The sequence below is a fragment of the Dawidia soli genome, from assembly GCF_018598185.1.
Taxonomy (GTDB): Bacteria; Bacteroidota; Bacteroidia; order Cytophagales; family Cyclobacteriaceae; genus Ohtaekwangia; species Ohtaekwangia soli.
This window is the reverse complement of record NZ_JAHESC010000051.1, coordinates 1-55,749: the sequence shown is the minus strand read 5'-3', so window position 1 is coordinate 55,749 and position 55,749 is coordinate 1. Positions and strand designations below refer to the sequence as shown.

Annotated in this window: 57 protein-coding genes; 28 read left to right on the top strand and 29 right to left on the bottom strand. The window is 55.1% G+C overall.

Going from position 1 to position 55,749, the window contains the following annotated elements; translation table 11 throughout:
• Window positions 1-75: 75 nt before the first annotated feature.
• The 5 genes from KK078_RS25605 to KK078_RS25585 form a co-directional block, all read right to left on the bottom strand.
• Window positions 76-645 (bottom strand): NADPH-dependent FMN reductase, encoded by a 570-nt coding sequence (locus KK078_RS25605; protein ID WP_254093186.1) that lies wholly within the window; start codon window positions 643-645, stop codon window positions 76-78.
• Window positions 646-683: 38 nt separating this feature from the next.
• Window positions 684-1,103: a DoxX family protein gene (locus KK078_RS25600; protein ID WP_254093185.1), complete on the bottom strand. Its 420-nt coding sequence runs from the start codon at window positions 1,101-1,103 to the stop codon at window positions 684-686.
• A gap of 32 nt (window positions 1,104-1,135) precedes the next feature.
• Complete coding sequence (locus KK078_RS25595) at window positions 1,136-1,669, bottom strand: YceI family protein (RefSeq protein ID WP_254093184.1); 534 nt, start codon at window positions 1,667-1,669, stop codon at window positions 1,136-1,138.
• 132 nt (window positions 1,670-1,801) lie between these two features.
• A complete protein-coding gene (locus tag KK078_RS25590) occupies window positions 1,802-2,392 on the bottom strand; it encodes a TetR/AcrR family transcriptional regulator (protein ID WP_254093183.1) in 591 nt (196 codons plus the stop codon).
• A gap of 53 nt (window positions 2,393-2,445) precedes the next feature.
• Window positions 2,446-3,447, bottom strand: a complete 1,002-nt coding sequence (locus KK078_RS25585) for a helix-turn-helix transcriptional regulator (RefSeq protein WP_254093182.1) — start codon at window positions 3,445-3,447, stop codon at window positions 2,446-2,448.
• A 93-nt stretch (window positions 3,448-3,540) separates the two neighbouring features.
• Between KK078_RS25585 and KK078_RS25580 the strand changes: the two genes are divergently transcribed.
• The gene (locus KK078_RS25580; protein WP_254093181.1) at window positions 3,541-4,266 is read left to right on the top strand and encodes a siderophore-interacting protein; all 726 of its coding nucleotides are present in this window, start codon (window positions 3,541-3,543) and stop codon (window positions 4,264-4,266) included.
• Here the strand turns inward: KK078_RS25580 and KK078_RS25575 are convergent.
• Complete coding sequence (locus KK078_RS25575) at window positions 4,236-5,177, bottom strand: NAD-dependent epimerase/dehydratase family protein (RefSeq protein ID WP_254093180.1); 942 nt, start codon at window positions 5,175-5,177, stop codon at window positions 4,236-4,238. The two genes, KK078_RS25580 and KK078_RS25575, sit on opposite strands and share 31 nt — an antisense overlap.
• Before the next feature lie 228 nt (window positions 5,178-5,405).
• Between KK078_RS25575 and KK078_RS25570 the strand changes: the two genes are divergently transcribed.
• Window positions 5,406-8,330 carry a DEAD/DEAH box helicase gene (locus tag KK078_RS25570; RefSeq protein ID WP_254093179.1) on the top strand — a complete coding sequence of 975 codons (2,925 nt, stop codon included), beginning with the start codon at window positions 5,406-5,408 and terminating at the stop codon, window positions 8,328-8,330.
• An 18-nt stretch (window positions 8,331-8,348) separates the two neighbouring features.
• Here the strand turns inward: KK078_RS25570 and KK078_RS25565 are convergent, their stop codons facing one another.
• From KK078_RS25565 to KK078_RS25555, 3 genes are all read right to left on the bottom strand, one after another.
• Window positions 8,349-9,101, bottom strand: coding sequence for a hypothetical protein (locus KK078_RS25565; RefSeq protein ID WP_254093178.1), 753 nt, complete (start codon window positions 9,099-9,101; stop codon window positions 8,349-8,351).
• Window positions 9,102-9,130: 29 nt separating this feature from the next.
• Complete coding sequence (locus KK078_RS25560; RefSeq protein ID WP_254093177.1) at window positions 9,131-11,029, bottom strand: PAS domain-containing hybrid sensor histidine kinase/response regulator; 1,899 nt, start codon at window positions 11,027-11,029, stop codon at window positions 9,131-9,133.
• Between the two features lie 190 nt (window positions 11,030-11,219).
• Window positions 11,220-11,600, bottom strand: a complete 381-nt coding sequence (locus tag KK078_RS25555) for a globin domain-containing protein (protein ID WP_254093176.1) — start codon at window positions 11,598-11,600, stop codon at window positions 11,220-11,222.
• 132 nt (window positions 11,601-11,732) lie between these two features.
• Here KK078_RS25555 and KK078_RS25550 point away from each other — a divergent pair, with 132 nt between their 5' ends.
• From KK078_RS25550 to KK078_RS25525, 6 genes are all read left to right on the top strand, one after another.
• A complete protein-coding gene (locus KK078_RS25550; protein ID WP_254093187.1) occupies window positions 11,733-13,148 on the top strand; it encodes an MBL fold metallo-hydrolase in 1,416 nt (471 codons plus the stop codon).
• A 55-nt stretch (window positions 13,149-13,203) separates the two neighbouring features.
• The gene (locus KK078_RS25545; RefSeq protein WP_254093175.1) at window positions 13,204-13,920 is read left to right on the top strand and encodes a thioredoxin domain-containing protein; all 717 of its coding nucleotides are present in this window, start codon (window positions 13,204-13,206) and stop codon (window positions 13,918-13,920) included.
• Between the two features lie 9 nt (window positions 13,921-13,929).
• Window positions 13,930-14,340, top strand: coding sequence for a DUF1801 domain-containing protein (locus KK078_RS25540; protein ID WP_254093174.1), 411 nt, complete (start codon window positions 13,930-13,932; stop codon window positions 14,338-14,340).
• 204 nt (window positions 14,341-14,544) lie between these two features.
• Window positions 14,545-14,970: a hypothetical protein gene (locus KK078_RS25535; protein WP_254093173.1), complete on the top strand. Its 426-nt coding sequence runs from the start codon at window positions 14,545-14,547 to the stop codon at window positions 14,968-14,970.
• A 187-nt stretch (window positions 14,971-15,157) separates the two neighbouring features.
• Window positions 15,158-15,952, top strand: coding sequence for a HipA family kinase (locus KK078_RS25530; protein WP_254093172.1), 795 nt, complete (start codon window positions 15,158-15,160; stop codon window positions 15,950-15,952).
• Complete coding sequence (locus tag KK078_RS25525; protein ID WP_254093171.1) at window positions 15,930-16,322, top strand: DUF3037 domain-containing protein; 393 nt, start codon at window positions 15,930-15,932, stop codon at window positions 16,320-16,322. The genes KK078_RS25530 and KK078_RS25525 overlap by 23 nt, the downstream gene beginning before the upstream one ends.
• Here KK078_RS25525 and KK078_RS25520 read toward each other — a convergent pair.
• The 12 genes from KK078_RS25520 to KK078_RS25465 form a co-directional block, all read right to left on the bottom strand.
• On the bottom strand, window positions 16,319-17,050 hold the full coding sequence (locus tag KK078_RS25520; RefSeq protein WP_254093170.1) for a DUF72 domain-containing protein: 732 nt from the start codon (window positions 17,048-17,050) through the stop codon (window positions 16,319-16,321). The genes KK078_RS25525 and KK078_RS25520 overlap by 4 nt on opposite strands.
• Window positions 17,051-17,052: 2 nt before the next feature.
• Window positions 17,053-17,826 carry a DNA-formamidopyrimidine glycosylase family protein gene (locus KK078_RS25515; RefSeq protein WP_254093169.1) on the bottom strand — a complete coding sequence of 258 codons (774 nt, stop codon included), beginning with the start codon at window positions 17,824-17,826 and terminating at the stop codon, window positions 17,053-17,055.
• A gap of 6 nt (window positions 17,827-17,832) precedes the next feature.
• The gene (locus KK078_RS25510; RefSeq protein ID WP_254093168.1) at window positions 17,833-18,576 is read right to left on the bottom strand and encodes a hypothetical protein; all 744 of its coding nucleotides are present in this window, start codon (window positions 18,574-18,576) and stop codon (window positions 17,833-17,835) included.
• Between the two features lie 108 nt (window positions 18,577-18,684).
• A complete protein-coding gene (locus KK078_RS25505; protein ID WP_254093167.1) occupies window positions 18,685-19,851 on the bottom strand; it encodes an iron-containing alcohol dehydrogenase in 1,167 nt (388 codons plus the stop codon).
• A gap of 9 nt (window positions 19,852-19,860) precedes the next feature.
• On the bottom strand, window positions 19,861-20,163 hold the full coding sequence (locus KK078_RS25500) for an antibiotic biosynthesis monooxygenase (protein WP_254093166.1): 303 nt from the start codon (window positions 20,161-20,163) through the stop codon (window positions 19,861-19,863).
• Window positions 20,164-20,177: 14 nt separating this feature from the next.
• Window positions 20,178-21,152: a C45 family autoproteolytic acyltransferase/hydolase gene (locus KK078_RS25495; RefSeq protein WP_254093165.1), complete on the bottom strand. Its 975-nt coding sequence runs from the start codon at window positions 21,150-21,152 to the stop codon at window positions 20,178-20,180.
• 17 nt (window positions 21,153-21,169) lie between these two features.
• Window positions 21,170-22,021, bottom strand: a complete 852-nt coding sequence (locus KK078_RS25490) for a helix-hairpin-helix domain-containing protein (protein WP_254093164.1) — start codon at window positions 22,019-22,021, stop codon at window positions 21,170-21,172.
• Window positions 22,014-22,394 (bottom strand): VOC family protein, encoded by a 381-nt coding sequence (locus KK078_RS25485; protein ID WP_254093163.1) that lies wholly within the window; start codon window positions 22,392-22,394, stop codon window positions 22,014-22,016. Before KK078_RS25485 ends, KK078_RS25490 begins: the two co-directional genes overlap by 8 nt.
• Window positions 22,395-22,585: 191 nt before the next feature.
• Window positions 22,586-23,632, bottom strand: a complete 1,047-nt coding sequence (locus tag KK078_RS25480) for a tetratricopeptide repeat protein (RefSeq protein WP_254093162.1) — start codon at window positions 23,630-23,632, stop codon at window positions 22,586-22,588.
• Between the two features lie 241 nt (window positions 23,633-23,873).
• Window positions 23,874-24,437: a hypothetical protein gene (locus tag KK078_RS25475; RefSeq protein WP_254093161.1), complete on the bottom strand. Its 564-nt coding sequence runs from the start codon at window positions 24,435-24,437 to the stop codon at window positions 23,874-23,876.
• Window positions 24,438-24,716: 279 nt separating this feature from the next.
• On the bottom strand, window positions 24,717-24,938 hold the full coding sequence (locus KK078_RS25470) for a hypothetical protein (protein ID WP_254093160.1): 222 nt from the start codon (window positions 24,936-24,938) through the stop codon (window positions 24,717-24,719).
• Window positions 24,939-25,152: 214 nt separating this feature from the next.
• Window positions 25,153-25,320: a hypothetical protein gene (locus KK078_RS25465; RefSeq protein WP_254093159.1), complete on the bottom strand. Its 168-nt coding sequence runs from the start codon at window positions 25,318-25,320 to the stop codon at window positions 25,153-25,155.
• A 406-nt stretch (window positions 25,321-25,726) separates the two neighbouring features.
• On the opposite strand from KK078_RS25465, the gene KK078_RS25460 reads away from it, so the two are divergent.
• Window positions 25,727-26,062, top strand: a complete 336-nt coding sequence (locus KK078_RS25460; protein WP_254093158.1) for a hypothetical protein — start codon at window positions 25,727-25,729, stop codon at window positions 26,060-26,062.
• Window positions 26,063-26,311: 249 nt separating this feature from the next.
• Here the strand turns inward: KK078_RS25460 and KK078_RS25455 are convergent, their stop codons facing one another.
• Entirely contained in the window at window positions 26,312-26,890 is a 579-nt protein-coding gene (locus tag KK078_RS25455; protein WP_254093157.1) for an O-methyltransferase, read from the bottom strand.
• 178 nt (window positions 26,891-27,068) lie between these two features.
• On the opposite strand from KK078_RS25455, the gene KK078_RS25450 reads away from it, so the two are divergent.
• A complete protein-coding gene (locus KK078_RS25450; RefSeq protein ID WP_254093156.1) occupies window positions 27,069-27,536 on the top strand; it encodes a GNAT family N-acetyltransferase in 468 nt (155 codons plus the stop codon).
• Here KK078_RS25450 and KK078_RS25445 read toward each other — a convergent pair.
• Window positions 27,529-28,611, bottom strand: coding sequence for a glycoside hydrolase family 88/105 protein (locus tag KK078_RS25445; protein ID WP_254093155.1), 1,083 nt, complete (start codon window positions 28,609-28,611; stop codon window positions 27,529-27,531). The genes KK078_RS25450 and KK078_RS25445 overlap by 8 nt on opposite strands.
• A gap of 176 nt (window positions 28,612-28,787) precedes the next feature.
• On the opposite strand from KK078_RS25445, the gene KK078_RS25440 reads away from it, so the two are divergent.
• The gene (locus tag KK078_RS25440) at window positions 28,788-29,216 is read left to right on the top strand and encodes an SRPBCC family protein (protein ID WP_254093154.1); all 429 of its coding nucleotides are present in this window, start codon (window positions 28,788-28,790) and stop codon (window positions 29,214-29,216) included.
• A gap of 2 nt (window positions 29,217-29,218) precedes the next feature.
• Entirely contained in the window at window positions 29,219-29,545 is a 327-nt protein-coding gene (locus tag KK078_RS25435) for an RNA polymerase alpha subunit C-terminal domain-containing protein (RefSeq protein WP_254093153.1), read from the top strand.
• Between the two features lie 47 nt (window positions 29,546-29,592).
• Here KK078_RS25435 and KK078_RS25430 read toward each other — a convergent pair whose 3' ends face one another.
• The 3 genes from KK078_RS25430 to KK078_RS25420 form a co-directional block, all read right to left on the bottom strand.
• A complete protein-coding gene (locus KK078_RS25430) occupies window positions 29,593-29,946 on the bottom strand; it encodes a hypothetical protein (protein WP_254093152.1) in 354 nt (117 codons plus the stop codon).
• A 165-nt stretch (window positions 29,947-30,111) separates the two neighbouring features.
• Window positions 30,112-30,561: a DUF2188 domain-containing protein gene (locus KK078_RS25425; RefSeq protein ID WP_254093151.1), complete on the bottom strand. Its 450-nt coding sequence runs from the start codon at window positions 30,559-30,561 to the stop codon at window positions 30,112-30,114.
• A gap of 63 nt (window positions 30,562-30,624) precedes the next feature.
• Window positions 30,625-31,476 (bottom strand): LysR family transcriptional regulator, encoded by an 852-nt coding sequence (locus tag KK078_RS25420; protein ID WP_254093150.1) that lies wholly within the window; start codon window positions 31,474-31,476, stop codon window positions 30,625-30,627.
• A gap of 93 nt (window positions 31,477-31,569) precedes the next feature.
• On the opposite strand from KK078_RS25420, the gene KK078_RS25415 reads away from it, so the two are divergent.
• From KK078_RS25415 to KK078_RS25390, 6 genes are all read left to right on the top strand, one after another.
• Window positions 31,570-32,457, top strand: coding sequence for an alpha/beta fold hydrolase (locus KK078_RS25415; protein ID WP_254093149.1), 888 nt, complete (start codon window positions 31,570-31,572; stop codon window positions 32,455-32,457).
• A 335-nt stretch (window positions 32,458-32,792) separates the two neighbouring features.
• The gene (locus tag KK078_RS25410) at window positions 32,793-33,608 is read left to right on the top strand and encodes a helix-turn-helix transcriptional regulator (RefSeq protein ID WP_254093148.1); all 816 of its coding nucleotides are present in this window, start codon (window positions 32,793-32,795) and stop codon (window positions 33,606-33,608) included.
• 325 nt (window positions 33,609-33,933) lie between these two features.
• Complete coding sequence (locus KK078_RS25405; protein ID WP_254093147.1) at window positions 33,934-34,632, top strand: RNA ligase family protein; 699 nt, start codon at window positions 33,934-33,936, stop codon at window positions 34,630-34,632.
• Between the two features lie 11 nt (window positions 34,633-34,643).
• Complete coding sequence (locus KK078_RS25400; RefSeq protein ID WP_254093146.1) at window positions 34,644-35,747, top strand: AAA family ATPase; 1,104 nt, start codon at window positions 34,644-34,646, stop codon at window positions 35,745-35,747.
• Window positions 35,748-35,891: 144 nt separating this feature from the next.
• Entirely contained in the window at window positions 35,892-36,641 is a 750-nt protein-coding gene (locus tag KK078_RS25395) for a nucleotidyltransferase domain-containing protein (protein ID WP_254093145.1), read from the top strand.
• Window positions 36,638-37,711, top strand: a complete 1,074-nt coding sequence (locus KK078_RS25390; RefSeq protein WP_254093144.1) for a DNA polymerase beta superfamily protein — start codon at window positions 36,638-36,640, stop codon at window positions 37,709-37,711. The genes KK078_RS25395 and KK078_RS25390 overlap by 4 nt, the downstream gene beginning before the upstream one ends.
• Here the strand turns inward: KK078_RS25390 and KK078_RS25385 are convergent.
• Window positions 37,697-38,098 carry an OsmC family protein gene (locus tag KK078_RS25385; protein ID WP_254093143.1) on the bottom strand — a complete coding sequence of 134 codons (402 nt, stop codon included), beginning with the start codon at window positions 38,096-38,098 and terminating at the stop codon, window positions 37,697-37,699. The genes KK078_RS25390 and KK078_RS25385 overlap by 15 nt on opposite strands.
• A 155-nt stretch (window positions 38,099-38,253) precedes the next feature.
• On the opposite strand from KK078_RS25385, the gene KK078_RS25380 reads away from it, so the two are divergent.
• From KK078_RS25380 to KK078_RS25365, 4 genes are all read left to right on the top strand, one after another.
• The gene (locus tag KK078_RS25380; RefSeq protein WP_254093142.1) at window positions 38,254-40,701 is read left to right on the top strand and encodes an ABC transporter permease; all 2,448 of its coding nucleotides are present in this window, start codon (window positions 38,254-38,256) and stop codon (window positions 40,699-40,701) included.
• A gap of 73 nt (window positions 40,702-40,774) precedes the next feature.
• A complete protein-coding gene (locus tag KK078_RS25375) occupies window positions 40,775-43,168 on the top strand; it encodes an ABC transporter permease (protein WP_254093141.1) in 2,394 nt (797 codons plus the stop codon).
• Between the two features lie 332 nt (window positions 43,169-43,500).
• Window positions 43,501-44,910: an RtcB family protein gene (locus KK078_RS25370; RefSeq protein ID WP_254093140.1), complete on the top strand. Its 1,410-nt coding sequence runs from the start codon at window positions 43,501-43,503 to the stop codon at window positions 44,908-44,910.
• Between the two features lie 13 nt (window positions 44,911-44,923).
• Complete coding sequence (locus tag KK078_RS25365) at window positions 44,924-45,772, top strand: hypothetical protein (RefSeq protein ID WP_254093139.1); 849 nt, start codon at window positions 44,924-44,926, stop codon at window positions 45,770-45,772.
• Window positions 45,773-46,037: 265 nt separating this feature from the next.
• Here KK078_RS25365 and KK078_RS25360 read toward each other — a convergent pair whose 3' ends face one another.
• Window positions 46,038-46,952, bottom strand: a complete 915-nt coding sequence (locus KK078_RS25360; RefSeq protein WP_254093138.1) for a DinB family protein — start codon at window positions 46,950-46,952, stop codon at window positions 46,038-46,040.
• A gap of 145 nt (window positions 46,953-47,097) precedes the next feature.
• On the opposite strand from KK078_RS25360, the gene KK078_RS25355 reads away from it, so the two are divergent.
• The 6 genes from KK078_RS25355 to KK078_RS25330 all read left to right on the top strand — a co-directional run bounded on the left by KK078_RS25355 (window position 47,098) and on the right by KK078_RS25330 (window position 54,744).
• Window positions 47,098-48,660, top strand: a complete 1,563-nt coding sequence (locus tag KK078_RS25355; RefSeq protein ID WP_254093137.1) for a sulfatase family protein — start codon at window positions 47,098-47,100, stop codon at window positions 48,658-48,660.
• 372 nt (window positions 48,661-49,032) lie between these two features.
• The gene (locus tag KK078_RS25350; RefSeq protein WP_254093136.1) at window positions 49,033-50,217 is read left to right on the top strand and encodes a hypothetical protein; all 1,185 of its coding nucleotides are present in this window, start codon (window positions 49,033-49,035) and stop codon (window positions 50,215-50,217) included.
• Between the two features lie 153 nt (window positions 50,218-50,370).
• Complete coding sequence (locus KK078_RS25345; RefSeq protein WP_254093135.1) at window positions 50,371-50,706, top strand: PadR family transcriptional regulator; 336 nt, start codon at window positions 50,371-50,373, stop codon at window positions 50,704-50,706.
• Window positions 50,707-50,710: 4 nt separating this feature from the next.
• Entirely contained in the window at window positions 50,711-53,302 is a 2,592-nt protein-coding gene (locus KK078_RS25340) for an ABC transporter permease (protein ID WP_254093134.1), read from the top strand.
• A 126-nt stretch (window positions 53,303-53,428) separates the two neighbouring features.
• Window positions 53,429-53,917, top strand: coding sequence for a glycine-rich domain-containing protein (locus KK078_RS25335; RefSeq protein WP_254093133.1), 489 nt, complete (start codon window positions 53,429-53,431; stop codon window positions 53,915-53,917).
• Window positions 53,914-54,744 carry a hypothetical protein gene (locus KK078_RS25330; protein WP_254093132.1) on the top strand — a complete coding sequence of 277 codons (831 nt, stop codon included), beginning with the start codon at window positions 53,914-53,916 and terminating at the stop codon, window positions 54,742-54,744. Before KK078_RS25335 ends, KK078_RS25330 begins: the two co-directional genes overlap by 4 nt.
• On the opposite strand, the gene KK078_RS25325 is transcribed toward KK078_RS25330, so the two are convergent.
• A partial coding sequence (locus KK078_RS25325) for a c-type cytochrome (protein ID WP_254093131.1) occupies window positions 54,741-55,749 on the bottom strand: 1,009 nt, incomplete at its 5' end. The two genes, KK078_RS25330 and KK078_RS25325, sit on opposite strands and share 4 nt — an antisense overlap.

Below are 55,749 nucleotides of genomic sequence, written 5' to 3'. Positions count from 1 at the left end.
TTACGAGAATAATCAGTTGGACTTATTTAACGGCGGGTATTAAAATGCCCCGCGGCTTGCCGCGGGGATTTTTTACTATTTGTTCTCGCGGATCGCTTTCATGCCCTTCGTCCACCGGGCAAGCTCTCGCAGCAGTACCTCGGCCGATTTGGTCGTAGATTCCGTCGGTACAAACTTTTCGTCTTCGGAAATATATTGATTGAAGAAAGGAATGCTGACCATCTCCATCAGCGGCACCATGCGCAGTGTCGGCAGGTCCGCCTTCAGACCGTTGATCGCACGGGTGCCACCCGACAGGCCACCGTAGCTCACCAGGCCGGCCGGTTTATAGGCCCATTCGTGTGAGAGATACTCCAGGGCATTGCGCAGCGCCGCGGGATAATTGTAATTATACTCTGCCGTAACAAAAATGAACGCGTCGGCAGGATCTATCCGGGCGCTCCACTGTTTTGTGTGATCGTGTTGATATTGACGCAGGTAGGGGTGGGCGGGTTCGTTCATCAACGGCAGGTTGATCTCCGCCAGGTCAAGCACTTCCACATTGAAGTCGCCGTGTGCCCGTGCCAGGTCGGCGATCCACGAGGTAATGATCGGTCCCTTACGGCCGGGACGTACCGTTGAATTAATGATCTTTAAAGTATACATAAAAAATTAAGAAGAGATTAGAGGAAGAAAGCAGGTCATTACGCCTGCTTTCTGGAGATGAGATAGTCGACTGAATATTTACCGCTGCCCGTAACGCCCAGTACGATAAAGAAAAGCAGGTAGAGCATCGCCAATTCTTTTACGTTGATCGGGTCGGCGGCGTGCACCATAAAGAACGCCACCGCCATCACGACGATGAGCGGGATCACCGCCAGCCGTGTGGCAAAACCGATCAGCAGAAGCGTTGAGCAGAGTACTTCCGCAAAAACGGTTAGCACCAGCGACAGTGTCACGCCGAGACCGATGGGATCGACATACTGAATAGGCTCGCCCGAAAAGAGTTGCCCGAGCTTGGGAATACCGTGCGTAAACATCAGAAGCGCTACGCCTACACGTGCTACAAGTAATGCAGCATCCAGGTAAGAGGCATTGACGGTAGTTTTAAATACAGCTTTCATAATGGATAGGATTTAACAGGAGAGGTAAAATATTAGGCCGGCTTAGCCACCTGAATGTTTGCGACGAATTTAATGTCTTCGCCCAGCGCAAGGCCGCCGGTCTCTGTCAGGGCGCTATAGGTCAAGCCGAACTCCTTGCGGTTTACAATACCCTTCACTTCAAAGCCGTGGCGAATATTGCCCCAGGGATCTTTGGCAGTGCCACCATACTCGGCGTCCAGTGTGATGGACTTGGTAATGCCCTTCATCGTCAGGTCGCCGGTCAGCGTATATTGGTCGTCGCTTACTTTTTTGAAGCCGGTCGAGCGGAAGCTGATCGTAGGATACGTGGCCGTGTCGAAGAACTCCGGCGAGCGCAGGTGCTCATCGCGTTGTGCCTGGTGGGTGGAAATGCTGTCGGTATCGAGTGAGAATTCAATGGCGGCGTTTTCAAAATTGTCGCCTTGCGTAGTGGCCGAACCCTGGAACTTGGTGAACGAGCCGGTTACGGTAGAAATAACAAGGTGTTTTACCTTGAATTGCACTTCTGAGTGCAGGGGGTCAATGGCCCAAGTAGTTGCTGACATGTTAGAGAATGTTTAATGTTTTGATTATCTGACGCTTGTGGCTTTTTTAGTAGTTGCTGGCCAGCAGCCTTCAACGTCTTCTAACATCTAAACAATACCTAACACTGTTAGTTCATTTTATGGGATGAATATTTATAAAGATTTGATAAAACCTGAAACGGCATCGCGCAGGATAAGCTGTCCCAGGGGATCGGAATCCTGCTTGATCATCTGAATGGACACGATTCCGTGTAATATGGACCAATAGGTGTGGAATTTCAGGAAGGTGTCGGCGCCCGGATAGGGACCGCCGGCGATGGCCTGACCGATGCTGTCGGTCATGATCGCTGACAAATGCTGCAATTCCGGCGAATTTCGAACAGCCTCGCACGCGGGAATGCCCAAGCCGAACATCAGCTGGTAATACTCCTTTTGCTCGAATGCAAACTCCCAATAGGTCTGCGCCATGGCCTCCAGTTGCTGCCGCGCCTCGGGGTGGGCCGTTTTGGTTTCGTTCAGCCGCTCGGCCAGCATGGTAAAACCCTGACGGGTAAATTCGGCCAGAATAGCCTCCTTATTGGCAAAATGCGCATAAATAACGGGTATGCTGTATTCAATTGAATCCGCAATCCTGCGAATGGACAATGCCTGCCAGCCTTCCTCGCGCGCAATTTTCCAGGCGGCTTCCAGGATCAAGCCGCGCACTTCTTCTTTTTGTCGTTGACGGCGCTCGATAATACCCATAGTGGTGTTTAACAATGCTAACGGTGTTAACGTCGGGATTGTTCGTTTTCAGGTTATTTATTGTTCCGCAGGCTACCCGGCGTTATGCCGTATTTCTTTTTGAATGATCGCGTAAAATGCTGGGCATGCTCGTACCCGCAGTAGCTGGCAATTTCGTGAATGGGTTTCCCGGTGCTGTCCAGCAACAGCTGGCGCGCCTCCTCCATGCGCAGGTCGTGCAGGTAGCCGAACACCGTATTGCCAAACATTTCTTTAAAGCCTTTCTTGAGTTTGAAATCGTTCAGGCCCACCTCGCGGGCCAGTGTTTGTAACGAGTACGGTGCATCGCGGTGTTGCTCCAGCAGGTATTTGGCGTGGTAAAGCTTATCGTGGTCGCACCGCTTGAGGCTCGCGGTCTCGCGCACTGTACCTTCCTGCATGAATTGCTCGATCTGAAGCAGCAGCAGCTCGAGTACTTTGGCCTCCAGGTATAGGCGCTTAAAGACACCGGTGCGCTCGCACGTCCGGATATCGTGAATGAGACGCGTCATGGCAGGTGTGATCAGACGATTGTTGCGGCTCATCATGACAATGTTGCCGCGGTCCATCTGCTCCAGGAATTTTTCCAGCAATGTATAGGGCGCATGGGCCAGGCGTTTGAAGTAGGCCTCTGTAAAATGGACTTCGAATACCTCGTGCAGGACCTCCTGTCTACCCGTTTTCAGGTAGCCTTCAAACCCCGGCATGTAAAAGATATTATGTTGCTGCGGTTGGAAAACAAAGTCGTGGAGGTTATTGACCCTCGCCGAATGCGCCGTGCCCGCCAGCCCAAAGTGCATTTCAATCACCGGTGTGTCGCTTTCAAAATGCAGGGTAGTATTACCCTTCACCCGCGACTTCCCAAAGTTGAGGTGCACACCTTCAAACCATATTTCGCGCACGGAGGCAGCACCCAGTCCGGCATGATCGAAATCGATGGAATGATCTTCTATGCCGTCGGCGGCGTGAAAATTGTCGGGATAGGTCCGCTCATACACGGGCTCCCAATTACGGGTATCGGTCAATCGCATCCGCATAAATAATCCCTTTAAGGTCAGTTTAAATCCGTCTGAGGTAAGAAGCGCCTACCCATAAAAACAAATCTTTGCCAAAGCTAATCATTAATTCTTATGCCTAGAGTGCCGAAGTGGTTGGGAGATACAATGGATGCTGTTTTTAGCCATTACGTACACGCCGTTACGGTAGCCGAAACGGAGTATATACACCCCGACCTGCGCCGCGTCTGCTTTACGGGCGACTTCCAGCGCATCGATTTTAAAGTAACACAAGCCGTCGCCTTTCGCGTAACCGATACGCACTATCGCAATTATACACCCGTCACCTTCGACGCCGTCAAGGGTCAATGCAGTGTATACTTCTACCTGCATGCCGGTGGCCCCGGCAGCCGCTTCGCACGTCAGCTGCAGGTGGGCGACACCGTCAAGATGGTAGAACCGCGCGGCCGGTCGTTATACCGCACCGATAGCAAGTATCATTTCTTCTTTGGCGACGAGACCTCGCTGGGCCTGTTCAGCAGCCTCACGCACCAGGTACACGCCAACAACCAGGAGTACTTCGGCGTGCTGGAGCTGCGCGATACATGCACCGCCCTGCCCGAGCAAGCCGGCCTGATGCTCGACATCGTGCCGCGATCCGAAACCCCCGCGGCCAACGCCATTCACTACATCGATACACTCCACGAACGCGTCTGGCAGGTGTGGCATACCGCCGTCTTTTACCTGACGGGCAATGCACATTCCATCAGGGCCTTCCGCAAAGCGCTGTTGGGAAGAGGTGTTGCCGAAAAGAATATTGTTGTTCAGCCTTACTGGGCCGAAGGCAAGGAAGGGTTGTAGGAACGGGCAACTGCAGCGATGCCGTCCGGATACGAAGTAGGCGGCACACCAAAGGCCTTCTCAAATTTACCGCTGTCAAACAGATACTCCGCGTCGGATTGGTATAACATTTCGATCACCTCGCGAATGTTGCCGTCCATCAGGCCGCCCAGGCGCAGCATCCATTTTTTAAGCACCAGGTAATCGGGCTTGACGCCAAAGGCTTTTGCCGTGAGACCGATAAATTCCTTCCCGGTCAACGCGTGTCGATCCGTCGGCGCGTGCCACACCTGGTTGTACGCGTCGGGCGTGTTGCCCAGCAGGGCCGTGGCCTTGCCGGCGTCGGGTGTATACGTAAACGAATGGCGTACATCGTCGCGGGCGATCCATTGAGCGCTTTTCTTTTTAGCGTAGTTGTCGAACAACATCATCGTCAGGAAACTGAGCGGTGTAGCCGGGCCATAAAAATCGGCACCGCGCACAATCATCGCCTGCAGGTTGCCCCGGCGCACTTCACCCATCAGGTGTTCTTCAATCTTTGCGCGTACCTCGCCCTTCTTGCTGGTGGGGTTGACAGGGGTCTCTTCGGTCATCCAGCCTTCTACTTTGCCGTAAGGATATACATTGCTAAAAAATACAAGCCTGGCGCCGTGCCGCTTGCAAGCCTCGATCACGTGCGCCATCAGCGTAGGCCATTGCTCACGCCAGACCCTGGTGTTGTACGGCAACCCCGCGGTGAGATAAACGATGTCGGAACCGGCTACGGCCTGATCCGTTTGCGCGGCGTTCAGCAGATCGGCCGCCATGACTTCCGTCGCGGACGCAACCCGCTTGGGGTGACGGCTTACCAGCCTGATCTTGTCGGTGTACGCGGGGAGGGACTTCACCAGGTTGTTGGCAATGGTGCCGTTGGCACCCAGGATCGTTTGCATGATCGATATGACTTTCCCTCAGGGACGCACAGGCAACAAAAATTATTGCAGAAAATTAAAAACCCTTGTGATCAGAGAGTTAAGATTGCGCAACGGCCATTCCCGTGTTCGCGTCGCCGCCTGCTTTTCAGTTCCGGCCCAATGCCTTATACTTGCGGTCCCTCTGGCTGAACCCCCACCGTGTTGACGGTGAAACGGCCGGCATCTTAACACCTTGCGCAACATCCTATGATGCTTTTTCCGGACGAGAAGAAAGAAAAGAAGAGTGCTGAGCGCCCCACGCTACCGGCTGGTACGGTAGTCGATTATGAAATAGGCTTTTTATTTAACCTGGTTTCCGGCAAGTCAACCCGCTTCGACCTGGAACCCATGCTGATCTACCGCAAAAACGGAATACCCGAATACCGCCGCATTTCCATCAACACCGAACGCGGCCTGGCGTTGCTGCAACCCTTGAGCGACGAGTTTTACAAGGACGTGCTGCAGTTTTCCGACAACCAGCTGCTGGACTGGATGACGCGCACCGGCAATCGCTTTATACGCAATCACTCCGGCTCGTGGGCACACGTGTCGATCAAAGAACTGGTCAACCTGCGCAAGCACTATGTCGAGCTGCTGCAAAAAATGTGGCCCGCATTGCGTGCGTGGCCGCAAGTATATATGCTGCGGTCCTACGGACGTTTCAACCACAACAACGTAAAACCGGTCAAGCTGGCCGAAGCGCCCGCCAGGATCACCATGACGGCCGATAGTAAAGGCGCTGATATCGTACTGCGGCTGAAACTCTTCCTCGACGGCGAAGAGTCCGAGTTAAAAATTGCCGGCGGCTGCCTGCTGGAGAAAGACGGTACATTTTACCTGCCCCCCGATGCCGCTACGCTGGCCATCATCGACCAGTTCAAAAGCGGCCCGTTGGTATTTCCCCGGGAAGAGAAGCGCGATATCACGCGCCGCTACCTCGTGCCGTGGATGGAAAAGTACGAAGTGACGATCAGCGACAAGCTCAACATCGACATCGTACAACCCGAGCCGCAGCCGAGCGTGTTGCTGAGCGAGCTGAACGAAAGCAACCTCATGCTGCGCCCGCAGTTTGCCTATAACGAAGAGGTGATCGACTACAGCGACGCGCAAAGCCACGTCACCGAGGTCAACGGCGAAGTGAAGATCATCCAACGCGACACCACGCGCGAAAGGAAACTATACGAATACCTGCGCTCGCTGCACAGCGCGTTCTCCAACCAGCGCAACAATCAGTACTATTACCTGCCCTTTGCCGACGTGATGAAGAACGGCTGGTTCATCACCATGATGCGCAAGGTGCAGCAGGAGGGATATGCCGTGCACGGCCTGCACGAGCTCAAGAAGTTCCGGTATAACACGGCCAATCCGCAGTTCACCATCACGGCAAGCTCGGGCACCGATTGGTTTGACCTGAAAGTAAGGATCCGGTGGGGCGAGCTGGAAGTAACGCTCAAAGAGATCCGCCGTGCCATCCTCAACCGACAGGATACCATCATGCTCGAAGACGGCACGCTGGGCCATATACCGGCCGAGTGGGTGAGCCAGTACAGCCTGCTGCTGCGCACCGGTAGTGAAGACAACGGTACGCTGCGCATCAGCAAAATGCACTATACGCTGCTGGAAGATATACTCGACAAGATCGACGGCGCCACCGTGCAGCAGGATATCGAAGCCCGGAAACGGAAGTTGCTGGCATATGACGAGATCGAAAAGGTACCGCTCTCATCGCAGATCCAGGCCACGCTGCGTCCCTACCAGCAGTCGGGGTTCCATTGGCTACAGGCATTGGACGAGCTGGGCTGGGGCGGATGTTTGGCCGACGACATGGGTCTCGGAAAAACCCTGCAGACAATCTCCTTCCTGCAATATGTAAAAGAGAAATACCCCGGCTGCACGCAGCTGGTCGTCTGTCCTACGTCACTTATCTTCAACTGGGAGAATGAGATCTGTAAGTTCTGCCCGACGCTGAAATTTTATACCTACTACGGTCTGCAACGCGACTTTAAAGAAGAACACTTTAAGGAATATGACGTCGTGCTCGCCACCTATGGCGTGGTGCGCAATGACCTGGAGCATCTCACGGACTTCCTCTTTCAATATGTCATTCTTGACGAGAGCCAGGCTATCAAGAATCCCGATGCACGCGTAACGCGCGCCGTCGCGCAGCTGAATGCCGTGAACCGCGTTATCCTGAGCGGTACACCGATCCAGAACAATACATCGGATCTGTATGCCCAGTTCAACTTCCTGAACCCCGGCTTGTTGGGCTCGCGGGAATATTTCAACCGCGAGTTTGCAAACCCCATCGACAAGCAGGGTAACAAAGAGAAGACACAACATCTCAAGCGCCTCATCCATCCGTTCACGCTGCGCCGCACCAAGGAGCAGGTGGCAAAAGACCTGCCCGATAAAACCATTTCCGTGTTGTGGTGCGTCATGGAGGCGGAACAACGCAAGCTGTACAACGCTTACCGCGACAACTACCGCAATCTGCTGCTGAAAAAGATCGACGAAGAAGGATTGGAAAAATCCGGTATATATGTATTGGAAGGCTTGCTGCGCCTGCGCCAGATCTGCGACCACCCGTCGTTGATCAAGAACGCCGGCGACGATCTGAAAGCTTCTGTAAAAGTAGAAGAGCTCGTCCGCGAGGTGCAGGAGAACGCAGGCATTCGCAAGCTCCTGGTGTTCTCGCAATTCACGGAAATGCTGACCGTCATCAGTGAGGCGTTCGACGAGGCGGAGATCAGCCACTGCCGGCTCGACGGTAGCACATCCATGGCTAAACGCAAGTCCGAAGTAGAGCGCTTTACCGAAGACGAAAGTATAAAAGCGTTTCTGATCTCCCTGAAAGCCGGTGGCACGGGGCTGAACTTAACGGTGGCCGACTATGTATATCTCGTCGACCCGTGGTGGAACCCGGCGGCCGAGCAACAGGCCATCGACCGCGCGCACCGCATAGGCCAGACGCGCAAGGTATTCGCCTATAAAATGATCTGTAAAGACACGGTAGAAGAAAAGATCCTCCAGTTACAGGAGCGCAAGAAGATGCTCGCCGACGAGCTGATTCACGAAGATGCCGGTTTTGTCAAGAACCTGTCGCGCGACGACGTCGAGTTCCTCTTCGGCTAAGCGTTGTGGCAACCAGGATCACTTGCCGGAGTCCTGGTTCTGGGTGGTTTTTGCAAACGCGCGGATGTTGCCGGACAATGAGCGGTGATGCCTTCTTTCCTGGGGGCTCATTTGCAAGATCTCGGTCATCAGCTCACGCACCAGCTCCTGCAGCTTTTCACGTTGTCCCGTCTCGCGCAGAAAATGGCAGTAAGCAAGACGGTGATCGTAGTTGGTGAACGACCGGTTCAGGTCTGCGAAGATCACGCCGGCCGCCTCGGACTGACCCGTGTAGTGGTGCGACCACGCATACGCAATACGCGCCTGTGAGTTCTTGAACGTTTTTTCCGACTCCAGCAGCCGGCCCAGGGCCAGCACCTCGTCAAAAGCCTTGTGGAGGTAATAGGCCTCCATCAGCTTCATGCGCAGCGCCGGATCATCGGCCATAAAGGCGCCGCTCAGGCAGTCCTTATACAGGGCAATAGCCTCCGGGAGCCGCCCGACGGCGACATAGGCGTCGGCCAGCAGGGTTTTATTGGCGACGTTGTCGACGAATTGGACTTGTTTTTCCAGCTGCTCGATGCGGTAATTACTGTTTACCACCTCGTTCAGACCTTGTTGAAGACGCTGTATGTTATTCCGGTTGTAGAAATTATGCGCGAGGTAAAAGGCACAACCGATGCCGGGCACCAAAACAATAAGCCAATACCAATACTGGTCCGCGCGGTTACGGTAAGCGTGGTACAGGCAAATGGCCTGCAAAATGAGTAACGGGGTATAAAGTCCTACCATGCTGCAATATGGTATAAATTTGCGAGAAATTACGGCAGCTTTTCTTTCAACTCTTCGACGATGCCTGTCAGCAGCTCGTCCAGCTGGGCAATGCTGATCTGATGTTTTTCCGGATCGTGTTCGAGACTGCCTTTTTCCAATTCCTGTAAAATGGCCACCGCCGCCGGAATACACAGAAAACTTACCGGCGATTTCAGGCTGTGGGCTTTGTGGCGGAGCGACGGCAGGTCGTTTAGACGGGCGTAGTCTTTGATTTCCTGCACGTGCTGCGGTATGCCTTTCAGGAATTTACCCAACAGCTCCTGATAAACGGCCTGGTCGCCGTCGCTGAGACGGATCAGCTGATCCAGGCTATACCGCCCCTCGGTGGCCGGCGTCGTCACCATCGCCGCGGCGACCGCATCGCACCGCAGCTGCAGCAGGCGCAGGATCTTGCGCAGCAATACCGTGTCTTCAAACGGCTTGGCCAGGAAGTCGTTCATGCCGGCTTCCAGGCAAGCCTCCTCTTCCTCCTTCAGCGCATTGGCCGTGAGCGCGATAATGGGCAGATCGTTGCGCAGCGTCGTCCGGATATACCGCGTGGCCGTCAGCCCGTCCATTTCGGGCATCTGCATATCCATCAACACAATATCGTAGGGATAATTTTTGATCTTCTGGATCGCCATGTGACCGTTGTGAGCCGTATCGACCGTAGCCTTCCAGCTCTCCAGGAACATCTTGGCCAGAAAAGTATTGATCTCGACGTCGTCGACCACCAGCACGCGCTTGCCTGCCAACACCTCGTGGGAGTGAAGGGCGTCGTCGTGCCGCGCAATATCGCTCTCGCAGCCCACCTGCAGCGGTAGCACCACGGTAAACGTAGTGCCCCTGCCGTGTAGGCTCTTCACATCGATGGTACCGTGAAACTGATTGACCAACTGACTGCAGATCGCCAGGCCCAATCCCGTGCCGCCATACTTGCGCGTTACCGTGTTGTTCTCTTGCTCGAAGGAATTAAAGATACGCGAGGTGTCGTTCATGCCGATGCCCGTGTCGCTCACCGTAAACTGGACCACTTCCACATCCTCGTTCTTTTCAACGAGCGAGCAGGTGACCGACACATACCCCTTGTCGGTAAACTTCGTGGCGTTGCTCACCAGGTTGTTTAAGACCTGCCCGATGCGCACCGGGTCGGACAAGTGTACCGGACTGATGCGTGGATCGATGCTATACTTCAGCGCAATACCTTTTTCTTCCGCCTTTTGCTGAAAGCCTGCAATGGTCATCGTGACCAGTTGTTCCAGCTTCATACCGATCTTTTCAAAGCGCAGCTTTCCCGATTCGATCTTCGAGACGTCGAGTATATCGTTGATGATCACGAGCAGGTTCTGACCGGAAGAAACAATGGTTTGCAAATAATCGCGCTGGGTGTTGTCGAGCGAAGTCTTCATGAGCAGCTTGCTCAACCCGAGGATCGCATTCATCGGTGTGCGTATCTCGTGGCTCATGTTTGCCATGAACGTTTGCTTCGCGCGCAGGGCATGCTCGGCTTTCTTCTTGTCGGTAATGTCGCGCGAAACGCCAAAGGTTCCCAGGATCTCCTGCCGGTCGTTCAGCAGGGGCCACTTCGAGGTGGTGATCCAACGGCTCGAGCCGTCTTCAAAGGTTTCGCGTTCTTCGATGTTGATCAGCGGAATGCCCGTGGCAATGATCTGCTGCTCGTCAAAAAATGCCCGGTTGCTATGCTCCGCAGAAAAGAAATCAAAATCCGTCTTGCCCCACAGCTCTTCTTCATTGGTAGCACCCAGCCAGGTGGCCTGCTTTTGACTACACCGCAAGAACCGGCTGTTCCGGTCTTTAAAGTAGATCTGATCCGGTGTAGTCTTCAGCAGGATGTCAAAAAGCATATCGCCCGAAAAATATGCTTTACTATAATCCGCCGTGTCCATGTAGTCAGGGTAAGTCGTGAGGGTGCCGCAATTTTATCGCCATGCTCAAGATAAGGCTTTTCACCTTCTTTTATGCATCGGGATTCCCAAAAATGGAATGCCGCATAAATAGCACAGTCGGTCTATAGCTGTAGAAACCCGCTTGGACAACTAAAATACAACTTTTATCCGTTCTTTTTACACCGAACGATCACGGTGTATTTTCTCCGGAATTAACCATAAACATCGCTGTCGGCACAAAACGTTTGAACAAAGCGTCCTTCAACGTCTCGTCTATGGGCAGCGTACCGAGGGCTTTGGCCATGCACGACAGCCAGGCCACGGCATCGTCTTCGGTGATCACGTGGGGCATGTGGCGCGCGCGCAGTTGCGGATGTCCATGCTTTTCGCTATAGAGAGGTGGACCACCTAAAAACTGTGTGAGGAACAACCGCTGTTTTTCTTTGATCTCTTCTTTATCGGTCTTAAACAAATGCGCGATCTGCTCGTGTTCAAACACCAGGTCGTAAAACCGGTCTACCAGCATGCGTATATTCTCCTCGCCCAGCAGCTCAAAATAAGTCGTTTGCATGTGGCAATATCGGAAGATTAAGCTTCGAAAAACAAGACATTTATCAGGGGCGCTTCTGTGCGCTGCATGATGGAGATCATAGCCCCGGTAGAAAACGTTGCCGAGGTTTACGCCATCACGAGCAACGAAATTATGAAAGTTGAACAGATCTACACAGGATGCCTGGCACAAGGTGCCTACTACATCCGCTCAGGACAGGAAGCCGCCATTATTGATCCACTGCGCGAAGTAGCCCCTTACCTGGAACGTGCCAAAGCCGATGGCGTTACCATCCGGTATATATTCGAAACCCATTTCCACGCAGACTTCGTCTCCGGCCACATCGACCTCGCCGCCGCCACGGGCGCCACGATCGTATACGGGCCCGGTGCCGAGCCGAGGTTCGATGCCTACGTAGCGCACGATGGCGAAGTGCTGCGCCTCGGCGATGTTACCTTCCGCATACTGCACACCCCCGGTCATACACTCGAGAGCACAACGTTTCTGCTAAAAGACGAACGCGGAAAAGACTATGCCATCTTTAGCGGCGACACACTCTTTCTCGGCGATGTAGGTCGCCCCGACCTGGCACAACAGGCCGCGCGGATGACCCGCGAAGACCTGGCCGGACTGCTCTACGACTCACTGCGCGCGAAAATACTGCCGCTGCACGACGACATCCTGGTATATCCCGCGCATGGCGCCGGCTCGGCGTGTGGCAAAAATATGATCCAGGAAACCGTAGATACCCTCGGCAATCAGAAGCGCACCAACTATGCCCTTCGCGGCAACATGACACGCGAAGAATTCATTGCTGAAGTCACCGAAGGCCTGTTGCCGCCACCGGCCTATTTTCCCGAAAACGTACGTATGAATAAGGAAGGTTATGCCAGTATAGATCATGTATTGAAGCAAGGCGTGCGTGCCCTCGCGCCGGCTACCTTTGCCGCCCTGGTGCACGATCGCGGAGCGCTTGTACTCGACACACGCGATGCCCGCTCGTTTGCACACGGGTTTATACCCGGCGCCATAAACATCGGCCTCGACGGCAACTTCGCGCCGTGGGTGGGCACGCTGGTGCCGGGGGTGGGGCATCCGCTGCTGATCGTTGCGGACGAGGGCCGCGAAGCAGAAGTGGTTACGCGGTTAGCACGCGTGGGATATGACAATACGCTGGGGTATTTAGCCGGCGGCTTTAACGCCTGGCTCCGCGAAGGGTACGACACCGACGTCATCGCGAGCATCGCCGCGACAGACTTTGCACAACTTCACCAACGCGAACATGTCCATGTCGTCGATGTTCGCCGTGCCGAAGAGTATCGCACGCAACATGCGCAAGGGGCCGTCAACATCCCACTGGATTACCTCAATCAACACCTGTCAGAGATTCCGCGCACCGGTGCGGTGTACGTATACTGTGCGGGCGGGTATCGTTCCATGACCGCGCTGTCCATGCTCAAGGCACGCGGGTGGGACAACCTCATCGACGTCACCGGTGGTTTTAAGGCGTTGACCCTGACAGACGTGCCGTTTACAAAATATGCGTGCTCCTTGTCGCGCAAACGGTAGTGGTTTTTAGTATCTTGCCTGGCGTTCGAAAGCATAAACGTTCGCCATGCATTTTATGAAACGATACAGATTGTTTTTGGTCGCCGTTGTCAGTATGCTGATAAGCTCCTGCAGCGGACCGGGTGAGCAGGCGTTATCGCCCGCCGAGTTTGACGAGGCCATTCGCAACGATGCGGATGCCGTGGTGCTGGATGTCCGTACCCCGCGCGAATATGCGGGAGGCTTTATCGAACGGGCACAGAATCTGGATTTCAACAACAGCAATTTTAGCAGCGTGGCAGACGGGCTGGATAAGAACAAAACGTACTATGTATACTGCCTGGTAGGGGCCCGCAGTGCCGATGCGGCTACTTATATGCGTAGTCACGGCTTTACGTCGGTGTATGAACTGAAGGGCGGCATCACCGCCTGGCAGCAACATAATTTGCCCCTGGTGCAGGCCGGACAAGCCCGCCTGCGCACGGATGCCGTATCGATGGACGCCTACCGGGCCATCATCGCGTCAGACACCGCCGTGCTCATCGATTTTTATGCGCCGTGGTGCGGCCCCTGTAAAAGACTCGAGCCCATTCTGCACGAGTTCGGCCGCGAGCACAACGGCCGCCTGAAGATCGTGCGCCTCAACATCGACGAGAGCAAAGAGCTGGCCGGCGCACTGGGAATAACACAGATCCCCCTGTTGAAGCTCTTCAAGAACGGCGAAGAGAAGTGGTCCTATCTCGGGCTGCTCGACAAGGCAACACTGGAAGCCGGCACGGTTCAACATCTATAGCAAGCAACCATGGCAGAACTAAAAACGAAGAAAACGGAGAAGTCCGTCGAGGAATTCCTGAACGATGTGCCCGCCGAAGCCGTGCGCGACGATTGTTTTGCCCTGGTAAAATTAATGACGAAGGTGACCGGCGAAGCACCGCGCATGTGGGGTCCGGCCATTGTAGGCTTCGGCCAATACCACTACCGGTATGACAGCGGTCACGAAGGCGATATGTGCCTGGCGGGCTTCTCGCCGCGCAAGCAGAATATTACGCTCTATGTCACTCCCGGCACCGCCGCAGCCATGGAGAAGTTAGGTAAACACAAAGCAGGCAAAGGATGTATCTATATCAAACGCCTGCAAGATATCGACACCCGGATACTCACAACCCTCATCGAGCGATCGGTGGATAATATCCGGAAACAGTATCCGGCGTAATAAAAAGAGACTGGTACGCCGGTCTTTTTTTAAGAAGTGAAAATAGCCAGTCGTATCCCGAACGCTACAAACTGTGGCATTTTTCAACACCAAGCCGTTAATCGATCTTCATTTCCAGCCCGTTTTGCCAGTTTTTTGAAAATGGCACCATTGTTCCAGGGTGGGTAAATACGGCAACGGACTAAACCCACGCCGCGAACGACTATGAAGAGACAGCTTTTACTTTCTGTCGGCCTGTTGCTCGGAGCAGCGGCCACCCAGGCACAGACCCTGACCCCCAACGACCAGCCCACCCAACAATATCAATATCAGACAAGCGCCACGCCCGTAGACTTGCAGTACATGTCGTCGTGGGTAGAGGGAAATTACCGCGTGCAACAACTCGCCGCGCAGGAACCCGCCATCGCCCAACCCGATAGTACCAGGCGCCTTGCCGAGCGCGAGATCCCCAACAAACTGCGCAAAGTGTTACGCAAAGACGATCAGTATGCAGGTTGGAATAACGCCGGCGTGTACCGCGACAGTACCACCAACCTGTATGTGATCAGTATCGAAAACGAAAATCATTCTGTTACGTATAATATGAATGAAGACGGCAAGGCAGTGTTAGTCACACAGTCCTACCGGTAGACCCGACTTCGACGACCGCCCCTCGGGGCGACTATTCATATATATAAATAGTGAAAGGCTGTTCGCCGGTTGGCGGACGGCCTTTTTGTTTGCCACAAGCCCACGTTGCCGTATCACACGGCAAGTCGTACTTTTACACATCTGCCGGGTAAGGTGCCCGGCACATACGATGCGAAAAAGTCCACGGATGAACGATAACCAGCTTGCGCTCCGCACGGTCAACGTCTCACGGTACGTCGCGCCGCTGCGTGAAGGCGGATCGATGCCAGGCCTGGTAGAGGCAGACGACCAGTTTTTATACGTCCTGAAATTCCGCGGTGCCGGCCAGGGTGCCAAAGCACTCATTGCCGAGCTCATCGGCGGCGAGATCGCCCGCTTGCTCGGCTTCCGCGTACCGGAAATTGTCTTTGCCAACCTCGACAGCGCCTTCGGCCGCATCGAAGGCGACGAAGAAATACAAGACCTGCTGAAAGCCAGCACCGGCCTGAACCTGGCCATTCATTATTTGTCGGGCTCCATCACATTCGACCCGCTGGCTACACCGGTGGAGGCACGCCTGGCGTCGCAGATCGTGTGGCTCGACTGCCTGCTGATGAACGTCGACCGCACCGTGCGCAACACCAATATGCTCTGGTGGCACAAAGAGCTCTGGCTGATCGACCACGGCGCCGCACTGTATTTTCACCACTCGTGGAACGACTGGCAGGAACCACGCCGCCCGTTCATTCGGGTCAAAGACCATGTACTCCTGCCCCAGGCAACATTGTTAGAGACGGTAGACGCCGAATTCCGGCAGAAGCTCACCGTCAGGCACATCCAGGCCATTGTGCAGACGATACCCGACGAGTGGCTGACAGACGATACCGTTTTTGCCACGCCCGAAGAGCAACGCCAGGCATACGCCCAATTCCTGGAGACCCGGCTGGCCAATTCATCATTCTTTGTAACAGAAGCACAGCATGCAAGAGAATCACTTATTTGAGTACGCCGTCATTCGCGTGGTACCCCGCGTGGAGCGTGAGGAATTCCTCAACGTCGGTGTGATCTTGTATTGCTCCGCCGAAAAGTTTTTGCAGGTACGCATCTCGCTCGACGAAGCGCGCCTGAAACTATTGTGTGCCCGGCTCGACATGGATGAGCTACGTCAATATGTGCACTCCTTCGAGCGCATCTGTCAGGGTGGCCCCGGTGCCGGGCCTATAGGCAAGCTGCCACCCGTCGAACGCTTCCGTTGGCTTACGGCGACACGCAGCACGATCGTGCAATGCTCGCGCGTACACCCGGGCCTGTCGCCCGACGCATGCCAGATGCTGGACCGGTTATATACCCAACTGGTGCTGCCGGAACACTAACCCCGAACCAATTCCTGTAGCGTCTGCGCGTTGAACGCCGCATAGCCGGCCTGATCGTTATCGAAATACAGATAGCAGTCGATACCCTTGTCGCGCCAGGCCAGCAGCCGCCTGGCCCATTGTTTCAACACCGTGCGGCGGTAGCTTCCTTGATACTTTTCTCCCGGACCGTGCAGTCGGATGTATACAAAGTCCGCTGTCACCTCCATCGGCGACAGATGCCCCGCCAATTCATAGATACAAAAGGCGCACCCGCGGGCACGAAGGGCATCATACACCTCCGGCGTATACCAGGTGGCGTTGCGGAATTCAAATGCCACACGCAACGACGCGGGCAGCAGCTTCAGAAAATCCTGCAGGCGCCCAAGGTTTAGCTTCCAGCCCGGGGGGAGTTGAAACAGCACCGGACCCAGTTTGCTGCCCAGCCCGCGCGCGTTGTGTAAAAACGCACGCAGCGGTTCGCGCGCATCCGAAAGTTTTTTCATGTGCGATATATACCGGCTGCCTTTCACCGCAAAGATGAAGTCCCGGGGCGTTGTCTCCTTCCACTTCTTGAACGTGGCCCGGTCGGGCAGGTGATAGAACGAATTGTTGAGCTCGACCGTATCGAAATATTCCTGGTAATAGTCGAACTGCTCGTCCGACTTGATATCCTCCGGATAAAAAGTGCCCGCCCAGTGTTTATAATGCCAGCCCGACGTACCGATATTGATCTTGCCCTTTCGCATGATTATTGAAACACCTCCTGCTCGTCTGTAAAATAGGTCTTACGTCCCCCCGTCGTGCTATGACGGATGGTAGCGCCGGTGGGACTTTCTTTTTTCTTCGCGTTGTGGATCGCCAGAAAATCCCGTAGCTCGCCGGTAATGGTCTTCGGATTGGCCTTGCGGATTTGTTTCTCCGCTTGTGTCAGCACTTTCTTAATCGACTTAGCCAGTGCCCTCACCTTTGTATCGGGGATCTTATTGCTAACGGATGTCGGCGCAATACGAGCATCCCAAAGGATTTCATCGGCATAAGCATTGCCGATGCCTCGGATCACTTTCTGGTCCAATAACAATGCTTTGATATTCGTTTTGCGTTGCAACAGCTCCTTCAACAAAGCGGTGTTCACATCCTTCGACAGTGCGTCCGGCGCCTCGCGCGCTACGGGATTCAGTGTAGGCGTAGCAGCACGTTGCCAATCCGTTAAGGCCAACCCGGTGTCGTCGGTGAAATGCAGCGACAGCACCGTGTGCTTATGGTCATTCGTTCCTTCAAACAAATATAGATTACCATGAAGCATCAGGTGCAAGGCCAGTATTTCGTCGCCAACAGAAATGTGAAGCTCCTTGCCATCGCGGTAAATTTGTTTAACACGTTTCCCCTTCAGCCTTTTGTTTAATGTGGCGACGGAGACGTTTAGCTTTTGCACCACCGGCACAGAGACTTTTTCTACGGTCTTACCCTTCAGAGCCTTGTTCAGGTTACCGCTGAAGACCTGGAGATCGGGTAGTTCGGGCATAAGGACTTAGTTGAGGTTGTACCATTCTTCCACCTGCGCGCTGATAGCATTCACCAACCCCTGCGGCGTATCCGTAATGCGCCAGCCGTTCCGGGTATATTTTAAAACGCCGACATGTTTCTTGTTTAACGTGACATCCAGTTGCTGGCACACACCGTCCACGCAGCTGGATATGACCGGGATGGCCACACCTTTATAATCCTTCTCCTTGTGTACAAAATGCAACGGCACCGGAACCGTCTTTTCCGGCTCGCGCTCCAGCTCGTCGATCAGCCCCCGCAGGATTTCAATAAGCTTGTTGCGCTGTGCCGTATCCGATGCGCTCCACGTGTCTTTGCTGGCCCGCTTATGCGCCAGCTTGAACTTGAGGCCCACCATGGACGTAGTATAGTCGTTGGCATTTAGTTTTTCGACATATTGATGGGAGAGTATAAACCAGTGGTACCCGGTGCCTATCGGTACCCCCGATCCTTCCGGCGCATGCCCCGCGCGACGCTTGATAACACTGTAGGTCAGCTCCCAGCGATCGGGCGTCACCTTCGTCTCGCGCCAAACGCCCTTGTCGTAATTCCACTTGTGGCTGCGGCCCACCTGCATACCGGTGTAATGCTGGCCATCAAATTCCTTAAAGGCATTGTACGACCGGCTGACATCTTTCTTCACAGCCTTCGCGGCCTTTACCGGCTTTGCAGCCCTGGCCACCTTCGCCGCCTTACGGGCGGGCTTCCGGGTAAGCGTTGTTGTTGCCATAACCATCAGAGTTTATGGACTACATCCTCCAAAACCCTGCCCGGCCCTCGACGGCGGCCCGTGTTGATAAAAATACACGCTGCAGTGCTGGAGAAGATAGCGCTCCGATTAAAGCGAGGTCAACAGAACCTCCGCCAACTCTTCAGCATTCAGCCTAACCGGGTTGTTCTTATTATCAGTAACGGCAACAATTCTCCCGACATCCCCAGGCGTCACCCCATAAGCACCCAACCGGGGTATCTGCATATCACTCGCCCACGACCCGATCGTAGCGAGAAGATGATCGATATAATAGTCGTCACTCCGCGAAGACTGATCTGTAAACAATTTCCCAGCCACCGCGTAACGAAACAAAGCCTCCTTGCCACCTTCACGCTTTAGCTTGCGCACAGTCACCCGGTTGGCCGCCGCCATCAGCGCGCTGCAAACCACACCGTGCGGAATCGCCACATACCCACCCACGGCCGAAGCAAATCCATGCACCACACCCAACCCAGCATTGGCCAGCGTTACGCCCGAAAGGTACGCCGCCAACGCCATACTGCTACGGGCGTCCATATCGTCGCCATGCCGGTACACTGCCGGCAGCGCGTGTACTACATGCCGGAGTCCTTCCAGCGCCCAGGCATCCGTCAGTGGCGTAGCCGTGGTGGAAAGATACGATTCCAGCAGCTGTGTAAAAGCATCCATACCACTGGCCGCAGTGGTTGACGGTGGGCAGGTCACAGCCAAGGCCGGATCGATCAATGCCACATCCGGCACAAAGTTATTGTGCCGTAGCGAGCGTTTATACCCCTGCTCGCCGACTTCCGACAGCACCGCATTCTTGGTGGCCTCGCTCCCGGTACCCGCCGTGGTCGGCACTGCGATGAACGGAATCTTCACACCCGGGTGCGACGCCGTACCAACACCTTCTAAATAATCTTTTACCGGCTCGTTCAACGGCAGCATCGCCGCGATAGCCTTGCCCGCATCCAGCACGCTGCCCCCGCCGACAGCGACGACCACCTGTATACCTTGCTCCGCATACCGGCGCACGGCGTCATCGATCATGGCCGGCGTGGGCTCGCCATCGATCCGGCAGTGCAGCACCCCGCGCCCCGGCACATCCAGCTGTTGCCATATAGACGAGCCCCACGGCGAGCGCTCAAATGCCTGCGCACCCGTCACCAGCAATACCTTGTTACCATACGCCTGCGTGATACCGGCAAGCATCGGGATCTTCCCGGCACCGAAGTGCAGCTGCGGCGTAGCGGCAAAACTAAAGGCCTTCATAGCGATTGATTATTTCGCCGTGGGAAAAAGCATGACGTGCTTAACACCCTCGCGGGGTTTTGCCATCCAGGGCGCAACGGTATCGCGCCAGGTCAGGTAATGTGCGGTGTCTTTGTGCGCAGCGGCAGCCTGCTCGCTGGCATAGGCTTCGTAAAAAACAAATTTGTTCTGATCCTGGGCGTCTTGTAAAATGTCGAACCGCAGGTTGCCCGGTTCGTGTATTGACTGCTCGTGGTTGAGACGTGTAGCTTCGATAAAATCGGTTAAAAACTCCGGCTTTACATGGACGTGTACGATGGTTGTTATCATCATAAGGAAAATAGAGATTATGTTCGGAAAAGACTGATCTCACCGGTCTTGTTGTTAAAGACCATCTGTTGTACTGTAATTTGCATGGCAACATCCTCGTCCTGGAGAATGTTCATGCAAGCATTGCTATTCTTGGGGATAGCTGTTCGCAGAAGCGTTAGGGCCCGATCATACCGGCCGCACGATGTAGCCTGTATAATATTGCCGGCAGTATCGGTACCGTTCTCTAACTTTTTGTAGTCATTGGTCACCGCAATAAAACGTTCGCCTGATTCCCTGATCGCCGCCCGCCGGGGCGTACGTTCGATCACCACACGCTCCTGCACACCAACCCCCGACAACAGCAGCAGGCAATCACTGGCGATCGGTGTCTGTTCCAGGATGGTACGGGCTTCGTTGTACGAGCCTGCAGAGGCCAGTACCTCGCGCAGCAGGAACGAGATGGGAAAGGCGATTTCCGGCTTGTCCCGGCTGAGCACTGCATTCAGCGTAAGCGAAAATTTCCCCGGCTTTATACCCGACAGGGCCCCGATAAACCCAGGCCACCCTACGGTCTTAAATAACGTTTTCCCATCCCGGCGAAAATCAAAGATCATCGAGTGGCGGCTCAACACGTTATTCTCGGTATGCCAGTCCAGGTTCCGGCAGTGAAACGTGGTCTCACCCGCATCCACGGCAAAGGCCGTGCAGCCGAAATAAAATTTCAGGATATCGTAATACAGGTTGGCTAATAGCACCTGGTCTTCGCTAAAGCGGGAGAAAGATGCAACGCATCCGATCTCCTCCAGGTAATGCGCTGGAAGAATGTTCTTTTTATACGCCGTCATTCCCTCCAGTAATTGCGGCTCGACACCATCAAAATCACGGAGGTAGCAGCGCAACAGCTCGTCCATATCGGTCATATATCCGGACAGGAACTGCCAACGTTCGCGGGGTGCGAGGTCCAGGTCAACGATGTGCTCGGGTATGGGTGTCGTTTCAACGGATGCCATAAGGCAAAGATAAACGTTCACCCCGATTTTTTGTTTTTACTTTTTTTCCGGAACGCCGCCGGCGTGATCTGAAATTCCTTTTTATATAACCGTATGAACGAGCTCTCGTTGTCAAACCCGCTGCGCACCGCCACCTCGGCAATCGGGTGCGCCGTGGAGCGTAGCAGCTGAGAAGCTCTTTTCAGGCGCATGTGCGTCAGGTATTGCCCGGGCGTGACTTCGTACACACTTTTGAAACACCGCAGGTAATGATACGACGAAAGGTTCGCGCTGTCCGCCAGTTGCGACAGGGAGATCTTTTCGTCCAGGTGCTTCTTCATAAAAGCCACGGACCGTTTCAGCTTTGCCACCAGGTCTTTTTTGGTCGTTTCCAACGATGCGTCTACCCGGTTCGGCGCCTGGTAGCGCGGCAGCTCGAACCACGGCTGCGTCGGACGATTGGCCGGGTAGCCGTGCTTCTCGCGAAACGCCTTACGTTCCGCCGTAAAGTCCCACCAGTTGCGGTGAACCGTCGGGTGCTGCGCATAGTGCACAATCAACCGGAATTGATCCTCCTGGCAAGGGTCGGCCCACGCCCCCAGGTGCCGCTCGAACTGGTCGGTGAGCTTCGCCCCATCCTTGCCCTTTACGTCGCGCAACGAATAATACCCCATGGAGATCATATCATGCGCAAAACGAATACCGATCGAGGGCAGGCTTTGAAACTCCGACAACGCATACAGCTCCATCGCCCGGATCTTCGAAACCCCCAGCAACCGCTGCAGCTCCGCCACCGGGTGATGGTGCATCTCCTTCACCTTAATGCCAAGTGCCCGCAGCTTTTTTTTCTCCGATGCACTAACATCTAATACAGGATTGGTATCATTCATCCTCCGCAAAAGTTAACAGGTACTGGTTGTTGTCCTCGATTGAAAATTCCGTTGCCCCATAGAACGTCTTTTCCAACGGCGTCACCACCGTCGCGATATCTTTGATCCGCTCATAGTATGCCCGGATCCCTTTCATCTTGATATAGAGCAGCAACGACCCCCCATTCTCGCGTCGTACAATGGGGAGCTGGCCGTCAATACTATGAAAAGTCTGAAACATAAACGTGACCGCGCCACAGGTCATCATCACAAACGTCAACCCACCCGCATGATCCGGCACCGTACCCGCAACTTCAAACCCCAGCTGCTTGTAGAATGCCACGGTAGCATCGATATCATAAACATAAATATTCGGAGACACGGATTCCATCATAAAATAAATGCTGAAATTGAAAGATACTTACTGCGCGCACCTCAAAAGTACACACCCCGCTCGATCTACAATGTGCCAAAATTGCTAAAGTATTGACGACAGGTCTTTCAGACTGCCGAGGCTACCATCGATCACGATAAAAAAAACGGCAGTGACCCTGCCACTGCCGTTTAATCCCCACGTCGGGAATATCATCGCTCTCTTCCTGTCTCCGGCTTGATCCTCCTGATATAAATATACCCTGCGATCAACACCACCACAGCGCCCACCCAGTTCCAGGGAAACGGATTCCTCCGGTCCAGCTCCGCCTCCTGGTACGCCAGCACCCGTTCCATCTGTTTTTCCGACGAGCTATACTGCGTGTGGTGATCGCGGATCAAGGGTATACTGTCTGCCGGTGGAAAGAATCGTCTCAACGCAGGTGCATCCGGGATTTCAAGCCCCGCCTTCTTTATTGGCTCGATAAGCGCCTGCTGTTTCGCCCGCATGCCATACGTATCCTGCGGGTCGTACTGCATGCCGATATAGTAAAATTTGTAGGCCTCCAGCATGGAATACTCGATCGCCAGGGCGTCGGCCAGCTCATTCAGGACATTCGCCAGGAGGAGGTCCGGTGTAGGCGTAAAGGGAATACGCTCGTGCAGCTGATACGTTGCTTCCCATAATTTGTTCATGTTATCCTGAAATTGCTGCGATGTGTCGGCCGAGGCTTGCGTTATCCCCAGCGCGAGTACGCGATGCTGTTCCAGCCAGTGAGGATCTTCGCGTAGGTGGAGCTTCGCCTCCAGTATCTTCAGGTGGAACCATTCGCTACCATAGTGTCCCTCCGGAAAGCGTTTATTCGTAAAACGCAATATGCGCAACGCCGAGTCGGGCATGTTGTTCAGCTCATAGAGGGTGCCCAGGTTCGCGAGGATGTTATACTCATGCGGATAGCGCTTAACAAGATCCCGGAGGATGACAAGTGATTCGTTATAACGCCCGAGCCGTGTCAGGTGAAAGGCTATATCCGAGCGCGTTTTGTAATCGTCGGCAGGTACTTCATGAAGGTGGTGAGAGGCAACAAAGTTCTCGGAAAATACCCGGTTGAACGCCCGGAAATAAGGTTCGTGTGTCCCGGGTTCAAAAAATTCGCCGGCGTCGCGCCCCGAAAGGTTTACGGCACCGTATTCATTCAAGCATGCCTGGGCTCCTTGCCAGGAGATCAGCAGGAAAAAGACTGTGAGCGGTTTGCGCATAGCTGTTAGGTTTAGGTGATCGTCCGCACCGGCTCCTGACGGTCAGGCAACGCTGTCGGCTGTCGACCCTGCCGGTGCCGATAGCATAATGCCTGGCAAAAATGGAAGTCACACGATATAGTAAAGATATTATCGCCGCGATAAAAAAAGAAACCCCGGCGGTAACCGGGGTTATGGCTGAACAATGGACCTCAGGCGGGCCACACAGAACGCATTTTGAGTGGAAAAACGAAAGGCGCGCTTAATATTTGCGCACGTAGACGGCAATATCCTTCAACATGATCTTCGTAAAGGCAAACGACAGCCCTTTGGCCACAAACGAACGACCCGGGTCCGGCAGGAAAAAAGAAGCCGTATTGGGCACGTTCAACCCCCAGGAACCCGACGCCTCCAGCTCACCCGGCAGGATCAATGCCACGTGGCCGACAGCCGATGCATTTTGATATACTGCCACCACCGCCTTGTTTTCATTCGCCGCTTGCTGGGCCTGCGACAACGTCTCTTGCAGGTAGGCCGGGCCGAGTGCCGTCCAGCTGCCGCTTTGTTTCAGAAAACCCGCCACCTCGCTCACCGTCATATAGCGACCGGCCTTCTGCGAAAAAAAGTCGTTTACTTTATATACCGTGTTCAACGTCTCGCCCTGCAGCTTGTTACAGTTCGTGGGCGTGCCGGTGTTATTGGGCGCGCAGCCTTTAAATACTTCCAACGAAGCAGCGAGATCTTTTTTCCAGTTGTGGTTCAGGCTTTGCGCCGATAGGGCAGTAGCCAGGGCAAGGGATAACGCGAGGGTCACAAACGCTTTCATACGGAGACTTTTGTTTGCATGTGTTTAAACCCCAAAGATATTGAGCGATCGGGCAGCCTGCGGGCCAATGTAGGGTTATCGAACGAATCGCAGCAAAATAGAAAGAAAAGCTGCGCTGCGATCCGTTTAGGCGCACAGCGCAGCAGTTGTGCGTGTACGGTTCACACTACTGGCGGGCCCGCGTGCCGCGCAGCACCTTGTAGCGCAGCCGCAAAAAGTCGCCATAGATACGTTTTACCGACTGCCCCCGCCAGCGCGGCATAACCCTTGGCCTGGGGCTCAGCGACAAAAGTCTTCCTTGGGAATATTCGTCCGGCGTGTTGTCAGCGCGTGTTTTTTCTTATTCGAAAATTCCTGCATGGTGGTACTGCCTACAGGCAGGTCGGTTTTGATCCTGGCTGCCGGCTCTTCAAAATACCGGGCAGAATCTTTCAGTGCCCGGATATCTTGTTTGATCCGCCCGTCCACCGATCCCAGCATGTGGCAAACGACATAAGGCATCACAGTGCGTTGTTTTTTTGTAAAGCGTTTGCGTGTTGTGAAAGCATGCCCGTAAACGTGCTGCCGCGTCAGCACCCCGGAGCAGGTTTATACGGCAAGTATAGCTATGGAATGCGTTGTCGAAACGACATCACCGGCGGAATACGATCAGGCCACGCGCGAAGGGCGTATAGATGGGAGGAAAGCAACAGGGGCAATCGGCCCTTGGCGTACATCAGTCAACAAATTGACAAGCTTCGTCCAATAATTCCTTGACAAACTTGATCTCAGCCAACAGCTGCTCCACCGACTTGGAAGGTTCCTCCTTGGCAAGCTCGTTGGCAGTCTCGCGCACCATGGCCAACTGGTACTTCAGCGCTTCGGTGTAGGTCACTGTTTCCATTATCGTGATGTTTTGAAGGTATGAATTTAAGGTTAAACTGGCGCTTTTCTACACAACACCCTCAATCTATTTTTTACCTCATTTTTCAGGTATATACTCATAACCACTTTTCCAGTAGCCACCGGTTCGTTTTATGAGATTTTCGAGGTTTTTGATAGATGTTACCGGGTTCCACCCAAAAGTTCAGCACACTAACCGGTACCATAGTGCACATAAAAGGCGTAAGGATTGGGGAAATATTAGTGGCCGTGAACATCCTGGCGTTTGACCGTTGGAGCGATCGGTCTTTGCTTCGCCGGCGAAAGTTACTATCTTCATGTTCGTAATCCTGGCCCAATCAATTTCCCCCCTGTTTTAACAAGTTGACTTCGTCGCGCCATTGTGCCTGACTTTTAATATACCTGCCATGAAGACGCTAAAAATTATTTTCGCTTGTGTTGGTGCGTGCGCCGTGCTGTACGTAGGTTTCAAAACCATTGCCTATCAACGCCGCGTATTGTGTTATCATGGTAAATGCGAATCCATCGAGCCCGGCATGACCCTCGACGAAGTCGCCACCCTCTACAACAAAAAGAGCTGCGAGCAATTCCTCGACGAGTGCCACATCCGCCTCTCCTCCCACGACGGCAAACGCACCATGTTCGTTGTCATGCCCGACGCCCTCTGGTCCACCAACACCCCCACCGTCGCCATCGCCCTCGAATCCATGACCGTCACCGCCGTCTCCTGCAGCCATTTATAATAAGCAGCGCTGTATACAGAATAGCAATAAGATACCTAGTTTCGAATATAGCTCATCGCGCCAACAACTGGTTCAAGTCTTAGCACCAAGCGGAGCGGATGTGCGTGACTTGGACCCAGCATGGCGGCAGTCTCCGACTGCCCTTGGAGCCATCTACCACGTACTACAATCACCAATCAACCAACAATGCCCTCCGACAGAACGTCCCTTCGCCAACCACCCCCGCCCAAGCCCCTTGCGTACTACTACCTACCGCTTCACCGCAATCAAAATCCCCGACGCCCAAGCCTGCTTCGTCACCACAAGATCCCCTCTCCCCTCCAGTTCCTCAACAAGCCGTGCAACTTTCAGATCATGCCCCTCCGGCCAGTTCGGCTGCGGCAGCATATCATCGATTATATAAAGCCCACCCGGCTTCACCATCGCCAGCACTTCATCCAGCAACAGATACTTCCCGTGCCAGGTATCGGCAAACACATAATCATACCGTTCTGCCAAATGCCTCATCACCCACTGCTCCCCATCCGTGGTCACGAGCTTTAACCGCGCATCGCCACCGAGGAACCGACCGGCAATCGCCAAAAGATTAGCATCGTGATCGATCGACACGAGCGTCGAATCGGCATCCATGCCGTCCAGTATCCACGACGTTGAAAGGCCGGTGCCCGTGCCCAGCTCCAGGAACGTACCGCCCGGCTTGGACGCCGCCAGCGTGCGCAGCAGCGAGCACGTCAGTATATCCGACGCCATGGTAAACCCCGAAGCCCTCGTGGCTTCGTCGATGGCAGCATACGCCGCCGGCTGAGATTGTCGTATTGTTTCGTTCATAAATAGATGATATATACACGCCGCGCTTCGCGTGTGCTAACGATCGCTTGCTATTTACAAAAGAGAAGCACATACCAAACATACGGTTTTTCACCATACGATATATATATAACGAATACTATAATTCAATATCAAATATAAATGGAATAACGATCATGTGTTTGTAAATTGAGCGATGATGACACCGCCACTACTCACCCTGCGGGCCGCCACGCACGACGACATCCCCACGCTCCGCACCTTCGAGCAAGGCGTGATCCTCGCCGAGCGCCCTTTCGACCCTACACTTGGCCCCGATCCGCTGCAATATTATGATCTGGAAGGAATGATCACCGCGACACACATCGCGTTAATGGTGGCCACGCTGGGCGACGAGATCGTCGGCAGCGGCTATGCCCGCATCGAGCAGGGGCTGCCCTTTGTAAACTACAAACAACACGCCTATGTCGGCTTCATGTACGTCGTGCCCCACCACCGCGGCAAAGGCATTGCCCGTGCCGTAGTGGACGCGCTCCGCACGTGGTCTGTAAAACAAGGCATCACCGAAATGCGGCTGGAGGTATACTATGACAATACCCCCGCCATACTATCCTACGAAAAAGCCGGCTTCAGCAAATTGCTCATAACGATGCGCAAGCCTATTTGATCTTATACAATTCGCTACCCGCCAGCAAAAAGGCACCCGATCCATACTCCTGGTAGTTGTCGATCGTCACCTTATCCGGCGAAGCACCGATAGGCTGCACCCATTGCAGTTTGCCCTCGGCTGTCACATAGTGGTTCAGACCGGCCCATGCCTTCTTTACCACCGGCAGATAATCCTTCGCGGGCAGCACATTATTATTGATGCCCCACGTCAGCGCATAACAAAAGAATGCCGATCCGCTCGTCTCGGGGTGAGGTACCTCTTCTTCATCCAACAGGCTCGGGCGCCACAACCCATCGACGGACTGGATCTTCTTCACCGCCGCCGCCATCTCGCGCAGCAGGTTGACGTAGTTGTTATAGCGTGGATCATCCTTCGGCAGGTATTGCAACACGCGCACCGTACCGGCCATCACCCAACCGTTGCCGCGCGCCCAGAAGGTCTTTCTACCCCGTGGTGTCTTCTTATCAAAGAAGCTCTTATCGCGATAAAAGAGATGCTCTTCCTGATCATAGAGAAAAGCATGAGAATCCCAGAACATCGTGTTTAAATAGTCGCGGTACTTGCGTTCACCCGTGACCGCCGCGAGTCGCGCCAGCACCGGCGGCGCCATAAACAACGCATCGCACCACCACCAATCCTCACGCCCCGGCCGGGGGTCGAGTATGAGCGAGTCGAACGTATGGCGGATGTCGGCGATCATGACCGGATCTTTCTTTTCGGCATAGATCGCCAGGTATGTTTGACCCTTGGCGTGATCGTCAGCATGGCGGAACCGTTGCGCCAGCTTCCAGTGGAACGACTCGGCCCACGCCGTGGCGGCATCCAGGTAATGTTTGTCGCCGGTGGTTTGATACGTGGCGATCACGCCGGTATAAAAGGCCGCACGTGCCCAGTCGTTTTCGTTCCGTGCATTAAAAGAGACCGGGTTGGCTAATTGCCAATCGCATACACGTTTCATAACATTGGTAATGAAGGGCTTGGTCATCACATCGGACGACTTCGGCTGCCCCAGCGCAACAACGGAAAGAAGCAACAGCGCGATACACGCGTAACCGGGAATAGATCTTTGCATAACCTAACCTACTCATTTTACACATGAAAAAGATACCGCTCATCAGAATAAATAGCGTAGCGTCCGCTTGTCACAGAACACCCCGGAAGTTGTCGTTTTTTACCCACCTGCATCCGGGAAAATTGTAATAGGTTTGTCACATCAACAGGAATCAACAACCTTAAACACAAAATACCATGACAACCGAAAGCAAAACCACTGCCGTCACCGTAGAAGCCGTCGTAAAAGCACCCGTAAGCAAAGTATGGACATACTGGAACGAGCCTGAACACATCACCCAATGGGCCTTCGCGTCCGACGACTGGCACGCGCCCCATTCGGAAAACGACCTGCGCAAAGACGGCACCTTCAAAACGACCATGGCCGCCAAAGACGGCAGCATGAGCTTCGACTTCGGTGGCGTATACACCGCCGTAGAGACCAACAAGCTGATCGCCTATACCATGGGCGACGGCCGCACCGTAAAAGTGGAGTTCACCTCCGAAGGCAACAACACGCGTGTGGTCGAAACATTCGACGCGGAAACACAACACTCCGTCGACATGCAGCGCGCCGGTTGGCAGGCGATCCTCGACAACTTCGTGAAATATACCGAAGCGCAATAAGCATGATGCTTAAGCTCAAGACCCTGCGCATTTGCGAACACGGCCATCGCTATTATAAAAGCAGCGATTGCCCCACCTGTCCCACCTGTGCACAGGAAGCAAAAGCGACAGCGGGATTCATGACAGCCTTGAGCGCCCCGGCACAACGTGCATTAACGGGAGCCGGCATAGAGACACTCCAGCAGCTCGCTGAAAAGAGTGAAGCCGACATCCTGGCGCTACACGGCATAGGCCCGGCCAGCTTGCCCGGGCTGCGGCAAGCGCTGGCCACCGCCGGACTGACCTTCGCAGCCAAAGCAACCGTCACAACAAAAAAGGTGCACCGCTAACCGGTGCACCTTTTCTATAGCATGGACTATGCAGAGTAGCCCCCTGGCTATTTGTTCTTTTCTTTCAGCTTGTTACCCTGGGCGTCGAACTTCACGATCTTTTTGTCGCTGCCTTGCATCAGCTCCACGGCATACATCGTCTTGCCGTCCTTTGTTTTACGATACGCTTTGCTCACGGTCCAGCCGGAGTAATCCTGACCTTGAATCTGATCGCGTACACGTTGCGGCAGGTCGCTGGTAGCGATCACCTCCTTGTCGGTGTACTCGTCTTTGTCTTTTTGCTTATCCTGTTGTGTGCTGCGGTATTGATCACTGCTTCTTGATGTTGAAGTGGTGTCCTGTGCATACGTCGCTACTGCACTCCCGAGCAGTAAGCAGAATCCAAACATTGCCTTTTTCATGACTGTCTTTTTTAGTTTCGTGTGGATAATGATTTTCCGGGATAAGAATCTTTAAATATTGTGCCGCTCACGAAGATCGCCCCACACGCGCAATTGAGGCAGTCCGTGGACAAAGCATTGTGGTATTTATCCTCACCCATCCCCAGATTGCATCAATCTCGCGCGTTACGATTGCTTGCGGCCCCGCTTGTTGGGATTATACGACGTGCGCTTCTGCAGCTTGCCGGTCTTCTTCTGCACGGTCAGTGCCGCGTTGGCGTCCTTCGCTTCACGCCGCCCCAGCTTCACCGCATCGGCTTTCTTATCAAAAACCTTCTCCACCTTTTCACTACGCTCTTTTTTTACCGCCCACTGGTCGCCGTGATACGGAATAACATAACGATCCTCACCATGCTCTTTCACATCGGTCGGGCGCGACTCCGGTGCATGACTTTCTGTATCCTTGCCGCGATTCGCGGCCCAATCCTTCGCACGACTCGTCGCCGTGGCAATTGCGATACCTTCCGGCATATCCGTTCCCGCGAGCAGCGCATTGGCGATCTCGACCGCTTTGTTGCGCACCGCCGCCGGTAAATTCTTCATCGACGGCGGATAGTTGGTTTTATTCCATGGCATATCCGTATTATTTAGTGTTGACATACACGGCCTAAAACTATGCCAACGCCCTATAAATAGCCGTCAATACAACGCCACAAACGCCTTCAACGCCGCCGACATCGGCACGTTCCGTCTGTAGATGAGAACAGTCGACAACGTATCCAACCCCCTCCCCAGCGAAAAGGTATTCAGCTTCCGCCGCGAATAGAACTGCGTCACCAGGTCTTCCGGTAACACGCTGATCCCCACACCCGCTTCCACAAAATTCACAATCCCCTCCATCGTATTCATGATCGTGCAGGTATACCGCCCGATACCCTTCGCATTCAACCACGCCTCCAGCCGCGCCCGGTAACTACAACCCTGATCGAATACGACCACCCGCACAGCCTTGGCCGCCAGCGCCGTTTTAATATCCGTATTCGCCGCCGTCACCAACACCAGCTTATCCTTTTTCACATGCCGCTGTTCCAGTTCGGGTATATCGATCGGAGCCGATACAAACGCGGCGTCCAGCTTGTAATGCAGCACATCCTGTATCAGATCACCCGGCAGGCCCGACTTGAATTCCAGCAGCACATCAGGATACTCTTCACCAAATTGATTGATCAGTGCCGGCACCTTCAACGCCAGCGTTGTCTCGATACAGCCGATCTTCAGCTCACCGATCACCTGCCCGGCGGAGTGGATCTCCCGGCGGGCCTCGTCCAGCAGATGATTGATCTGCTTGCTGTAATACAGCAGTTTCTCGCCCGCCGTGGTAAGGCTCACCTTGCGCGGGCTGCGCGTCAGGAGCTGTACGTCAAAGGCTTCCTCCAGGGCCTTGATGCGCGCCGTCACATTCGATTGCACCGTGTGCATCGCATCGGCCGCTTTCGTAAAGTTTCCGTGAAAGACGACGGCCTCGAACAGTTTCAGGTCATGGAAATTCATAGATCACAATTAGTGATAGTTATTATGAGTATTAATCGTTTCTAAAGATCAATCAAAGGTACTTGTTTTGGCCATGCAAAACACATTTACCTTATGAAACAACAACATCCTGTACACTGCCGCATGGCACAGGCCGAGGGCCTGGAGATCTTTTACCGCGAAGCGGGTCCTGCCGAAGCGCCTGTCGTGCTCTTGCTGCACGGCTTCCCGACGTCGTCATTCATGTTCCGGAACCTCATTCCGGTATTGAGCACGCAATACCGCGTCATTGCGCCCGACCTGCCGGGTTTTGGTTGTTCCGCCATGCCACCGCGCGAACAATACACGTACACATTCGACAACCTTGCCCACACCCTGCAAGCCTTTATCGACACGCTAGCGCTGAAACGGTTCGCGATCTATGTCTTTGATTACGGCGCGCCGGTAGGATACCGCCTGGCGATAGCAAACCCCGAAAAGATCACGGCCATCATATCGCAGAACGGTAACGCATACGAAGAGGGGCTTAGCCAGGCCTGGACCCCGATACAACGCTACTGGCAGGATCCTGCAAACACCAACCGCGAGGCCCTGCGGCAGTTCGTAACGCTCGAGCTAACCCGTTTCCAGTATGAAGAAGGCGTACCCGACAAGTCGCTGATCGCGCCGGAGACCTACACGCTCGACCAGTACTTCCTCGACCGTCCCGGCAACGCCGACATCCAGCTGGACCTCATGGGCGACTATAAAAACAACGTAGCCCGCTATCCGGAATTTCAGCAATACTTCCGCGACAAGAAGCCGCCCTTGCTCGCCACCTGGGGCGACAAGGACCCCTTTTTCCTGCCGGCCGGTGCCGACGCCTATAAACGCGATATTCCCAACGCCAGGGTACGCTTTTACGATACCGGTCACTTCGCGCTCGAAACACACCATACCGAGATCGCCCGGGAGATCCTGGACTTCCTGGAACAGGCCGTGAAGATGCCACGTACCCACTAGGGAAAGGCCCGGAGATCGCAGGCCCTGGACAATTTTTTGAATAAGACTGACGTTCTCGATCGGAACGCAAACAACCATTCGGCCGTTCTATAATAAAAAAAGGTAACGCTGTAACCGGAACAGTTACACGTCATTCCAACCCGTTCTGTACAAAACAGTACCAGGGATATAGGAACCGAAAGATACTATAGGGTTATTAAACCAAAATGGACAGAAGTACAACGCGGAGGTGCATTTGGCGCCATGTAACCCCGCGTTGTATGAACCGGAATAATCCTTGTTGATTAGTCCGGACCGAATGTTAAGTTTGCGCTGATTTTTACAAGTGTATAGTCATGAGCTTTAGATTTGAGACGGTCGCGCCCCGCGAATCGCTGGGTGCCGTCGTAAAAAACTTTTTTGTACTGGAATTCCACAACGACACACCGGCAACCGATTTTCTGTTGCCCGACGGTCTCCCCTCGTTCTTTTATATAGAGGCCGATAAAGCCATGGAGACCTTCTTCGCCGACGATACCCAGTCCACCCCGTTGCAAAACGGCTTTTACGTCGGCTATTGTAACACCGCCATGAAGTTTATCCATACCGAAGCCAGGATCGCCGGCGCCTCCATGTACCCGGTGTTCTTTAACCTCATCTTCGGCAAAAGCCTCATGAGCATCCTCAACCAGTTCCAGCGTTGGAACGAGCCCGCCATGCTCATGCCCGTCTCGTCGCTGATCGCCGGTGACGATCATTACAAGGAGATCTTCGGGATCTTCGAAGACTACATGGAGCAACAGCTGGCCAATCACCCGTTCAACAGCGAGTTTTTGCAGACCTACCAAACGCTCACCGCCCCCGGTGGCTATCGCCTGAAAGTAGAGGAACTGGCCGAACAGGTAGGATATTCCACCCGTCACCTGCACACACGCTTCCAGCAGTACTTCGGCATGTCGCCCAAACAGTTCATCAAGCTTGTAAAATTCAACCACGCGCTGAAGTATATCTACGAAAAAGACGAAGCCAGCAGCCTGGCGTCTATCGCCGAGGTGGTAGGCTACCACGACCAATCACACTTCATCCGCGATTTCAAAGCCATCTGCGGCAAAACGCCAAAAGAAATTGCCTCCTCGCCCGGGTCACTGGCCAACAAGTTCCGGCTGTTCTAAAAAAAGAAGATATTGAATAGATTGTCACACCCCTGGAAAACCTTTTCAGGGGTGTTTCGTTTTTACGCGGTAACAGATACCTTTGTATCACAATTCATGTACAACCCTTTAAAACGAGGGACTATAAACGTGCTCGCCTTTTAATACCATACTCTCACAAAACAACTCCCACGCCCGGGAGGTGAAATGGTATTTCCCTTTCTGTACTACTAGACTATAAAGCCTTCCTTCCGGAAGGCCGGGATTGTTTTGTTCATTCGTTTGCCGCCGGCATATGTTGTCGGCCCGGCAGAACCATGCCTTTTTACATAAATGAAAATGACAAATGACGATATCAAGAAAATACGGGCGAACCTATCATTATCCGTTTTCGCCCGGCACCACCAGCGACGACCGCATCAGCCGCCACTATTGGCAGGATGTGCGTGTGCTGCAAGCCGTGGTGCATACCGAAAAACTCGATGGCGAGAATAATTGCCTGAGCCGGTATGGCGTCTTTGCCCGTTCGCACGCGGCACCGACAACGTCTGACTGGACCAAGGCTATACGCGAACGGTGGGCGCTGCTCAGGAACGACCTCGGTGACCTGGAGATCTTCGGCGAGAACCTCTACGCCGTGCATTCGATCGAATACCGGCGCCTGGAGCACCACTACTATGTATTTGCCGTGCGCCTGCTCGACACATGGTTGAGCTGGGAAGAAGTAAAATTCTACGCCGCCATGTTCGACTTCCCCACCGTGCCCGAGCTGCGTGTGGTGACGCCGTCGACCGAGGCGGTATACCGGCAGGAAGTGCTCGACCTGGTGTCGCAGCCCAGCGTGCTGGAGGCCCGCGACATCCACACGCAAGCCCCTTGTACATGCGAGGGCGTGGTAAGCCGCAACGCTGCCGAATACGCCGTGGCCGACTTCCCACGCCACGTATGGAAATACGTCCGGAAAGGACACGTTAAAACAGACGAACATTGGACACGCCATTGGCGGCGTGCCCCGTTCGCCTGGGAGTATCGTCCGGGATCTTAAATCAATACAGTATGGAATGGACAATCACCAAGAATAAAGAATGGTCACACCTGGAGCAGACATTTCCCTGGGTGGCCGATATGCAGCACGTGCCGCAAGACGCCGTGCACCATGCCGAAGGCAACGTGGCCATCCACACACGCATGGTGCTGCAAGCCTTGCAGGCGGCAGCGCAATACCAGGCGCTGCCGCCGCAGCAACAGCAGATCCTCTGGGCCGCCGCACTGCTGCATGACGTCGAGAAACGGTCTACAACGCAACAGGAGGGGAGCCACATTACCGCGCCGGGACATGCCCGCCGCGGCGAACGCACCGCCCGGGCGGTCTTATACACCCAGGTGCCTGCGCCGTTTGCCATACGCGAGCAGGTGGCCGCCCTGGTGCGGTATCACGGTCTGCCCCTGTGGGCCATGGAGAAGCCCGACCCCGTCAAGAGCCTGCTGGAAGCATCCCTGCGTGTGCAGATGCCGTTGCTGGCGCTGCTCGCGGAAGCCGACGCCCGCGGACGCATCTGCGCCGACCAGCAAGACCTGCTGGACCGCGTCGAGTTGTTCCGCGCCTTCTGCGACGAGCAACAGTGCTGGCAGACACCGCGCCGCTTTGCCGACGGCCTGGCCCGGTTCACATATTTCCGAAAAGAAAATGGCTCGCCAGAGTATATTCCGTACGACGACCTGAAAGGCGAAGTGATCATGCTGTCGGGCCTGCCCGGCATGGGGAAAGACACCTTCTTAAAGAAGCATTACCCCGGCCTGCCCGTGGTGAGTCTCGACGACATCCGCCGCCGCCACAAGCTCAAGCCGGAAGACACGTCCGCCACCGGTTGGGCCGTGCAACAGGCCAAGCTGCAAGCCCGGGAATACCTGCGCCAGGGGCAGCCCTTTGCCTGGAATGCCACCAACATCACGCGGTCACTGCGCACGCAGTGGATCGACCTCTTTGTTTCATACAAAGCGCGCGTTCGGTTGGTATACATCGAAGTGCCCTATAACGATTGGCTCCGCCAGAATAACAACCGGGAGCACGCCGTGCCCCACGCGGCCCTGATGCACCTGTTGCAAAAGCTGGAAATACCCGCCCCGCACGAGGCGCACGAAGTAGTCTACGTTGTCTAAAAGCTGCCGCATAAAAGCCTTGGACGGGATCGTTCGAGGCTTTTTTTATAAAAAAAAGATCACTCCAACACACCTGCGCAAAAAGGGTGCGCAGTCGTGTACTTCTTTTGTAGCATGGAACCTATACGATACGCGGGCAAGGAAATGAGAAATGTTATTTTAGACAGACTGACGGACCTGGAGCGGCAATTTGACGTGAAGATCCTGCTGGCATGCGAGTCGGGAAGCCGGGCCTGGGGATTTGCCTCGCCCGATAGCGACTACGATGCCCGGTTTATTTACGTGCACAAAAAAGACTATTACCTGTCGATCGACGAGCGACCGGACGTGCTGGGCCTGCCGGTGGATGCCGTACTCGATATCGGCGGCTGGGAACTGCGAAAAGCGTTACGACTTTTTCGTAAGTCCAATGCGCCCCTGTACGAATGGTTGCAATCACCCGTGGTATACACCGCACAAGACGACTTCATGGCCGACATGACTGCACTCATGCCGCGCTATTTCTCCCCCCGCGCCGCCATGCACCACTACCTCAGCATGGCCAGGGGCGTGGTGGAATACGAGCTTGCGGCGCCGGAAGTCCGGCTGAAGAAGTATTTTTATGCCCTTCGGCCGTTGCTGGCAGCGCGGTGGATTGCCGAGCGTGGTACTGTGCCTCCCCTTGCGTTTTCGCAGCTCCGGGCATCGTTACCCACGGCGCTGCACGACGTAATAGACGACCTGCTGCGCCAGAAGGCGGCCGCGTGCGAAGGCCATACCGTCGCACCCCTGCCCACGCTGAATGAATACCTGCAGGCCGAGGTAATGTTGCTGAAACAAGCGGTACCACCCGCAACAGAACCTATGGCCGACAGCGAGCCCTTACACACACTCTTTCGAAAATATGTAGTATGACCCTGCAGGAACTGGAACATAGTAAAACGCACCTCCTGCTAAAGTGCATCAGCGGCAGCCAGGCCTATGGCCTGGCGCTGCCGCATTCCGATACCGACATCAAAGGCATTTTTATACTGCCCCGTCGTGCATATTACGGAATGACGTATACCGACCAGGTTAACAACGAGACCAACGATATCGCATATTACGAGATCGGCAAGATCGTCGACCTCCTGGTAAAGAACAATCCCAACATCCTGGAGCTGCTCAGTACGCCCGACGACTGCGTATTGTATCGTCACCCGGCCATGGCCCGATTGAGGCCCGAAATGTTCCTGTCCCGGCTGTGCAACCAGACCTTTGGACAATACGCGTATGCGCAGATCAAAAAGGCCCGTGGCCTGAACAAAAAGATCCTGAACCCGGTGGGAGAGGTGCGCAAAACCATTCTTGACTTTTGTTATGTACTGGAAGGCCAGGGATCGCTGCCGCTCACGACCTGGTTGGCCCAGCGCCAATACCGCCAGGAAGACTGCGGCCTCGTGCGCGTAGAGCACATGCGCGAGGTCTATGTCGTATTTCATCAGTCGCAAACCGATCGTAAGCTTCACGGCATCACCTCCGGCGCAACCGCCGACGAGGTATCGCTCAGTTCGATACCAGCCGGACTGGAGCCGCAGGCAATGGTATACTTCAACAAGGATGGATATTCGGTATACTGCAAAGAATACCGCCAGTACTGGGAGTGGGTTCAGACGCGCAACGAAGCACGCTATGAAAATACGCTCAACCACGGTCGCCGGTACGACGCGAAGAACATCATGCATGTATTCCGGATACTGGCCATGGCCGAAGAAATTGCCCGCGAAGGACGCGTGCATGTGCGCCGTGCCGACCGTGCATGGCTGCTACGCATTCGGGCGGGGGAGTTTTTGTATGAAGACCTGTTAAAGCAGGCCGAAGAGAGAATGCAGCGGATCGGCGAGCTGTTTCAAACGGCAGACCTGCCCGATGTCCCCGACATCCGGCACGCCGAAGAAGTGCTCGTAAACATCCGCGAGGAATTTTACAGGCTATCCATCGACTAGCACGACCGACGATCCGCGGCGCAAGGTGTTCTGTATTTCCGACACGGTATCCGTATGGCGGATAAGCGCGTCGATCTGCTCGTCGGTGGCATCGCCCTCGGCGTGGACCTTATACTGAAAATTATAGCCGGGCTGACCCTCGGCACGGAACTCAGCCGACGCTTCTACCGTCACGCGGCGGATCACGAGGGCCTGCCGGTGTGCCTCGCGGTACAGGTCGTTGCAAAAACACGTCGCCAGCGCCAGGCACAACAACTCGCCACCGTTTACCGCCGATCCAAATCCCGCTACTTTGCCCGGAATCGAAACATCGCGCGCCACTCCGTCCGTCTCGACCGTCACGGCATGATAATTAAAATGGTTCTCGAGTTTAGCGGTGATTTTCATAATATCCGTCGGTACCTGACTAATATACACAAATTGCACCAAGTACCTATCTTTAAAAAGAAGAACCGTACATTGCTCCGGGGGCAATATTATCTACATTTATAAGTAGATAGGTATGATTTTTAGACCTGGATTTTTCACAGCACCCGTATACTATGAAGAAACCCCACGAAATTGTAAACATGGTATTTGTAAAGCTCGCGTGGCGCAACCTCGCACGGCGCAAGGGCTATGCCCTGCTGAACATCGCCGGCCTGGCCGTGGGCCTCGTCAGCTTTTTGCTGATCATGCAATACATCGTGTTCGAACGAAGCTATGACACCTTCCATACTCGCGGCGAAGATCTCTACCGCGTCGCGTTCGATTGGGGCGAAACCGACTACACCGGCAACAATTCGAGCCGCTATGCAGGAAATGTACCGGCCATGGGCCCGGTCTTGAAAGAAGAGCTTTCCACCGTTGAAGCCTATACACGCTTTGTACCCGTCAATATCATCAAGGCCTACACCACGATCACACACCGCGTCAACGACCGCATCCGCTATAACGCCAGTGCCGAAAACGGCTTTTACGCCGACAGCGCCTTTTTACAGCTGTTCTCGTTCCCCATACAACACGGCGATCGTTACCCGCTCGCCCAGCCCTACACCATCGCGCTGACGCAAGCCTTCGCCGCCAAAATATTCGGCACCGCCGCGCCGGAAGAGATCCTCGGACAAACCCTGGAGATAGACAACAGCGAACGCGCCCGCTATACCGTCACAGCACTGCTGCAAGACATCCCCGCCAACAGCCACATCCAGTTCGACTACCTCATTTCCTTTGCTACGATCCAGACGGCACAGCTCGATGCGAACAAATATTGGAGCCAGTTTTATACCTACGTCCGCAGCACACCGCAGGCCGGCAACAGCCTGCTCACCGCCGACACCAAGCCGTTGTTACACAAGCTCTACGGAGACGATCATCACATCTCCATCTTCTTTCAACCGCTCCGCGACATACACCTGCACTCGCGCTTGCGCGAAGAGCTCTCCGCCGGCATCTCGTCACAACACCTCCTGTTCCTCACCGTCATTGCCTATGCCATCATCGCCATGGCATGGGTGAACTACGTCAACATGTTCCTGTCAGGATCGCTGGAGCGCGCCAATGAGATCGGTATCAAAAAGATCCTGGGCTCTACCCGCGCGCACCTGGTGGTACAGTTTCTGGCCGAGTCGGTGGTGATCCATATCGTCAGCGTCGCCCTCAGCGTGTTGATACTATTGCTGATACATCCTTCGGTAGAAGCATGGCTGGGCATCGACCTGCCGATGCCCTTCGCGGAGGACATGCGCTATACCTGGATTACCGGCCTGAGCATTGTCGCAGGGTGTGCCGTCACCGGCCTTTACCCGGCGCTCCTCGTTTCGGCACAGCCCATACAGGCGTTGGGTGCCCGGCTGGCGCGTTCGTCGCACGGCACAGGCATGAAAGCCGGACTGGTATACTTTCAATTTGTCGTGGCGTTCGTGGTGGTATCCAGTGCCGTCATCGTGGGGCGCCAGGTGCGGTTTATGAAACATGCCGATCTCGGCATTGACCTCGACAACCGCATCGTTGTACGCAGCCCGGGCACGACAGATTCTACCTATGCCGGCAGCGTGCAAGCCTACAAAGCGCACCTGCAGGCCTATCCCTTCATCCGGTCCGTCTCCTTTGCTTCCGCCGTGCCCGGCATGAAACTGAACGAGTCGGGATACGCACGCCGTATAGACGGGCCGTCCATCGACGACAACAACGTCTTCAAGCTCGAGGTCGATCAGGACTTCTTGCGCACATACGGCGTTCAGCTGTTAGCAGGTCGTCCGTTCTCCGATGCCTTTTCCACCGAAGCGGAAGCCGTCATCATCAACGAAGCCACGCTCAGTATTTTGAAATTCTCCACCCCCGCCGAAGCGCTTCACCAACGCATACGCTGGCGGCGCCAGGAGTATGAGGTGGTAGGCGTATGCACAAACTACAACCATCAGTATTTACAGACCATCGTCGAGCCGCTGGTCTTATGTTACAACCCGACCCCCGGCGGCTTTGCCACACTGCAGGTGAAGCCGGGATACGACGCCGCGGCCATCGACGGCGCAAAACGCGCGCTGGCAGCCCTCTTTCCCGATGCACCGTTTGAATATGAGTTCATCAAAACATCGTACGATAAACAGTATGCGGTCATTGACCGTTTTGAAACCGCCGTCCAGGCCTTTGCTGCCATCGCCGTGGTGATCGCCTGCGCGGGCCTCTTTGCACTGGCGGCGCACCACGTTCAGTACCGCACCCGTGAGATCGCCGTACGCAAGGTCTTTGGTGCACGCACCGCGCAGGTCGTCACCTGGCTCACCGCGCGGTATGTGCGCATCGTACTGATCAGCGCGGCACTGGGCAGCGTCGTCACGTTTTATGCCATGCAGCAATGGCTGCAGAACTTTGCCTTTGCCATCACGCCCGGCGTCGTGGACTTCGGCGGGCCGCTGGTCGCACTGCTGGGCATTACGCTGGCGGCCGTAGCCTACCCCTGCATCATAGCCTCGTGGAAAAATCCCGCGCGCACGTTGGCACACCGGTAAAAGCGCGCACCATCATCGTGTAGGCGCGCTTGAATAGGATCAAAACAAAAAAGCACCGATATTGATCGGCGCTATGAATTACCTCAAGATCGCGCTCCGCCTGCAAGTTCGCTACAAGTGGTTTACCGGCATCAACATCGCGGGCCTCTCGCTCGGTATGTTGTGCAGCCTGTTGGTGTATCTCTATGTCGGCAGCCACCTCGGGACCGACCGGCATCACCACGATGCCGAACGACTCTACCGCGTCGTGCTCGACATTCATACACCCGCCGGCACCATCGAGCATGAAGAAGGTACATCGTTGCCGCTGGGCCATGCGCTGCAGACAGACTATAGCGCCGTAGAAGCGGCAGCCTTTTGTATGCGGTTCTACACGGCGCCGACCATTGCCATCACAACCCCCGGCGGCAGCGACCGCTACCAGGAAGACCGGGTTGCCGCCTATGCGGACAATGCGTTTATCCAACTCTTCCGTCACGATTTCATCGCCGGCAACCGCCACACCGCGTTGACCCAGCCCAATACCGCCGTGCTCTCCCAACGCCAGGCACTCAAATACTTTGGTACGGCCGATGCCGTCGGCCGTACGCTTAACATCAATCACCTGGCCGATCTCACCGTGACCGGCGTCTTCGCCAACCCCACCGATCGCTCCGATCTGAACTTCGACGTATTGGTCTCCCTGCCTACACTCAACGTGATCAATCCCAACTACCAGGATCAGAACTATACCTGGATCGGCAGCAACAACTGGACCTTTATAAAACTAAAAGCCGGTCAGCAACCCGCTGCGTTGGAAGCGCAGTTGCCCGCCTTCGCGACAAAATACCTCGGTGCCGATTTTCATCACTGGCAATTCCGCCTGCAACCGCTGGCCGATATACACTTTGATACCCGCTACGATGGCGTTGTCAGCAAGCCGGTATTATGGATCCTGGCCGCCGTGGCCCTGGCGCTGACCGGCCTGGTCTGCATCAACTACATCAATTTGTCGATGGCCCAATCCGGTCCGCGTGCAAAAGAGATCGGCGTACGCAAATACCTGGGCGGCAGCAAACGCCAACTGTTCATCCAGTTCATGACAGAAACAGGCGTTACCGTGGCGACATCCGCCGTACTGGCCCTGATCGCTGCCTATATCACGCTTCCGCTGATCAACATCTGGCTCCAGGCAGACTTAACATGGATGCAGCTGGCAACGCTTGATAAGATCGCCGCCATACTGCTCGCGTGCCTGGCGCTGACATTCCTCGCCGGGTATTACCCCGCCGTTGTGTTGTCCGGCTTTCATCCCATCCGCGCCCTCGCGGGAAAAACCGGTACCCTGGGCGGTACACGCCAATGGCTTCAACAGTCGCTGATCTGCTTTCAGTATACAGTAGCCTTACTTTTTATGACGGCCACCGGGGTGATGTTACATCAAATGCACTTCCTCCTGCAGGAAGACCATGCCGGCGTACCGGCAAACACCGTCATTACGATAGGCCTGCCCAAAGCCGATCTCTCCCGTCGCCAGGCCTTCCGCGACGCCCTCACGCATATCCCCGGCGTGGAGGATGCCACCCTGCAGCACCAGGCCCCGCTGGCCGCATCGTTAGACGGCGGCTTCATCAAATACGACAACCGCCCCGCGTGGGAAGAGTTTATCGTACGCGACCGCTGGGCCGACGATCGCTTTCTCGAAACCTATAACCTGTCGCTTGTCGCCGGCCGCAACATCGCCCTACACGATTCCACTACGGAAACGCTCGTCAACGAAACCCTGCTGCAAAAGCTGAGCGTCACCCACCCGGAGGATGCCCTGGGAAAACAGATCGTGCTGGATAATGCCGGCCTCACGGCCACCATCGTCGGCGTCGTGCAAAACTTCCACCACCGTTCCCTGCAACATACCATCGAACCCGTGGCGATCTATCCGCTGCGCGCCGCGCTCAACCACGTGGGCATTCGCCTGTCGACCGGGCACACCGGGGCAACGCTCGAAGCGATTACCACCGTGTGGAAGCAGGCATTTCCCGACGATGTGCTGCGCATCTCCTTTCTCGATCAGTCTATAGCCGATCTCTACCGCACCGAACGCGTCACGGGCAAGCTCATGACCATCCTGGCCGTTGTATCCGCGGTCATTTGCAGCATCGGCATCCTGGGGCTGTCGGCCTATTCCGCCTTGCGCCGCACGCGCGAGATCGGCATACGCAAAGTGCTCGGCGCGTCCGTCGCCGACATTCTCGTGCTGCTCGGCCGGCAATACCTGGCGCTGGTGGTAGTAGCGATCGTGCTGGCGCTGCCCGTGGCCTATAGTATAATGCATCGCTGGCTGGAAGGTTTTGCCTATCATGTGCCGTGGGGCTGGACGTCTTTTAGTATACCCGCGGCAATGCTGGTCATCACCACGCTGGCGCTGGTCACGGCGCAGTCGCTGCGTACGGCCCGCACCAATCCCAGCCGCTCGCTGCGCTACGACTAAAAAAGATTTATACCGCCGCCGCATGTACAATTCAAAAAGTCGGCGTACCTTTGCTACGCAATTCACCTCTTGTCTCATCTTATAATTATAGAGGATTATGTTTGCCCTGAAATTACATATCGCCCCGATCCGGCAACGGTAAGCTCACTTACCGGTATATACTGCCGTATTTTCTTCCTTTAACAAATTATTATTCTAAAAACTGGCTGTAAGCCTGCCCGTTCGTATGCGCATTGTTTTGTCATGCGTGTACCCGGAAAGCGATTGCCTTGTCCTGTTCGTAACAACGGGACCGGTACTCACTTTGTGCAAGCCCGGGCCTGATAACCCCTATGGGCAAACAAAAATTAACCATACAAGACCTCGCGGTCATCGACTTCCCGACGGATGTGACACGAAGCCTGGCACTAAACATCATGAACCGCCACTTCAAGCACACACCCAACGACGAGAAGCTGACAATTATAAACGACGTGCTGCAAAACCCCGGTAATTATACCGGTCACAGCACCTTGAGCATCCTGGCGCTAAAACTCGTAGCAAAGGCGCCACCGCTACAAACGTTCGATACCTATACCCTCGCCGACGAACCGGCGCACTTCGACCTGTTTGGCAGCAAACACATCGAGCTGGGAGCCGTGCAGCAAATGGCCCTGGCCATGCGCCTGCCGATCGCAGTGAAAGGTGCGCTCATGCCCGACGCCCATGCAGGCTATGGCTTGCCTATCGGTGGCGTACTGGCTACCCGGCAGGCCGTGATACCGTACGGCGTCGGCATGGACATCGGCTGCCGCATGGCGTTGAGCGTGCTCGATGTTCCCGGCAGCTACATCGACCGGCATGTATACGAGCTGAAGAAAGCCCTCGGCGCCGAGACACACTTCGGCAACGACGGCAGCCTGGACACACCGCAAGACCACGCCGTGCTGGACCATCCCGACTTCCAACGCACCCCGCTGCTGCGCAAGCTGCACGGTAAGGCCGTCCGCCAGCTGAGCAGCTCCGGCTCGGGCAACCACTTTGTGGAGTTCGGCACCATCACGGTCGAAGCCGGCAACCGCCTGCAATTGCCGGCGGGCACCTATGGCGCACTGCTGTCGCACTCCGGCTCCCGCAGCCTGGGCGCCAACATCGCACAGGAGTATACAGCCATCGCCATGGACCGTTGCCGCCTGCCGCGCGAAGCCAAATCGCTCGCCTGGCTCGACCTCGATAGCGAAGCAGGGCAGGAGTATTGGCTGTCGATGAACCTGGCCGGTGCCTATGCGCAAGCCTGTCACGACCGCATTCATGCCAACCTGTGTCGTGCCCTCGGCCTGTCGGTGCTGCACACCGTCGAGAACCACCACAACTTTGCGTGGCAGGAGACCCTGCACGACGGCGAGACCTACATCGTACACCGCAAAGGCGCAACGCCGGCGGCATACGGCGACATGGGCATCATCCCCGGCAGCATGACCACACCCGGCTACATCGTGAGTGGCAAAGGCAACGAAGCCTCGCTCAACTCCGCCGCCCACGGTGCCGGTCGTCAACTGTCGCGCCAGCGTGCCAAAAACTCGATCACCATGAGCAGCCTGCGCAAAACGCTGGCACGCGAAAAGGTCACGCTGCTCGGCGGCAGCGCCGAAGAAGCCCCCGAAGCCTACAAGGACATCGGACTGGTCATGAGCAGCCAGACAACACTGGTAAATGTAGAAGGCATCTTTCACCCCCGGGTCGTCCGCATGGCCCGGGACTAAAAACCTTTAAACAATGGACATAGTAATAGACGATATAGAAGAAGATTACCACGGCCGCATCCGCCTGCGAAGCGAACGCCGCCGGAAGCGCGCGGCGAGGGAGGCCTATGAAAAACAGCTGTTGCAGTTGGGGCGGGAGTGGCAAGCCATCAGCCGCAAGCTCTATAACCTGGGCTGGGACGAGCTCAATCCACCCATACAACGCGGTTATGTACGTTTCTTTGTGCTGCGCGACGACATAAAACGCACCAAGCAGGCGGGTTTCTTTGAAAAGCTGTTGGCAAAGATCAACGTCAGGCAATATAGCCACCGCAAGGATTTTTTGGTCAAGCGCAGACGGTATGGCAAAAAGATCTACGTGCCGCGCGAGCATACTTTGCCGACATTGGAAGGCTGGCAACTTTGGAGGCTAAAGCTGACCCCGGAAGAACGAACATACTTTTCAGAAGAGACTGTATACAGCACACGACTGCGCTCTTCGCGGGTGGTCTATCGCTTTACGGAGCCCTGGCGTTTTGTTTTGCGCATTCAGCCAAACATGATCACAAAGGTACGCAAGAAGGATGTGGACCTCGAACGCCGCAACGCGGCCCTGAATCACTACTTCGCAGTGGATAACCACCGTGTCCAATGGATCAAGTTGGAAGACGGCAGTACCCACACATCATATACCTGGCTGCCGAAGCACCCAACACCCGAAAAGTATATAAGTCCGTTGTATAATCGCTCCTTCCACGACATCCTCTCCGAATATCATCCGGAACCGACCCTTCGCATCACACATAAAAATCCCCAGTCCCCTGGGGATTTTTCTTTGGTAGAAGCAGCACGCCGAAGCACCTGGCGCAAGGTACCGTCATAAAAAGCAAGCGTCGGACTAAATTGATGACGATTTTATGATTTATGCAAGGGTATTTAGATAAGCCCAGCCAGCCCCGAAGGGGCGCAACATAATAGCCCAGGCCAGAGCGGCAGCGCAGGCCTGGGAACAGGCAACACAGAGATACAAAGCCCTGACGGGGCGTAACAGCGTATCTGGCGCAGGTTTAAGCGGCGCAGCGGAGATCTCGACAGCTATCGGTAGTGCCGGGTACTGTATGCAGCCTGTGACTGCCGTACCCCGTCAGTCAACCATTCAACGCTGCATAAACATTCTTCAACTGCCGCAAATGCCGCTGCGTATGCGCAACAAAAAAGTTCAGCCACTCATACCGCGTCATAAACCCGATCGTCGGAAACTCAAAGTCCAGACACAGCTCCGTCAGGTCTGAATTCAATGCCGCCTGCACGTGCTTACGCTCTAACGCCCGCAAGGTTCCGATCAACGCTGCCTTCTCATGCGTCTCCTGCCTGGGCAGCACGAAATCCGGTGAAGTATACCGGGCCTCGAAATCCAGGAAGATATCGTTGATCGGGATCACCTGCTCATCGATAAAGCGGTTGGCCGGGGCCGTATGCCCATCCGGGATCGCCTCGATGGAAATGGCGATGTGTTCCGCCACCTGCCCGGCATTCCAACCCCCACCGGGTGGCACCTGGTTGATCTGCGCGTCCGTAAACTTGTCCAGCGTCCCGCAAAAGTCGTCCAGCACCTCGGTGATCCGATCGGTGAGCGATCCTTGCTGTACCGGGACATAGCCCGCGCGCAACGGTACCATACAGCGCATCGTGTCGCAGCTATATTCTTCGAGGCAATATCCTTGGGGGTCGATATCCGGATGCTGCGTGAGTGTATCAAAGGTCGTCGGAATGGCCTGTATATTTTCCCGCCATTGTCGGATGGGCAGCGCGACAAAGTATCCTTGGCGAATGGTGAGGGTCTCGGTGCCCGGCAATCCTGGCGCGGCATTGGCCAGGCTCGCGGCGGCATAATATACAATATGACCCTTCGGGCCGGGATGCGATACGCCATAGGATCCTTGCGTGGGGATATTGCCCAGCATCTCTTTAAGCTTGTCAAAGGTCGCGGGTATGCCGTCGGGAAACGAAGTGGCCTGCAAAGCCACCAGATGAATGTCGTGGGGGAGGTGTATGATGTCCATGGTCGTGTCGTTTGTATAGAACAAAGCTCCGAAGAACGGTCAGCCCTCGCGCGGTGTGAAAGCGACTATCGCAGGGGGAAGATGTGCCGCTGCCATACAAACCCTCGCACATAAGCATCTTTTTGTATCTTCGATTTTTTCCAGCATGAAAACACGTCCTACTACTTCGAACACATCCGTTTTATCCCGCACGACCGGCCGTACCACAGTCCTGTTCTTCGCCGTGCTTACCGCCCTGGTCGCCGGCTGCGCATCGCCCACACCGCCGCCAGCCGCCAAACCCAATATCATTGTTTTTTATGTAGACGATCTGGGCTATGCCGACGTCGGTTGTTACGGCGCGGTCGGTGTCGCTACACCCCACATCGACACGCTGGCACGACAGGGCGTGCGCTTTACCGACGCCCACTGCGGCGCGGCCACGTGCACACCCTCGCGTTATTCGTTGCTCACCGGCCGGTATGCCTTCCGTAATAAAGCCGCCATCCTGCCCGGCGACGCACCCCTCCTGATCGACACCGCGCACCAGACGCTGCCCGGCATGCTCCGCGAGGCAGGCTATACCACGGCCGTCGTAGGCAAGTGGCACCTGGGGCGGGGCCGCGGCAAAATCGACTGGAACCACCACATCGCCCCCGGCGCCAACGAAGTGGGCTTTGACTACTCGTTCCTGTTGCCCGCCACCGGCGACCGCGTTCCGACCGTATACGTCGAAAACGGCAACGTCGTAAACCTCGATCCCGCCGACCCCATTACCGTCAACTATCAGCAACCGCTGGAAGAGACCGAACCCGTCCACTCCGATTCACTCAAGATGAAGGCCGACCCGCAGCATAGCAACACCGTCGTAAACGGCGTGAGCCGCATCGGCTTTATGAAAGGCGGCCGCCGCGCACATTGGGTAGACGAAGACTTTCCGCATGTATTTAACGAGAAGGCCCTCGCCTTTATCGACGGCGCACGCGACAAACCCTTCTTCTTGTTTTATTCGTTCCACGACATACACGTGCCGCGCATGCCCCACGCCGACTTTGTGGGCAAGAGCACGCTCGGCCCCCGCGGCGACGCCATCGCCCAGGTCGACTGGGTCGTGGGACAGATCGTAGCCGCCCTCAAACAAAAAGGCCTGGCCGACAATACGCTCATCGTCTTTACCAGCGACAACGGTCCGGTGCTGGACGACGGGTATGAAGATCAGGCCGTACAACGCATCGGCAACCACGTTCCGGGCGGCGCCTTCCGCGGCGGAAAATACTCCGCCTACGAAGCCGGCACACGGGTGCCGACCATTGTGTGGTGGCCCGCGCAGGTCAAACACCGTGTATCCCACGCGTTGCTCACGCAGGTAGACCTGCTGGCATCGCTGGCCGCGTTGGTGCACGCGCCATCCGTACAAAACATCGACAGCGAAGATCACCTGAACGCCTGGCTGGGTCAGGATACCACCGGCCGCCGGGTGATGATCGAAGAGTCGTTTACACTATCGGTACGCGAAGGCCGGTGGAAATATATCCAACCCTTCAACGGCCCGATGCCCACCTGGATGGACAACAAAAAGATCGAGCACGGCCTGTCCAACACCGGTCAGCTCTATGATCTGGAGCACGACCCGGGCGAAAAGCAAAATTTAGCCGGGAAACTGCCCGAGCAGGCCGGCCGGATGCAGCGTGCACTGGACGCGATCGTGGCGGGTCAGAAAGCCCGGTAGAGAGCTGGTCGCGCCGGATTTATCGTAAATTCAGGGGTAGAGAGGCGGCGCGGGTCGGAAAAGACCACTCGTTCCTTTCCGGCCTATCCCCGGATAGAAGCAATCATCCACAATCCATACACAACGTTATCTTAACGCTATGCCAAATTCTTATATATCATAGAGATAACCCAGTAATAAGGCGCTCATACACCAGACTATACCCAGACCTTTATAGGTCTGGGTTATCTATAGTATAAAAATTAATGTTCTGAACTTTATGTCTTAATATTATTAGAAGTTGCTATATTGTTCGTAGAAGTATGGCCTGAAGTCGTTGTGACCCTGACGGCGTTAGCTAGTTATTTCGTTAACCAACATAACTCTATTATTATGGCATTCTTGGAAGAACTGCAATTCACCGGCAGTCTCGGTGATCTTTCCTTTTACCGTATGCAAGGCAGCGACAAGATCGTTGTTCGGCGCAAGGGCGGTGCCAATAAGGAAACTATCAAAAAATCGCCAAAATTTGCCGTGCCGAGGCTCTATATGAGTGAATTTGGCGGCTGCTCAAAAATGGGCAAGGAGGTGCGGCACATGCTGCATCCCATGAAGGCACTGGCCGACTATAATTTCAGCGGCTTCATCAACAAATCGCTCAAGCTCATTCAGAAACAGGACGCTACCAGCGCGCTCGGTCGGCGGGCCATCGAGCTCTCCAAACACCCCAAGCTGCTGGAAGGTTTTCAGCTCAATAAATATACGACATTTGATGCCATGGTGCGCAGTACGCTTACCTGGTCGATCGATGTGGAAAACGGTACGGCCAACGTAGCGATACCGGCGTTGATACGCGATATCAACTTCTTTCCGAACAACAAACACGCTAAGTTCAGCATCATGATCACCGTGGGCGTTGTACCGGACTTTGCATTCAATCCCTATACCAACAAGTTCGAGCCGCCGTCGTGGTACACGCAACGGTATGGATGCAGCCATGCATCATCGGCGTGGTATGCCGCGGTGAAAGGATCGCCGGCGACGACGTTGAACGTGGCGTTGCCGCAGATGCCGCCGGACGCGCGGTATAGCCTGATGCTCACGGTAGGGATCTGTTTTGGAGCTGCATTGGACGATGGCGAAGTGCAGCAGGTAAAGCGCGCCGGGGCGGCGAAGATCCTGGGTATCGAACCAGGCCGGGCCGGCGTATCGAATGAAGGAATAGCGGGAGAGGATAACGAACCGGATCATATGGATGCGGTAATGAAAAATAACGAAGTCAAACCGCCTGCACAGGTGGAGGGATCCGATGCCGGTCCTGATCCATCGGGATTGCCTCCTGTTGCAACACGCCGGCAGATTGAAACTGTGCACCAGACAAGTCAGCAACCTGGATCAGGAGATGCCGTACAGCAACCTTTTATGTATACCTACGTGACGAAGGATTACCCGATCCAGGATGGTCAGACGTATGCCCGCCATTATACTATTTCGTGCAGCACTACGGAGCGTGCGATGGTTTCTCAAAATGGATTCCACGTTACAGTAGGTTATGTCACCCATCACTGGATCCGATAGAAGGCGCCCAGACCTGAAAACCGTCCGGTGATTGTTCGTTATCGACCATTGCAGGGTGAACGCAGGGGCGAGTAGTGCTGTTTTTGGGATGCTGCGCGTGTTTATCATTCTGGCACAATAATTATTCTACGTTTAGGAAATAATTCTGTCGCCATGAAGAAATACCAGCTGGGCGAGTTTGAAGAGATCGTCATGCTGACCGTGGGTGTTCTGTACAACGAGGCTTACGGCGTGTCCATCAAGAAGGAGATCGAGACCCGGCTTTCCCGCAAGGTGAGCATGGGGGCGTTGCATACGGCCCTGAAGCGGCTGGAAGACAAGGGCTACCTGCGTTCGTTTGATGGTGAGGCAACCGAAGAGCGGGCGGGTCGTCCGAAGAAGTATTTGCAGATCACCGCCCTGGGCAAACGGGCGATGGAATATACGCGCAGCACGCGCGAAGAGCTTTGGAATGCCATTCCGAAGATCGCCTTCAAAATTTCGGGCTAGTACTATGAACGCTACGCCCCGGCCGCCGCATCTCTTTCTGCGCTTCTTTCGCTGGTACTGCGACCCGCAGTTGCTTCGCCATATCGAAGGCGACCTGATGGAGGTATACCACGAACGGGTGGTGCAGCAGGGGGCGCGTCGTGCCTCGCGGCAGTTCATGATCGACGTGCTATTGCTTTTCCGGCCGGGGATCGTCCGGCCGCTCACCTTACAACGAACTCTAACTCCTGGCTATATGTGGAAGATCAATATGACGCTGGCGTGGCGCAACCTGGTAAAGGGCCGCGGCTATTCTTTTATTAACATCTCGGGTTTGGCCGTGGGCATCGCGGTGGCGATGCTGATCGGGTTGTGGGTGGCCGACGAGCTTTCATTCGATCACCACTTTGCGAATCACGAACGCCTCATGCAGGTCATGATGCGGCAGACCAACAAGGGAAAGACCTATACCGGGATGGTCATCGCTCCGAATGTATCGGGACCGTTGCGTACCGACTATCGCGACAAGGTCGAGGCCGTGGCGCTGTATGGCTGGAACGTCGATCACATTGTAGCCGATGGTGACAAGAAGCTCGTCAGCCAGGGCATTTGGGCGGAAGCTTCGCTGCCCGAGATGCTGACCCTGGAAATGTTGCATGGTAGCCGCCAGGCCTTGCGCGACCCGTCTACGATGCTGATCAGCCGCTCCCTGGCCCAGGCGTTGTATGGCGACGCCAATCCCGTAGGCAAATTTCTGCGCCTGGACGACAACCAGGAGCTGACGATCGGCGGTGTATACCAGGACCTTCCGGGCAACACATCGTTTGGCGCCACGCGGTTGATGCTGCCATGGGAAAATAAACACAACTGGATCACCGGCGTGACGGAATGGGACAATCACGTCTGCTCGCTGGTCATACAACTGGCGGACGGCGTGGACGCTGCACAGCTGAACGAACAGATCAAGACCATTCCGACTGCCCACATTCCCTACTGGCAGGAAGAGATCATGCTTTACCCCATGGAGCGCATGCACCTGTACGGCGAGTTTAGCGAAAGCGGCGCGCAAGACGGTGGGGCGATCGAGTTTGTGTGGCTCTTTGGTACGATCGGTGTGTTTGTGCTGCTGCTGGCATGCATCAACTTCATGAACCTGTCTACCGCGCGAAGCGAGAAACGCTCCAAGGAAGTAGGCATCCGTAAAACGATAGGCTCGGTGCGGCGACAGCTCATCAGCCAGTTCCTGACCGAATCGGTCGTGACAGCATTCTGCGCGCTGCTGGTGGCGTTGATGCTTACGCAACTGTCGTTGCCGCTCTTTAATACCCTGGCCGGCAAGCGGATCGCACTGCCGTGGAGCGACATCAATTTTTGGTGCATAACACTAGGCTTTACGTTGCTTACAGGTGTGCTGGCAGGGAGTTATCCTGCGTTTTACTTGTCGTCGTTCAGGCCTGTCAAGGTGCTGAAGGGCACTTTCAATGCCGGCCGTTTGGCATCGCTGCCGCGGCGGGTGTTGGTTGTCGTGCAGTTTACGGTATCCATTACGTTGATCATCGGGACGGTCATTGTCTTTCAGCAGATACAATTTACGAAGGATCGTCCGGCGGGATATAATCGTCAGGGGTTGATCTCCGTGCCGATCAGCACCGAGGCGCTGCAGAAGCAGCTTGACGTCGTGCGGCACGAGCTGTTGCAGACGGGTGTCGTCGTGAATCTGGCACAGTCGTCGCAGACGGCCGCCCGCTTTGGCAACAACACCGGCATCGAGTGGCGTGGAAAAGATCCCGACCTGGTGGAGTTTTTCTTCAATGTTACGATCAGTCCCGAATTTGGCGAGACCCTACAATGGAAGGTCAGGGAAGGCCGCGACTTCTCGCGCGAGATACCCTCGGACTCGTCTGCTGCCATTGTCAACGTCCGCGCGGCGGAGATCATGAACTTACAACCCTCGCCGGTCGGCGAGGTCGTCAAACACGGCGACCGCGAGTATACCATCATCGGTGTCGTAGACAACATGGTAACACAAACACCCTACGAGCCCCTGAAGCCGTGTATCTTTTTCATGCGTGGCTGGATGGGCACGATCACGATCCGCCTCAACCCCGACGTACCCGTACAGGAAGCCCTGGCCAAGATCGCCCCGGTCTTCAACAAGTATAACCCGTCGGCTCCGTTCGACTATCGCTTCGTAGACGACCTTTATGCCGACCAGCTGGACGCGGAGCAGCGGGTAGGTACGCTGGCGGGTATATTTGCCGGCCTGGCCATCTTTATCTCGTGCCTCGGGCTTTTCGGCCTGTCGTCGTTTGTCGCCGAGCGCCGCACGAAAGAGATCGGCATTCGCAAAGTGCTGGGTGCTAGCGTTGCAAATCTCTGGCATTTGCTGTCGAAGGAATTTATCGTGCTGGTGGTCATCTCGTGGTTCCTGGCCCTTCCGCTGTCGGTATACTATATGTACGATTGGCTGCAACAGTTCCCGTACCGCATCACGCTTTCGTGGACCACGTTCACGGCCGCTGCACTGGGTGTGATGGCGCTGACGCTGACTACGGTAAGCTACCAGGCGATCCGGGCGTCGCTGGCCAAACCGGTGAATAGTTTGCGGTCGGAGTAGGGCCTCCCGGGAGGCAGTCTCCGGTGGCTGCATTCGTTCTCGCGTACCATTCGCCAGAGATCGCTTTTTTAACATCCTATCGTCCTTTGAAAAATTGCTAGCTTTACGAAGCTTTCATACGCCTTTATGACCGAAGCAGAACGTCAACGTTGGGCCGTTATTCAGCAGTTCGAATTGGATGATCACGCTTCTGCGTTGCCCTTTAGTGATCGCCTGGCCCGGGAGAACGGCTGGTCAAAGACCTTTGCCTTGCGGGCCGTGGAAGAGTATAAAAAGTTTATGTTCCTGGTCGCCACAACCGACAGTCCGCTCACACCCTCCGACGAAGTAGACCAGGTATGGCACCTGCATCTGCTCTACACACGATCGTATTGGAAAGAGTTCTGTGCCGTGGTCTTACAGAAAGAAATACACCACGGGCCTACAACGGGTGGCGCCTCACAACGCGATCAGTTTACCGCCTGGTATAACGACACGCTGCAATGTTACCGCGATATGTTTCAGATGGAACCGCCCGCAGATCTCTGGCCGACGGCGGCGGTCCGATTCAAGGCCACGAACTTCCAACGCGTTGATATTCAAAAACACTGGATCATCAAAAAACCATATTTATGATCTTATCTCAACTCACACCTGCTGAGGTGATTCTGCTAAAGGATGGGTCAAAGGCTTCATTACAGGTATTGCTGAAGTATACCTTCGTCGATCTGCTGGTAAAACAGGTCCTCAGGCTGCACCTCGCACAGGAGGGGCAAAACGACGATCCCATACAAACATTGGATGCATATGCCGGACAGAAGTATGTACATGCCGGACAGAATTTTGCGGATTATTCCAGACGCGAACATGAACACGTCTTCCTGGAGATCTTTTTAAAAAGCCCGGGTATACAGGTACTCTTTAAAAACATGATTAAAGTTGCCCGGAACAATGCCTTCTCGGATAAACGTTACCGCAAAACGGTTATGCAATCCCCACGGCTTGGCGGTTTCTTTGAAGTTCCTTTTACGAACTGGCTTGCGGGCAGCTTCCGCCACACGTCACTTGGTTTTGTCCAGCGACATCAACTGGCGACGGAAATACAGGAACTGGAGGCGACGCTTCCCACTATCTTAAAAACGGACAAGCAGAAAGCCACGGAGATTCTCCGTGCACTGGGTGGAAATATCTTCCTGCTCCAGGGCATTGAACTGGAGCTGTTAAAAGAGTTCGACACGGCATTTGAGCAGGCCGCCCCCATCCTCTACGACGATCACGCCATAATGACCACCATGCCCTTCTATTTCTACGATGGTGACCGTCATGATAGTGGTGGCCATCACCACGACAGCCATGAATCCGGCGGCGACTGGGGTGACAGCGATAGCTCCGGCGATAGCGGATGTTCCGGCGATAGCGGCTGTTCAAGTGGCTGCAGCGGATGCGGTGGCGGTGGAGACTAAGGCAGCGCGAACGCTACATAGGAGTCGGCGGACGTTGTGCCGAGCTTTCCGCCGCCGCAGGCGATCACGATATACTGCTTTCCGTTGACCTCGTATGTGGCCGGTGTGGCAAAGCCGGGCGCCGGTAAGGGAGCTTCCCATAACAGTGCACCCGTGCGTTTGTGAAAGGCGCGGAGCCTGCCGTCTTTTGTCGCAGCGATAAACAACAATCCGCCCTGCGTTACCACGGGGCCGCCGTAGTTTTCGGTTCCTGTGATCGAAGCGCCCAGGGCCTTCATCCTTTCATCTTCTCCCAGCACTTTCTTCCAGACATGCTCGCCGGTATTCAGGTCGATGGCCGTCAGCGTGCCCCACGGCGGCGCGATGGCGGGCAGGCCCGTTGCCGTTACAAACTTGTTGTATCCCGAAATGTTATAGGGCAGCTTCCGAAACTTCTCCGCCGGCGACAGCTGTTTCTCATAGGGCTCCTCCTGCCGTTCTTTCAGGTTGAGGATATATACGGCGATGGCATTCTTCTCTTCCGTGCTGAGGTGCTGAAAGCCCGGCATCATGCGGCGCCCGGTGTTGACAAACTCCACCAGGGTCTGGGGTGTATACTTCGTGCTCACCTCCAGCAACGAAGGATAATTGCCGCTGCCTTGACGGTCGGTGCCATGGCACGCCATACAATGCTGCCGGTAGAGGCGCTGGCCGGCAATGCCGTAGTTCTCCGCGGCTTCGGTCTTTTCGGCGTCGAGCATGTGCAGGATCCATGGCATCTCGTTGGCGTTGACGTACAGCACGCCCGTTGTCGGGTCCACGGCGGGTCCGCCCCATTCGCCGCCGCCATCCAGGCCGGGAAAGATAATGGTGCCCTCTTTGGACTGTGGCGTAAACATGCGGCCGGTGTGAAGCTTGCGCAGGCGTTCGCGAATGGCCTGTTGCTCGGCGGGTGGCAGAAAGGGATTGATGTCCTTTTCGGTAAATGTCTGGCGGATGAACGGTGCGGGCTTTTGCGGCATAGGC

Bases quoted from the DNA above. Each gene is read 5' to 3' on its own strand.
- KK078_RS25605 (WP_254093186.1), bottom strand. From the start codon at position 645: ATGTATACTTTAAAGATCATTAATTCAACGGTACGTCCCGGCCGTAAG.
- KK078_RS25600 (WP_254093185.1), bottom strand. From the start codon at position 1,103: ATGAAAGCTGTATTTAAAACTACCGTCAATGCCTCTTACCTGGATGCT.
- KK078_RS25595 (WP_254093184.1), bottom strand. From the start codon at position 1,669: ATGTCAGCAACTACTTGGGCCATTGACCCCCTGCACTCAGAAGTGCAA.
- KK078_RS25590 (WP_254093183.1), bottom strand. From the start codon at position 2,392: ATGGGTATTATCGAGCGCCGTCAACGACAAAAAGAAGAAGTGCGCGGC.
- KK078_RS25585 (WP_254093182.1), bottom strand. From the start codon at position 3,447: ATGCGGATGCGATTGACCGATACCCGTAATTGGGAGCCCGTGTATGAG.
- KK078_RS25580 (WP_254093181.1), top strand. From the start codon at position 3,541: ATGCCTAGAGTGCCGAAGTGGTTGGGAGATACAATGGATGCTGTTTTT.
- KK078_RS25575 (WP_254093180.1), bottom strand. From the start codon at position 5,177: ATGCAAACGATCCTGGGTGCCAACGGCACCATTGCCAACAACCTGGTG.
- KK078_RS25570 (WP_254093179.1), top strand. From the start codon at position 5,406: ATGATGCTTTTTCCGGACGAGAAGAAAGAAAAGAAGAGTGCTGAGCGC.
- KK078_RS25565 (WP_254093178.1), bottom strand. From the start codon at position 9,101: ATGGTAGGACTTTATACCCCGTTACTCATTTTGCAGGCCATTTGCCTG.
- KK078_RS25560 (WP_254093177.1), bottom strand. From the start codon at position 11,029: ATGGACACGGCGGATTATAGTAAAGCATATTTTTCGGGCGATATGCTT.
- KK078_RS25555 (WP_254093176.1), bottom strand. From the start codon at position 11,600: ATGCAAACGACTTATTTTGAGCTGCTGGGCGAGGAGAATATACGCATG.
- KK078_RS25550 (WP_254093187.1), top strand. From the start codon at position 11,733: ATGAAAGTTGAACAGATCTACACAGGATGCCTGGCACAAGGTGCCTAC.
- KK078_RS25545 (WP_254093175.1), top strand. From the start codon at position 13,204: ATGAAACGATACAGATTGTTTTTGGTCGCCGTTGTCAGTATGCTGATA.
- KK078_RS25540 (WP_254093174.1), top strand. From the start codon at position 13,930: ATGGCAGAACTAAAAACGAAGAAAACGGAGAAGTCCGTCGAGGAATTC.
- KK078_RS25535 (WP_254093173.1), top strand. From the start codon at position 14,545: ATGAAGAGACAGCTTTTACTTTCTGTCGGCCTGTTGCTCGGAGCAGCG.
- KK078_RS25530 (WP_254093172.1), top strand. From the start codon at position 15,158: ATGAACGATAACCAGCTTGCGCTCCGCACGGTCAACGTCTCACGGTAC.
- KK078_RS25525 (WP_254093171.1), top strand. From the start codon at position 15,930: ATGCAAGAGAATCACTTATTTGAGTACGCCGTCATTCGCGTGGTACCC.
- KK078_RS25520 (WP_254093170.1), bottom strand. From the start codon at position 17,050: ATGCGAAAGGGCAAGATCAATATCGGTACGTCGGGCTGGCATTATAAA.
- KK078_RS25515 (WP_254093169.1), bottom strand. From the start codon at position 17,826: ATGCCCGAACTACCCGATCTCCAGGTCTTCAGCGGTAACCTGAACAAG.
- KK078_RS25510 (WP_254093168.1), bottom strand. From the start codon at position 18,576: ATGGCAACAACAACGCTTACCCGGAAGCCCGCCCGTAAGGCGGCGAAG.
- KK078_RS25505 (WP_254093167.1), bottom strand. From the start codon at position 19,851: ATGAAGGCCTTTAGTTTTGCCGCTACGCCGCAGCTGCACTTCGGTGCC.
- KK078_RS25500 (WP_254093166.1), bottom strand. From the start codon at position 20,163: ATGATGATAACAACCATCGTACACGTCCATGTAAAGCCGGAGTTTTTA.
- KK078_RS25495 (WP_254093165.1), bottom strand. From the start codon at position 21,152: ATGGCATCCGTTGAAACGACACCCATACCCGAGCACATCGTTGACCTG.
- KK078_RS25490 (WP_254093164.1), bottom strand. From the start codon at position 22,021: ATGAATGATACCAATCCTGTATTAGATGTTAGTGCATCGGAGAAAAAA.
- KK078_RS25485 (WP_254093163.1), bottom strand. From the start codon at position 22,394: ATGATGGAATCCGTGTCTCCGAATATTTATGTTTATGATATCGATGCT.
- KK078_RS25480 (WP_254093162.1), bottom strand. From the start codon at position 23,632: ATGCGCAAACCGCTCACAGTCTTTTTCCTGCTGATCTCCTGGCAAGGA.
- KK078_RS25475 (WP_254093161.1), bottom strand. From the start codon at position 24,437: ATGAAAGCGTTTGTGACCCTCGCGTTATCCCTTGCCCTGGCTACTGCC.
- KK078_RS25470 (WP_254093160.1), bottom strand. From the start codon at position 24,938: ATGCCTTATGTCGTTTGCCACATGCTGGGATCGGTGGACGGGCGGATC.
- KK078_RS25465 (WP_254093159.1), bottom strand. From the start codon at position 25,320: ATGGAAACAGTGACCTACACCGAAGCGCTGAAGTACCAGTTGGCCATG.
- KK078_RS25460 (WP_254093158.1), top strand. From the start codon at position 25,727: ATGAAGACGCTAAAAATTATTTTCGCTTGTGTTGGTGCGTGCGCCGTG.
- KK078_RS25455 (WP_254093157.1), bottom strand. From the start codon at position 26,890: ATGAACGAAACAATACGACAATCTCAGCCGGCGGCGTATGCTGCCATC.
- KK078_RS25450 (WP_254093156.1), top strand. From the start codon at position 27,069: ATGACACCGCCACTACTCACCCTGCGGGCCGCCACGCACGACGACATC.
- KK078_RS25445 (WP_254093155.1), bottom strand. From the start codon at position 28,611: ATGCAAAGATCTATTCCCGGTTACGCGTGTATCGCGCTGTTGCTTCTT.
- KK078_RS25440 (WP_254093154.1), top strand. From the start codon at position 28,788: ATGACAACCGAAAGCAAAACCACTGCCGTCACCGTAGAAGCCGTCGTA.
- KK078_RS25435 (WP_254093153.1), top strand. From the start codon at position 29,219: ATGATGCTTAAGCTCAAGACCCTGCGCATTTGCGAACACGGCCATCGC.
- KK078_RS25430 (WP_254093152.1), bottom strand. From the start codon at position 29,946: ATGAAAAAGGCAATGTTTGGATTCTGCTTACTGCTCGGGAGTGCAGTA.
- KK078_RS25425 (WP_254093151.1), bottom strand. From the start codon at position 30,561: ATGCCATGGAATAAAACCAACTATCCGCCGTCGATGAAGAATTTACCG.
- KK078_RS25420 (WP_254093150.1), bottom strand. From the start codon at position 31,476: ATGAATTTCCATGACCTGAAACTGTTCGAGGCCGTCGTCTTTCACGGA.
- KK078_RS25415 (WP_254093149.1), top strand. From the start codon at position 31,570: ATGAAACAACAACATCCTGTACACTGCCGCATGGCACAGGCCGAGGGC.
- KK078_RS25410 (WP_254093148.1), top strand. From the start codon at position 32,793: ATGAGCTTTAGATTTGAGACGGTCGCGCCCCGCGAATCGCTGGGTGCC.
- KK078_RS25405 (WP_254093147.1), top strand. From the start codon at position 33,934: ATGACGATATCAAGAAAATACGGGCGAACCTATCATTATCCGTTTTCG.
- KK078_RS25400 (WP_254093146.1), top strand. From the start codon at position 34,644: ATGGAATGGACAATCACCAAGAATAAAGAATGGTCACACCTGGAGCAG.
- KK078_RS25395 (WP_254093145.1), top strand. From the start codon at position 35,892: ATGAGAAATGTTATTTTAGACAGACTGACGGACCTGGAGCGGCAATTT.
- KK078_RS25390 (WP_254093144.1), top strand. From the start codon at position 36,638: ATGACCCTGCAGGAACTGGAACATAGTAAAACGCACCTCCTGCTAAAG.
- KK078_RS25385 (WP_254093143.1), bottom strand. From the start codon at position 38,098: ATGAAAATCACCGCTAAACTCGAGAACCATTTTAATTATCATGCCGTG.
- KK078_RS25380 (WP_254093142.1), top strand. From the start codon at position 38,254: ATGAAGAAACCCCACGAAATTGTAAACATGGTATTTGTAAAGCTCGCG.
- KK078_RS25375 (WP_254093141.1), top strand. From the start codon at position 40,775: ATGAATTACCTCAAGATCGCGCTCCGCCTGCAAGTTCGCTACAAGTGG.
- KK078_RS25370 (WP_254093140.1), top strand. From the start codon at position 43,501: ATGGGCAAACAAAAATTAACCATACAAGACCTCGCGGTCATCGACTTC.
- KK078_RS25365 (WP_254093139.1), top strand. From the start codon at position 44,924: ATGGACATAGTAATAGACGATATAGAAGAAGATTACCACGGCCGCATC.
- KK078_RS25360 (WP_254093138.1), bottom strand. From the start codon at position 46,952: ATGGACATCATACACCTCCCCCACGACATTCATCTGGTGGCTTTGCAG.
- KK078_RS25355 (WP_254093137.1), top strand. From the start codon at position 47,098: ATGAAAACACGTCCTACTACTTCGAACACATCCGTTTTATCCCGCACG.
- KK078_RS25350 (WP_254093136.1), top strand. From the start codon at position 49,033: ATGGCATTCTTGGAAGAACTGCAATTCACCGGCAGTCTCGGTGATCTT.
- KK078_RS25345 (WP_254093135.1), top strand. From the start codon at position 50,371: ATGAAGAAATACCAGCTGGGCGAGTTTGAAGAGATCGTCATGCTGACC.
- KK078_RS25340 (WP_254093134.1), top strand. From the start codon at position 50,711: ATGAACGCTACGCCCCGGCCGCCGCATCTCTTTCTGCGCTTCTTTCGC.
- KK078_RS25335 (WP_254093133.1), top strand. From the start codon at position 53,429: ATGACCGAAGCAGAACGTCAACGTTGGGCCGTTATTCAGCAGTTCGAA.
- KK078_RS25330 (WP_254093132.1), top strand. From the start codon at position 53,914: ATGATCTTATCTCAACTCACACCTGCTGAGGTGATTCTGCTAAAGGAT.